The sequence below is a fragment of the Candidatus Persebacteraceae bacterium Df01 genome (genome assembly GCA_030386295.1).
Classification (GTDB): Bacteria; Pseudomonadota; Gammaproteobacteria; order Tethybacterales; family Persebacteraceae; genus Doriopsillibacter; species Doriopsillibacter californiensis.
Window position 1 is genome coordinate 369,284 of sequence record JANQAO010000003.1, and the last position, 57,671, is coordinate 426,954.

General features: G+C 47.7%; 57 protein-coding genes, 5 tRNA genes and 1 other RNA gene (1 of these 63 cut by a window edge). 45 read left to right on the forward strand and 18 right to left on the reverse strand.

Annotated elements, in window-relative coordinates; genetic code table 11:
- A partial coding sequence (locus tag NQX30_06530; GenBank protein MDM5148021.1) for a hypothetical protein occupies positions 1-350 on the reverse strand: 350 nt, incomplete at its 3' end.
- Positions 351-399: 49 nt separating this feature from the next.
- Between NQX30_06530 and NQX30_06535 the strand changes: the two genes are divergently transcribed.
- The 19 genes from NQX30_06535 (at position 400) to NQX30_06625 (ending at position 18,580) form a co-directional block, all read left to right on the forward strand.
- Positions 400-1,059, forward strand: coding sequence for a hypothetical protein (locus NQX30_06535; GenBank protein ID MDM5148022.1), 660 nt, complete (start codon positions 400-402; stop codon positions 1,057-1,059).
- A gap of 2 nt (positions 1,060-1,061) precedes the next feature.
- Positions 1,062-2,657 (forward strand): NAD+ synthase, encoded by a 1,596-nt coding sequence (locus NQX30_06540; GenBank protein ID MDM5148023.1) that lies wholly within the window; start codon positions 1,062-1,064, stop codon positions 2,655-2,657.
- The gene (tsaE, locus tag NQX30_06545; protein ID MDM5148024.1) at positions 2,650-3,102 is read left to right on the forward strand and encodes a tRNA (adenosine(37)-N6)-threonylcarbamoyltransferase complex ATPase subunit type 1 TsaE; all 453 of its coding nucleotides are present in this window, start codon (positions 2,650-2,652) and stop codon (positions 3,100-3,102) included. Before NQX30_06540 ends, tsaE begins: the two co-directional genes overlap by 8 nt.
- A complete protein-coding gene (locus tag NQX30_06550; GenBank protein MDM5148025.1) occupies positions 3,078-4,211 on the forward strand; it encodes an N-acetylmuramoyl-L-alanine amidase in 1,134 nt (377 codons plus the stop codon). The genes tsaE and NQX30_06550 overlap by 25 nt, the downstream gene beginning before the upstream one ends.
- Positions 4,208-5,989, forward strand: coding sequence for a DNA mismatch repair endonuclease MutL (gene mutL / locus NQX30_06555; GenBank protein MDM5148026.1), 1,782 nt, complete (start codon positions 4,208-4,210; stop codon positions 5,987-5,989). Before NQX30_06550 ends, mutL begins: the two co-directional genes overlap by 4 nt.
- Positions 5,986-6,927, forward strand: coding sequence for a tRNA (adenosine(37)-N6)-dimethylallyltransferase MiaA (miaA, locus tag NQX30_06560; GenBank protein MDM5148027.1), 942 nt, complete (start codon positions 5,986-5,988; stop codon positions 6,925-6,927). The genes mutL and miaA overlap by 4 nt, the downstream gene beginning before the upstream one ends.
- A gap of 151 nt (positions 6,928-7,078) precedes the next feature.
- A tRNA-Arg gene (locus tag NQX30_06565) sits at positions 7,079-7,155 on the forward strand.
- 24 nt (positions 7,156-7,179) lie between these two features.
- A complete protein-coding gene (frr, locus tag NQX30_06570; protein MDM5148028.1) occupies positions 7,180-7,731 on the forward strand; it encodes a ribosome recycling factor in 552 nt (183 codons plus the stop codon).
- Between the two features lies 1 nt (position 7,732).
- A complete protein-coding gene (gene uppS / locus NQX30_06575; protein MDM5148029.1) occupies positions 7,733-8,446 on the forward strand; it encodes a polyprenyl diphosphate synthase in 714 nt (237 codons plus the stop codon).
- Positions 8,446-9,225, forward strand: a complete 780-nt coding sequence (locus tag NQX30_06580) for a phosphatidate cytidylyltransferase (protein MDM5148030.1) — start codon at positions 8,446-8,448, stop codon at positions 9,223-9,225. Before uppS ends, NQX30_06580 begins: the two co-directional genes overlap by 1 nt.
- The gene (dxr, locus tag NQX30_06585; GenBank protein MDM5148031.1) at positions 9,222-10,376 is read left to right on the forward strand and encodes a 1-deoxy-D-xylulose-5-phosphate reductoisomerase; all 1,155 of its coding nucleotides are present in this window, start codon (positions 9,222-9,224) and stop codon (positions 10,374-10,376) included. The genes NQX30_06580 and dxr overlap by 4 nt, the downstream gene beginning before the upstream one ends.
- Positions 10,373-11,707: an RIP metalloprotease RseP gene (rseP, locus tag NQX30_06590; protein MDM5148032.1), complete on the forward strand. Its 1,335-nt coding sequence runs from the start codon at positions 10,373-10,375 to the stop codon at positions 11,705-11,707. The genes dxr and rseP overlap by 4 nt, the downstream gene beginning before the upstream one ends.
- The gene (bamA, locus tag NQX30_06595; GenBank protein MDM5148033.1) at positions 11,704-13,995 is read left to right on the forward strand and encodes an outer membrane protein assembly factor BamA; all 2,292 of its coding nucleotides are present in this window, start codon (positions 11,704-11,706) and stop codon (positions 13,993-13,995) included. The genes rseP and bamA overlap by 4 nt, the downstream gene beginning before the upstream one ends.
- A 33-nt stretch (positions 13,996-14,028) precedes the next feature.
- Positions 14,029-14,598 carry an OmpH family outer membrane protein gene (locus NQX30_06600; protein MDM5148034.1) on the forward strand — a complete coding sequence of 190 codons (570 nt, stop codon included), beginning with the start codon at positions 14,029-14,031 and terminating at the stop codon, positions 14,596-14,598.
- A 10-nt stretch (positions 14,599-14,608) separates the two neighbouring features.
- A complete protein-coding gene (lpxD, locus tag NQX30_06605) occupies positions 14,609-15,589 on the forward strand; it encodes a UDP-3-O-(3-hydroxymyristoyl)glucosamine N-acyltransferase (GenBank protein ID MDM5148035.1) in 981 nt (326 codons plus the stop codon).
- A gap of 30 nt (positions 15,590-15,619) precedes the next feature.
- A complete protein-coding gene (fabZ, locus tag NQX30_06610; GenBank protein MDM5148036.1) occupies positions 15,620-16,078 on the forward strand; it encodes a 3-hydroxyacyl-ACP dehydratase FabZ in 459 nt (152 codons plus the stop codon).
- Between the two features lie 5 nt (positions 16,079-16,083).
- Positions 16,084-16,881 carry an acyl-ACP--UDP-N-acetylglucosamine O-acyltransferase gene (gene lpxA, locus NQX30_06615; protein MDM5148037.1) on the forward strand — a complete coding sequence of 266 codons (798 nt, stop codon included), beginning with the start codon at positions 16,084-16,086 and terminating at the stop codon, positions 16,879-16,881.
- Complete coding sequence (lpxB, locus tag NQX30_06620) at positions 16,878-18,002, forward strand: lipid-A-disaccharide synthase (protein ID MDM5148038.1); 1,125 nt, start codon at positions 16,878-16,880, stop codon at positions 18,000-18,002. The genes lpxA and lpxB overlap by 4 nt, the downstream gene beginning before the upstream one ends.
- Complete coding sequence (locus tag NQX30_06625; protein ID MDM5148039.1) at positions 17,999-18,580, forward strand: ribonuclease HII; 582 nt, start codon at positions 17,999-18,001, stop codon at positions 18,578-18,580. Before lpxB ends, NQX30_06625 begins: the two co-directional genes overlap by 4 nt.
- Before the next feature lie 85 nt (positions 18,581-18,665).
- Here NQX30_06625 and ptsP read toward each other — a convergent pair whose 3' ends face one another.
- Genes ptsP through ilvD form a run of 3 tightly spaced genes read right to left on the reverse strand, consistent with a single transcriptional unit; the run spans position 18,666 to position 22,824 of the window.
- Positions 18,666-20,717, reverse strand: coding sequence for a phosphoenolpyruvate--protein phosphotransferase (gene ptsP, locus NQX30_06630; GenBank protein MDM5148040.1), 2,052 nt, complete (start codon positions 20,715-20,717; stop codon positions 18,666-18,668).
- A complete protein-coding gene (locus NQX30_06635) occupies positions 20,714-21,118 on the reverse strand; it encodes a hypothetical protein (protein MDM5148041.1) in 405 nt (134 codons plus the stop codon). Before NQX30_06635 ends, ptsP begins: the two co-directional genes overlap by 4 nt.
- Positions 21,119-21,159: 41 nt before the next feature.
- Positions 21,160-22,824, reverse strand: coding sequence for a dihydroxy-acid dehydratase (gene ilvD / locus NQX30_06640; protein ID MDM5148042.1), 1,665 nt, complete (start codon positions 22,822-22,824; stop codon positions 21,160-21,162).
- 186 nt (positions 22,825-23,010) lie between these two features.
- Between ilvD and NQX30_06645 the strand changes: the two genes are divergently transcribed.
- Genes NQX30_06645 through ald form a run of 4 tightly spaced genes read left to right on the forward strand, consistent with a single transcriptional unit; the run spans position 23,011 to position 26,985 of the window.
- Positions 23,011-23,583, forward strand: coding sequence for an HD domain-containing protein (locus NQX30_06645; GenBank protein MDM5148043.1), 573 nt, complete (start codon positions 23,011-23,013; stop codon positions 23,581-23,583).
- Positions 23,580-24,455: an N-carbamoylputrescine amidase gene (gene aguB, locus NQX30_06650; protein MDM5148044.1), complete on the forward strand. Its 876-nt coding sequence runs from the start codon at positions 23,580-23,582 to the stop codon at positions 24,453-24,455. The genes NQX30_06645 and aguB overlap by 4 nt, the downstream gene beginning before the upstream one ends.
- Positions 24,452-25,819 carry an aspartate aminotransferase family protein gene (locus NQX30_06655; protein MDM5148045.1) on the forward strand — a complete coding sequence of 456 codons (1,368 nt, stop codon included), beginning with the start codon at positions 24,452-24,454 and terminating at the stop codon, positions 25,817-25,819. Before aguB ends, NQX30_06655 begins: the two co-directional genes overlap by 4 nt.
- Before the next feature lie 47 nt (positions 25,820-25,866).
- Complete coding sequence (gene ald, locus NQX30_06660) at positions 25,867-26,985, forward strand: alanine dehydrogenase (GenBank protein MDM5148046.1); 1,119 nt, start codon at positions 25,867-25,869, stop codon at positions 26,983-26,985.
- A gap of 253 nt (positions 26,986-27,238) precedes the next feature.
- On the opposite strand, the gene NQX30_06665 is transcribed toward ald, so the two are convergent.
- The 4 genes from NQX30_06665 to dprA all read right to left on the reverse strand — a co-directional run bounded on the left by NQX30_06665 (position 27,239) and on the right by dprA (position 31,496).
- Positions 27,239-27,847, reverse strand: coding sequence for a cytochrome c (locus NQX30_06665; GenBank protein ID MDM5148047.1), 609 nt, complete (start codon positions 27,845-27,847; stop codon positions 27,239-27,241).
- 189 nt (positions 27,848-28,036) lie between these two features.
- Positions 28,037-29,389 (reverse strand): MFS transporter, encoded by a 1,353-nt coding sequence (locus NQX30_06670; GenBank protein MDM5148048.1) that lies wholly within the window; start codon positions 29,387-29,389, stop codon positions 28,037-28,039.
- A gap of 139 nt (positions 29,390-29,528) precedes the next feature.
- Positions 29,529-30,395, reverse strand: coding sequence for an acetylglutamate kinase (gene argB, locus NQX30_06675; GenBank protein ID MDM5148049.1), 867 nt, complete (start codon positions 30,393-30,395; stop codon positions 29,529-29,531).
- Between the two features lie 27 nt (positions 30,396-30,422).
- Complete coding sequence (gene dprA / locus NQX30_06680; protein MDM5148050.1) at positions 30,423-31,496, reverse strand: DNA-processing protein DprA; 1,074 nt, start codon at positions 31,494-31,496, stop codon at positions 30,423-30,425.
- A 48-nt stretch (positions 31,497-31,544) separates the two neighbouring features.
- Between dprA and def the strand changes: the two genes are divergently transcribed.
- The 3 genes from def (at position 31,545) to NQX30_06695 (ending at position 33,059) form a co-directional block, all read left to right on the forward strand.
- Positions 31,545-32,069 (forward strand): peptide deformylase, encoded by a 525-nt coding sequence (def, locus tag NQX30_06685; GenBank protein ID MDM5148051.1) that lies wholly within the window; start codon positions 31,545-31,547, stop codon positions 32,067-32,069.
- Entirely contained in the window at positions 32,066-32,974 is a 909-nt protein-coding gene (gene fmt, locus NQX30_06690; protein MDM5148052.1) for a methionyl-tRNA formyltransferase, read from the forward strand. The genes def and fmt overlap by 4 nt, the downstream gene beginning before the upstream one ends.
- 8 nt (positions 32,975-32,982) lie before the next feature.
- Positions 32,983-33,059: transfer RNA gene (locus NQX30_06695), tRNA-Arg, on the forward strand.
- A gap of 143 nt (positions 33,060-33,202) precedes the next feature.
- Here the strand turns inward: NQX30_06695 and NQX30_06700 are convergent.
- Together NQX30_06700 and NQX30_06705 are read right to left on the reverse strand one after the other, a co-directional pair.
- A tRNA-Glu gene (locus tag NQX30_06700) sits at positions 33,203-33,275 on the reverse strand.
- 12 nt (positions 33,276-33,287) lie between these two features.
- Positions 33,288-33,360: transfer RNA gene (locus NQX30_06705), tRNA-Ala, on the reverse strand.
- Positions 33,361-33,935: 575 nt separating this feature from the next.
- Here NQX30_06705 and NQX30_06710 point away from each other — a divergent pair.
- The 12 genes from NQX30_06710 to NQX30_06765 all read left to right on the forward strand — a co-directional run bounded on the left by NQX30_06710 (position 33,936) and on the right by NQX30_06765 (position 43,179).
- Positions 33,936-35,408 (forward strand): glutamine synthetase family protein, encoded by a 1,473-nt coding sequence (locus NQX30_06710; protein MDM5148053.1) that lies wholly within the window; start codon positions 33,936-33,938, stop codon positions 35,406-35,408.
- Between the two features lie 33 nt (positions 35,409-35,441).
- The gene (locus NQX30_06715) at positions 35,442-36,380 is read left to right on the forward strand and encodes a glutamine amidotransferase (GenBank protein ID MDM5148054.1); all 939 of its coding nucleotides are present in this window, start codon (positions 35,442-35,444) and stop codon (positions 36,378-36,380) included.
- Positions 36,365-37,183 carry a GXGXG motif-containing protein gene (locus NQX30_06720; protein MDM5148055.1) on the forward strand — a complete coding sequence of 273 codons (819 nt, stop codon included), beginning with the start codon at positions 36,365-36,367 and terminating at the stop codon, positions 37,181-37,183. The genes NQX30_06715 and NQX30_06720 overlap by 16 nt, the downstream gene beginning before the upstream one ends.
- Before the next feature lie 22 nt (positions 37,184-37,205).
- Positions 37,206-38,567, forward strand: coding sequence for an FMN-binding glutamate synthase family protein (locus NQX30_06725; GenBank protein ID MDM5148056.1), 1,362 nt, complete (start codon positions 37,206-37,208; stop codon positions 38,565-38,567).
- Positions 38,568-38,591: 24 nt separating this feature from the next.
- A complete protein-coding gene (locus NQX30_06730; protein MDM5148057.1) occupies positions 38,592-38,933 on the forward strand; it encodes a hypothetical protein in 342 nt (113 codons plus the stop codon).
- 114 nt (positions 38,934-39,047) lie between these two features.
- Positions 39,048-39,145, forward strand: an RNA gene (gene ffs, locus NQX30_06735) — signal recognition particle sRNA small type.
- Between the two features lie 13 nt (positions 39,146-39,158).
- Entirely contained in the window at positions 39,159-40,763 is a 1,605-nt protein-coding gene (gene dnaX / locus NQX30_06740; GenBank protein MDM5148058.1) for a DNA polymerase III subunit gamma/tau, read from the forward strand.
- On the forward strand, positions 40,753-41,073 hold the full coding sequence (locus NQX30_06745; GenBank protein MDM5148059.1) for a YbaB/EbfC family nucleoid-associated protein: 321 nt from the start codon (positions 40,753-40,755) through the stop codon (positions 41,071-41,073). Before dnaX ends, NQX30_06745 begins: the two co-directional genes overlap by 11 nt.
- Before the next feature lie 23 nt (positions 41,074-41,096).
- Positions 41,097-41,417: a cytochrome c gene (locus NQX30_06750; protein ID MDM5148060.1), complete on the forward strand. Its 321-nt coding sequence runs from the start codon at positions 41,097-41,099 to the stop codon at positions 41,415-41,417.
- The gene (locus tag NQX30_06755) at positions 41,414-41,728 is read left to right on the forward strand and encodes a cytochrome c (GenBank protein MDM5148061.1); all 315 of its coding nucleotides are present in this window, start codon (positions 41,414-41,416) and stop codon (positions 41,726-41,728) included. Before NQX30_06750 ends, NQX30_06755 begins: the two co-directional genes overlap by 4 nt.
- A gap of 15 nt (positions 41,729-41,743) precedes the next feature.
- Positions 41,744-43,087, forward strand: a complete 1,344-nt coding sequence (locus NQX30_06760; GenBank protein ID MDM5148062.1) for a S41 family peptidase — start codon at positions 41,744-41,746, stop codon at positions 43,085-43,087.
- Positions 43,088-43,106: 19 nt separating this feature from the next.
- A tRNA-Ala gene (locus tag NQX30_06765) sits at positions 43,107-43,179 on the forward strand.
- A gap of 45 nt (positions 43,180-43,224) precedes the next feature.
- On the opposite strand, the gene NQX30_06770 is transcribed toward NQX30_06765, so the two are convergent.
- Genes NQX30_06770 through NQX30_06800 form a run of 7 tightly spaced genes read right to left on the reverse strand, consistent with a single transcriptional unit; the run spans position 43,225 to position 49,384 of the window.
- Positions 43,225-44,910, reverse strand: a complete 1,686-nt coding sequence (locus tag NQX30_06770; GenBank protein ID MDM5148063.1) for an rRNA pseudouridine synthase — start codon at positions 44,908-44,910, stop codon at positions 43,225-43,227.
- A 56-nt stretch (positions 44,911-44,966) separates the two neighbouring features.
- Complete coding sequence (scpB, locus tag NQX30_06775) at positions 44,967-45,650, reverse strand: SMC-Scp complex subunit ScpB (protein MDM5148064.1); 684 nt, start codon at positions 45,648-45,650, stop codon at positions 44,967-44,969.
- Positions 45,631-46,446 carry a segregation/condensation protein A gene (locus NQX30_06780; protein ID MDM5148065.1) on the reverse strand — a complete coding sequence of 272 codons (816 nt, stop codon included), beginning with the start codon at positions 46,444-46,446 and terminating at the stop codon, positions 45,631-45,633. The genes scpB and NQX30_06780 overlap by 20 nt, the downstream gene beginning before the upstream one ends.
- Positions 46,443-47,642 carry a tryptophan--tRNA ligase gene (locus NQX30_06785; protein MDM5148066.1) on the reverse strand — a complete coding sequence of 400 codons (1,200 nt, stop codon included), beginning with the start codon at positions 47,640-47,642 and terminating at the stop codon, positions 46,443-46,445. Before NQX30_06785 ends, NQX30_06780 begins: the two co-directional genes overlap by 4 nt.
- A 1-nt stretch (position 47,643) precedes the next feature.
- Positions 47,644-48,276 carry an L-threonylcarbamoyladenylate synthase gene (locus NQX30_06790; protein MDM5148067.1) on the reverse strand — a complete coding sequence of 211 codons (633 nt, stop codon included), beginning with the start codon at positions 48,274-48,276 and terminating at the stop codon, positions 47,644-47,646.
- Positions 48,273-48,461 (reverse strand): zinc-finger domain-containing protein, encoded by a 189-nt coding sequence (locus NQX30_06795; protein MDM5148068.1) that lies wholly within the window; start codon positions 48,459-48,461, stop codon positions 48,273-48,275. Before NQX30_06795 ends, NQX30_06790 begins: the two co-directional genes overlap by 4 nt.
- A complete protein-coding gene (locus NQX30_06800) occupies positions 48,458-49,384 on the reverse strand; it encodes a branched-chain amino acid transaminase (GenBank protein ID MDM5148069.1) in 927 nt (308 codons plus the stop codon). The genes NQX30_06795 and NQX30_06800 overlap by 4 nt, the downstream gene beginning before the upstream one ends.
- A 153-nt stretch (positions 49,385-49,537) precedes the next feature.
- Here NQX30_06800 and NQX30_06805 point away from each other — a divergent pair, with 153 nt between their 5' ends.
- From NQX30_06805 to glmM, 4 genes are all read left to right on the forward strand, one after another.
- Positions 49,538-50,623, forward strand: coding sequence for an MBL fold metallo-hydrolase (locus NQX30_06805; GenBank protein MDM5148070.1), 1,086 nt, complete (start codon positions 49,538-49,540; stop codon positions 50,621-50,623).
- A 235-nt stretch (positions 50,624-50,858) separates the two neighbouring features.
- Positions 50,859-51,371 carry a DUF4396 domain-containing protein gene (locus NQX30_06810; protein ID MDM5148071.1) on the forward strand — a complete coding sequence of 171 codons (513 nt, stop codon included), beginning with the start codon at positions 50,859-50,861 and terminating at the stop codon, positions 51,369-51,371.
- 52 nt (positions 51,372-51,423) lie between these two features.
- The gene (gene folP / locus NQX30_06815; GenBank protein MDM5148072.1) at positions 51,424-52,242 is read left to right on the forward strand and encodes a dihydropteroate synthase; all 819 of its coding nucleotides are present in this window, start codon (positions 51,424-51,426) and stop codon (positions 52,240-52,242) included.
- Between the two features lie 45 nt (positions 52,243-52,287).
- Positions 52,288-53,622 carry a phosphoglucosamine mutase gene (gene glmM / locus NQX30_06820; protein ID MDM5148073.1) on the forward strand — a complete coding sequence of 445 codons (1,335 nt, stop codon included), beginning with the start codon at positions 52,288-52,290 and terminating at the stop codon, positions 53,620-53,622.
- A gap of 787 nt (positions 53,623-54,409) precedes the next feature.
- Here glmM and NQX30_06825 read toward each other — a convergent pair.
- The gene (locus NQX30_06825; protein MDM5148074.1) at positions 54,410-55,387 is read right to left on the reverse strand and encodes a quinone oxidoreductase; all 978 of its coding nucleotides are present in this window, start codon (positions 55,385-55,387) and stop codon (positions 54,410-54,412) included.
- Between the two features lie 68 nt (positions 55,388-55,455).
- On the opposite strand from NQX30_06825, the gene NQX30_06830 reads away from it, so the two are divergent.
- The 3 genes in view from NQX30_06830 to hemL are tightly spaced (at most 37 nt apart) and all read left to right on the forward strand, a layout consistent with a single transcriptional unit that may run on beyond the window.
- Positions 55,456-56,283 carry an SDR family NAD(P)-dependent oxidoreductase gene (locus tag NQX30_06830; GenBank protein MDM5148075.1) on the forward strand — a complete coding sequence of 276 codons (828 nt, stop codon included), beginning with the start codon at positions 55,456-55,458 and terminating at the stop codon, positions 56,281-56,283.
- A 37-nt stretch (positions 56,284-56,320) separates the two neighbouring features.
- Positions 56,321-56,935 (forward strand): thiamine phosphate synthase, encoded by a 615-nt coding sequence (thiE, locus tag NQX30_06835; protein MDM5148076.1) that lies wholly within the window; start codon positions 56,321-56,323, stop codon positions 56,933-56,935.
- Positions 56,936-56,944: 9 nt separating this feature from the next.
- Positions 56,945-57,671 carry the 5' portion of a glutamate-1-semialdehyde 2,1-aminomutase gene (gene hemL, locus NQX30_06840; GenBank protein ID MDM5148077.1) on the forward strand. Its footprint extends 569 nt past the window's final position, so 727 of the gene's 1,296 nt are visible here — the first part of the coding sequence; its start codon is at positions 56,945-56,947; its stop codon lies beyond the right edge, outside the window.

Below are 57,671 nucleotides of genomic sequence, written 5' to 3' on the forward strand. Positions count from 1 at the left end.
CAACTGCCAACATCTCCACCGGCGACGGAATCCACAAACACACCTACCCCCCAAATTACCGCCCCTTCGAAAAATACCGTTGATAAAAATGTCGTACGGCCCACACCGACACCACTTACTGCCAAATTACCTGCACCTAAGGCAGCACCCATTGCCCAACTGCCAACATCTCCACCGGCGACGGAATCCACAAACACACCTACTCCCCAAATTACCGCCCCTTCGAAAAATACCGTTGATAAAAATGTCGCGCGGCCCACACCGACACCACTTACTGCCAAATTACCTGCACCTAAGGCAGCACCCATTGCCCAACTGCCAACACCTTCTGCTATTACCGCACCGACCACACCCGAAACTCCGACAACCGTTTATCCATTAAAAGCTCCCTCGACAACAGTGTCAACCACCACCTCTTTATCCGCAAAAAATTGGAAAAAATTATTAAACTCCTCTGTTAACGACGTTACCGGTGTCGTTAAAAATGGCGCTTCTTCCGCATGGATTAACGCGCAAAACGTAGTAGAAAAAATCAGAGGCGGCCCCCCTGAAGGTATGCCTTTTTTGCCAGTGCCACCGCCGTCCACAGCGCCAGAAAACTGTGCCGGCCCCGAAGCCGAAATGTGGGAAAAAATCCGCCAAGGAGATTTGCGCATGGCGCAAGCCGGTAACGCAATCGGGCTACGCAAACGTAATCGTTTCATTGACGACGCTCTGAATTGCTACACCAAAGCTCAGGGACACAAGACCAATGAAACCCTATATCTGAACTGGGGACTGGCATTTTTGGCCAAAGCACTACATGTGCCAGAAAAAAAACGTGACCCATTCTTCAATGCCGCAGTGGACAAGTTTTTAGCAGGCAACGTTATCAGCCCACACTATTTTGATTTTTCATTAGCATCACTCTATGCCATTATCGGGCTCACGTCAGAGTGTCGTAAGTGGCTGGAAATAGCGCGTGAATCAAACCGCCTAGACGTAGAATCATTGCGACACGCACCAGATTTTGACAATATGCGGCAACAACCGTGGTTTAACAATTTTTTGAAGGATTAATCATGCAAACACCAACGGTGCTCATGGTGCAGCAAGACTTCGCGGTTGGGGATTTGACTGGCAACCAGAAAACATTGTTGGCATCCGCCCACCGTGCTCACCAAGCAGGAGCAGCCGTGCTACTGTCACCGGAATTATCACTAACCGGCTACTGCCCCGAAGACATGCTGCACGATTCTTCCTTTCTAGCGGACACCAAGCGCGCATTACAAGAACTTATTGCCGTTGCTCCACCCATTTCAATAATAGTGGGATTGCCTTGGCAGGAAAACGGAAAACTTTTTAATGCTGCGGCGTTAATTCAAAACGGCAGATTGACCGGCGTATACAAAAAACGTAATTTACCTAATTATTCGGTATTTGATGAGCGACGTTATTTTGACTCCGACAGTGCCAGTAAACCACTAGTATTTAGCGTTGACGAATGCACTTTTGCCATTCAAATATGTGCCGACATATGGGCATCATCAATGGCGGAACAAGCGGCGCAAGTACGTGCTGCTGGAGTCAATAATACGCTAGTACTCAATGGCTCGCCATTTTATCTAGGCAAGCTGGCAGTACGAGTGCAAGAGGCAAAAAACTTTGCAGCAGCAGCTAATTGTGGTGTGTTTTATTGCAATTGTGTTGGCGGGCAAGACGAACTAATTTTTGATGGCGCTTCTTTTGCCATTAATGCGGGGGGCAAGATGCTGGCACAGTTTCCTATAATGAAGGCGCATGAAGGTAGCACTGGCGATTTTTTTCCGGTACAGAGCGACGAAGAAATGCTGTATGAAGCAATTGTTATGGGAGTGCGCGACTATGCCGCCAAAACTGGATTTAACGGTGTACTATTGGGTTTGTCAGGGGGAATTGATTCTGCGTTGGTAGCAGCTGTCGCAGCAGATGCGCTAGGCGAAAATAATGTACTGTCAGTCATGATGCCCTCACCGTTTACTTCGTCAGCAAGCAAAGAAGATGCAACCACTATTGCTCTCAATATTGGTTCGGAATTATTAAATATTCCCCTTGAGCCATTAATGGAATCAATTGATGCCGCCTTGCGCCCGCATTTGTACGCTCGTGACAACGATGTGACAATGGAAAATGTACAGGCGCGGTTACGCGGTCAATTGTTGATGGCGCTGTCCAACAATCGCAACCTCTTGCTGTTAACCACCGGTAACAAAAGCGAACTAGCTTGTGGGTACGCTACATTGTACGGTGATATGTGCGGCGGTTTTGCTCCACTTAAAGATTTAAACAAAACGTGGGTATGGCGCCTAGCTCGCTGGCGCAATCAACAAAAAGAAACTATCCCACAACGAGTGATTAATCGGGCACCCAGTGCTGAACTTCGCGACAATCAAACCGACCAAGACTCGCTACCACCCTACGAAAAAATTGATGCGGCTATAGCTGCCCGGATGGAAAAGAATGCAACATCCGCAGACATTGCACGGGATTTTGGTGATGATTTTTCTGCACAATTTTTTCGCCTACTACAAAATAGTGAATATAAACGGCGTCAGGCAGCACCAGGGCCAAAACTCACACCGTGTGCCTTTGGTCGCGACTGGCGCATGCCGATTGCCAATCGCTATCGGCATGATTGAATACATAACGGCTTCGCCGGCACAAACCGCCGCTACTGCCAAAAAATTGGCGCCTTTGTTGCCGCCGCCACCATTTGCCATTCATTTGCACGGCGAACTGGGCACAGGAAAAACATTGTGGGCACGCGCCTTAATTCAAGAATTAGGCGGAATACGGGCACCCAGTCCCAGTTTTGCGCTGGTTTTTTCGTACCAGCTGTCAGCACTACCCGTACATCATCTAGATTTATTTCGCTTACCGCAAGGCACTATTTTGCCCGACGATTTGTGGGAAATATTACACGATGACGCGCTGTGCTTGGTGGAATGGCCAGAACGAGCGGAGGACTTGCCGCCACCGGATGTACGATTGACTTTACAAACAAATAAAGATGAAACTCGGCGCCTGTTTTTTTGTGGCGACAGCGAAAAAGGAGAAACATGTTTACGCGCCTTCTCCTCTTAATAACCGCGCTATCGCTGGCATTACCGACGGTAGCAAACAATTTACAGGCACGCTTTTGGCCAAATGCAGAAAAGGCGCGATTAGTTATTGAAACGCAGGCGGCAGTGGAATACAAAATTCTCAGTCTCAACAACCCGCCACGGCTAGTGCTAGATGTAAGCGACAAACGCCATGATGCCAATGAATTAAATCAGGTTAGCCTGCGCGACGCCGCTTATTTGAAAAAAATTCACACGGCCCGCTATACGACTGACACACTGCGCTTTGTATTCACGCTGGCAGAATCAGTGCAATATGAAGTGCGTGCCGTAGAACCAATAGGTGGTTATCAGCACCGATTGATTTTTGATATTATTCCAAAAAACCATCCCGACCCGCTGCTGGCGTTAATTCAATCACTGGAGGCTACGGAAACTAAAACTCCGCCCTTTCGCTTAGTGATTGATCCTGGACATGGCGGTGAAGACCCCGGCGCCGTAAGCCCCAATCAGCATTACGAAAAAGACACCGTATTAGCCATTGCCCGCCAACTACGAGATGAAATTAACCGTCGCCCCGGTATGCAAGCTTTTCTCTCACGCGACAAAGATCGCTTTTTACCACTAGCACAGCGAGTGCTGGTCGCCCATCGCTTGCAGGCCGACGCTTTCTTGTCATTACACGCCGACTCCGTCAAATCACCTAAAGCGCGCGGCTCCTCCGTCTTTGTGCTATCGCAGAAAGGAGCCAGTTCAACACTGGCCAAGCGACTAGCACAAAATGCAAATTTATCCGACCTCATCGGCGGCACCACAAATGATCCACAAATCAATGCCGCCCTGCTGGCGTTTTCCAAAGACGGCAAGAAACGTGCTTCGCTACGGCTAGCAAAAGCAGTATTAAAAGAAATTGGTCAGATTAATACACTGCACAAAAAAAATGTTGAGTCGGCAGGCTTTGCGGTTCTCAAATCACCCGCTATTCCCTCAATTTTGGTGGAAACGGCTTTTATTAGCAATCCGCAAGAGGAAAAAAAATTGCTTAGCAAATCATTTCAAAAACAAATGGCTACCGCTATTGCCAATGGTGTAGAAAAATACAAAACCCTATATCATGTGCCAGATTTATGAAACAGCGAATTAAACAACTCTCTCCAGAAGTTGCCAACCAAGTAGCAGCGGGCGAAGTAATCGAACGGCCAGCAGCAGCACTTAAAGAATTAATAGAAAACTCTCTGGATGCCGATGCCACATCGATAGAAATTATCATTGTCGGCGGCGGTGCCGATATGCTGGAAGTGCAAGACGACGGCATCGGAATTGTTGTGGATGACCTACCGCGCACGCTATTTCGCCACGCCACCAGCAAAATTGAAACAGTAGAGGATTTTTTATCCATTAATACTTACGGTTTTCGTGGAGAAGCGCTGGCGAGTCTTGCCGCTGTATCAGATTTTTCCATCGCGAGCCGTGCCGCCGATGACGATCATGGGTATATTTTTTCGCCAGCTATAGTATCTCCCCGACCGCAACCAATGGCTGTTGGCACAATCGTCACCGCTCGAGGATTATTCGCCAATTTGCCGGCGCGACGTCGTTTTTTGCGCACTGCCAGCACCGAAGGTGCGCACTGCGCCAATACTGCCATCATTGCTGCGCTAGCAGCATATACAACTGCATTTAAAGTGACGAGCAATGGTCGTGAACGCCTGAATTTACCAGTGGCAACTGACGGCGGAGAAAGATTAGAAAAATTATTTCCACGGTTACAAGGGTATACGCTACCAGTACACGATGCTGCTAGCGCGTTAACGCTGAATGGACATGTTTTTTCACCAACACTTGGTGCAACTGGAAAAAGTATTGGTCAATTTTTATATGTTAACGGGCGTTTTGTACGCGACCGACTTCTACGGCGTGCCGTTTCCGATGCCTTGCGCAGCATGTCGCACGATGGTGAACCGGGATACGCACTGTTTCTAACCTTGCCGACCGAAGCGGTGGATGTCAATACGCATCCCGCTAAATTAGAAGTTCGCTTTATTGAGCCACGTGCAGTTTTTGAATTCGTTCGCCGTGCTGTTGATAAAGCTCTCGCTATACCACTGGGAGTACCACTAAGTGCTCCAAATAATAATTCGCGGGCCACGACGATAACGCAGTCCGCTACACCATTTTCTACCGCTTCCACTCTCTCCACAACGCGCTTGCCAACTACACCACAACCGCAAGCAGGCAGCAATAAAGAAGCTGTAGAAGCTTGGCGACGTATGTTTAACGAAGCGAAAATAGCAGCGCCGGCACTACCCACCACGGCACTGTTTGGAGAAGAACCGCTGGGACGAGCACTAGGACAATTGCACAACATTTATATCATCGCCGAAAATAACAACGGCTTAGTCGTGGTGGACATGCACGCCGCGCACGAACGCATTTTGTATGAAGACTTAAAAACCGCTTATGACAATGGCAAACTTATAATGCAGCCATTATTGGCGCCAGTATGTGTGCCACTCTCACCAGTGCAAGCGGCAACACTAGCCGAATTTGCTGGAGAATTGGTAGGCATCACGGCAACACCGACTGACAACGACGACGGTAACGTCTCGGCGGTGGCGTCCATTATCGCTGGGCGCGCCGACCCTGCAACGCTATTGGTAGAAATGCTTGATGCTGTCTCCCAAGATACTGCCGCAGGAGAAACTCGTTCGGCACGCGACAGCATTTTGTCTTCGGCGGCCTGCCACGCTGCGGTACGCGCCAACCACCATCTAAATATAGACGAAATGAATGCACTACTACGACGCATGGAAATAACAGAACGTTCCGGCTCCTGTAATCACGGCCGTCCTTGCTGGCAACAAATTGAACGCGGTTATTTTGACCGCATTTTTCGCCGCGGGCAATGACGTTGTCGGCACTGGCAATCGCCGGTCCTACTGCTTGCGGGAAAAGCGACATAGCGCTGCAAGTGGCTACAGCAACAAACGGAGAAATCGTCAACGTTGATTCAGGATCTGTCTATTGCGATATGGATATTGGTACTGCCAAACCAACACCAGTAATGCGCGCTGCTGTGCGACACCATTTGCTAGATGTCTGTCCACCAAATGAATCGTTTGATGCCGGAAAATTTTGTCGTTTAGCTACCAAAGCAATTCGTGACATTCAAGCACGCGGGAAATTGCCGATTTTGACTGGCGGTACGATGATGTATTTTCGTGCATTAACTGCAGGACTGCATCAATTGCCACCCTCCCCTCCAGCAGTACGCCAAGCAATACAAAAAGATTGGCACACGATGGGAGCTGCAGCTATATACCAGCGTCTGAAGGCACTAGATGCGACAACAGCGGCACGGTTGGCACTAACGGATAAGCAGCGCATCACACGAGCGCTGGAGATTGTTACCGCCACCGGCAAGCCACTATCAGCGTGGTTAGCCGATGATAAACCAGTGCCGCAGTTAGATGCGCGATTTGTTTTACTCATTCCATCCGACCGCAAACAATTGCGCCAGCGTATTGCTACGAGGCTAGAGAAAATGTTCACTGGGGGGTTAGTAGAAGAAACGCAGCAATTAATTGAACGCTGGAAGTTATTACCAACAGCACCGCCACTGCGTTTAGCAGGATATTGCCAAGCAGCAGCTTTTTTACGTGGGGAAATAAATAACAACACCATGCGCGACAAGGCATATTACGCCACCTGCCAATTAGCAAAACGTCAATTAACTTGGCTACGGCACTGGCCAAATACGCCGACAACAGTAGACCCTTTTTCTGGCTGCGCATCGGCGCGCTTGATGCAACTGACAACAACAATTACGAAAACACCAAAAACCTAACAAAGCCATAGTGACGCCCCAGCAATGTTGAAAGTAATACGAATAAAAATATTCACGGCGGTACATGCAGCGCCTCTTATTTGCTTTTTTATAACCCCAAAAGGCGTTACGGCTTTGTAAGCAGATGAGTTCAGAGTAAAATCGTTTTTAAGCGCCCGTAGCTCAGTTGGATAGAGCGCCAGGCTACGAACCTGGAGGTCATGAGTTCGAATCTTGTCGGGCGCGCCATTTATTTTACTTTGGAGTAGTGCAATGAGCGTGGAAGACGATATTAAGAAACGCATGCAAAAAACATTGGACGCCTTGCGCACCGATTTGGCAAAAATGCGCAGTGGTCGAGCACATTTGGGATTGTTGGATGCCGTTGTCGTTTCCTGCTACGGTGCGGAAATGCCGCTTGCACAAACAGCAACCGTGACCGTGGCCGATGCGCGTACACTGATGGTATCGCCATGGGACCAAAGCAACGCTGCTGCTATTGAAAAAGCCATTCGTGATTCAGACTTGGGAGTTAATCCCGCATCTGGCGGTTCTGGTATTCGCGTTACGTTACCACTGTTGTCGGAAGAACGCCGCCACGACATGGTCAAAATTATCAGCCGCGAAGGTGAAACTGCCCGCATTGCCGTGCGTAATATCCGCCGTGACGCACTGGCGGATATTAAATCTCAAGTTAAAGAAAGCGCATTAAGCGAAGATGAGGGCAGACGGTTAGAGCAATTAATGCAAAAAATAACTGACGCCAGCATTAGCGAGGCTGATGCCATGATTGAAGAAAAGAAACAAGAATTAATGACCGTCTAAAGTGGGTACACCACTTGACAGTTCTGCTGCCGCATTACGACATATCGCGGTCATTATGGACGGCAATGGACGTTGGGCAAAACAACGCCACCTGCCACGTTACGAAGGACATCGTCGCGGCTTGCAAGTTGCTCGAGCTATGGTGCGAGCTTGTGCCGAACGTCACATTCCTTACCTCACCTTGTTTGCATTTAGCAGTGAAAACTGGCGGCGACCAGCCGTGGAAATTAACGCACTGCTAACCTTATTTGGTGAGGCTGCTACATTATTAAGTGAAGAAATGGTAAACAATGGCGTGCGCGTAGTATTTATTGGTGAGCGGACACGGTTTCCCGTCAAATTACAACGCACCATGACGAATATGGAAACCGTAACCGCCGGAGGCAAAACGTTAAATTTGACGATTGCGGTCAGTTATAGCGGTCGCTGGGATATTGTCCAAGCAGCGGCGGCTATCGCCAGTAACGGTGGTGATTTCACCGAAGATAATTTCAACCTTCACCTTGCCACCACCGATGCACCACCCGTGGATTTGCTAATTCGCACCGGCAATGAACAGCGAATTAGCAATTTCATGTTGTGGCAAGCTGCTTATGCCGAACTATATTTTTCGGAAAAACTGTGGCCCGACTTTGAAAAAACTGATTTTTATTCGGCGATAGATGATTTTTCCGGACGCGAACGACGCTTCGGCGATGTGGGTAAAGCATGTTAATGTCGCGGCTACTCGTTGCCATACCGCTTTTAGTGGCGGCATTGGCTTTGATTATCTGGGGAACGCTACCAATGTGGAAGACGACAATGACAATCGTGGTCTTACTCGCAGCATGGGAATGGGCGCGACTAGCCGGTTTTTCCGGCACTGCCAGCATCGTTTATGTGTTTTTTTTCGCCATTCTTCTCGCCGCTGGCGATACTTTGTTAGCAGGTAATTTACCGGCATCATCTACCGTGTTTGAAAGCGTTTGCTTTTTCTGGATAGTTGGTGCACCTCTTTATATTTTGTTAAATCGGCGATGGCACCCAACAATTTTTGGCGGCCTGGGTATGGTAATTTTGTTTGCTACTTGGCATGCCGCAAACACGCTATTTGCGCAAAATTTGTATACACTGCTAGGGGCATTGGCTGTAGTTTGGACAGCCGATACGGCGGCATATGCTGCCGGAAAAATAGCAGGAAAAACGCCAATGGCACCGACAGTAAGTCCGGGCAAAACGTGGGAAGGATTTTTTGGCGGCATGCTCGCCGTACTATTACTGAGTTATGTAGCACATAAAACGTTTGAACTGCCGTCGCTATTATTATTGGTATCGGCTTTTGCCTTGCTGGCACTATCAGTGCTGGGGGATTTATTTGAATCCGCCGCCAAACGCCATGGTGGCGTCAAAGATAGCGGTACATTACTGGGGGGGCACGGTGGTGTACTAGACAGACTGGACGCCATGTTGCCAACATTACCGTTTGCCGCACTTTTGTCGCCGTGGCTGATATGACTCGCCGCCTGTGCGTGCTGGGAGCAACAGGCAGTGTCGGTAGTGCAACACTGGAGATAGCACGCACTCATCCGTCACGATTTGAGCTTGCCGTTTTAGCGGCTGGAAATGATGACACCACTATGACGCAATTGTGCGCAGAGTTTCGTCCACCGCTAGCAATAATGAATGATGAAGCGGCGGCACAGCGATTAGACCGTAAATTACGCGCTGAACACATTCCCACTCGCGTGACCGGTGGAACAGAAGCAGTCCGAACTGCACCGCTAGAAGAATCTTGTTGTACTGTGGTTGCCGCTATTAGTGGTGCTTGTGGTTTGCCACCGGTACTAACGGCCGCACAAAACGGTTTACGATTGCTGTTAGCCAATAAAGAAGCACTGGTTATAGCTGGCGAATTGGTTATGAACACGGCACGCGCTAATGGTGCCGAAGTGTTACCTATTGACAGTGAGCATGCGGCACTTTTTGAATTACTTGCCGGCAATGACGAATTTGAAAAATTATGGCTTACCGCCTCAGGTGGCGCCTTGTCAAAACTTCCCCTAAACCAATTTGATACGGTTTCTCCGGCACAAGTGTTAGCACATCCAACTTGGTCTATGGGACCAAAAATAACCGTTGATTCAGCAACAATGATGAACAAAGCGTTGGAAGTCATAGAAGCCTCCGTATTGTTTAGTGCTGCATCGGAAAATATCGGTGTTGTGTTGCATCCGCAGAGTATCGTTCACGCCTTAGTAGAAAAAAACGACGGCTCACTTATTGCCCAGTTATCCTCGCCCGACATGCGACAGCCCATTGCCCGTATGCTATCGTGGCCCGATGACAATACCGGCTTTAGGCAATCACCGCCCAAGTGGGAGACATTGTCGTCTTTAACTTTTGCAAAACCGGAAGCGACACGATACCCTTGTTTGCAGTTAGCGCGAGATGCGCTGGCTATTGGCGGTGCCGCACCCGCAGTATTGTCAGCCGCAAATGAGGTAGCAGTAACGCGTTTTTTACGCGGTGACATTAAATTTACCCGCATTGCCCACATTAATACCGAAGCGCTTGAGCAATATGCGCATCACGCGGCAACTACATTAGAAGATTTATGGGCAGCGGATAGCAGTGCGCGTTTATGGGCAGCGGAGGCAACGGCATGACAACGCTGTTAGCTTTTGCTGCAATGATTATGCTGGTGGTAGCTGTACACGAATGGGGACACTATCTGGCAGCACGCTATTTTGGTGTGCGCGTGTTGCGTTTTTCAGTTGGATTTGGTTCACCTCTACTCAAAAAAACAGACACGAATGGTACAGAATGGGTACTCGCACCAATTCCACTTGGTGGTTATGTGCGCTTGCTAGACAAACACACCGCCGAAAGCATGCCGGATGCCAATACGCAACAGACAATGGAAGCGCAAAGTAATTGGGCGCGTTTTGTGATTTATGCTGCCGGACCGATGGCTAACATCGTGCTTGCTTTTATTGTTTTAACCGGCGTGTTGATGGCAGGAGAAAGCGGTCTGTTGGCTCGCATTGGCAAAGTAGAAATCAATTCTCCAGCCATGCAAGCGGGGTTAGCTGGGGGGGACGACATTATGCGTATCAACGGTCAAAAAACCATGCTATGGCGACAGGCACTGCCAGCCATGGCAAATGCGGTGGTTTCAGGTCAAGCTATGAAAATAGAAACCGACAGTGGCGTTTACACTATTCCTGCTGGCACATTGCTACCGGCGGCGGTAGAAGAGGAATTTCTAAAAGCAGTGGGGACATACCCCGACGTTAGCTATTTAACGCCAGTTATTACCGCAGTAGCGCCAGATTCAGCTGCTGCTGCTGCCGGCATTGTTCCCGGTGACACCATTGTTGCAGTAAATGACACGGTTGTTGAAGACTGGCAGGATTTGGTAGATGTAGTGAAAGGACGAGCAGGAATGCCAACTCCCATCATCCTGTGGCGCGACAGCGTTGCCATTACGGTAATGGCAACGCTAGCGACAGCACAAATTGGCAGACAAGTAATTGGTCGCTTAGGCGTTTCGCCGTCTGTGTCATTGGAAAAAATGAACGCGCTATTAGTAACAGTGCAACTGGGACCGTTCGCTGCATTAGCGCAAGCTGCGAAAAGAACCAGTCGCGATGCCATTGGCACATTTGCGTTTTTGGGGCGAATTTTAAGCGGCGATTTATCGTTGCAAAAGAATGTTAGTGGCCCCGTAGGAATTGCCGTAGGTGCAGGTGCAGCAGCCAATGCCGGTTTCATCGCTTGGTGGGGCTTTGTCGCGCTCATTTCCATTAGCTTGGCGGTATTCAACTTGCTGCCGTTGCCGCTACTGGATGGCGGACAGATGGTAATTTGTATAGTACAATCTATCATTCGGCGGCCACTCCCTGACAAAATAATCGGCATTATTGATCGGCTAGGAATCGCATTATTATTATGTATGATGGGAGGGATTATTTTTCTTGATCTCGCAAAATTATGAAAATATCTAAGTTTTTGACACTGATAGTTAATTTTTTAGCGTGTTCCATATTACTATGGTCAGCGCCAGCAACTGCTCAATCTTTTGAGCCTTTTATCGTGAAAGATATTCGTGTTGATGGCTTGCGACGATTTGATCCTGGGGTAGTGTTTAGCCGGTTAGATGTAGAAATTGGCGACACACTAACCGAAGAGCAGGCGGACGATATTATTAATAAATTGTTTGGAAGTGGTTTCTTTCGCTCCGTAGATGTACTACGCAACGATGATGTATTGGTCGTTGCAGTGGAGGAAAACCCCACTATCGCCGAGGTAGCTTTTTCGGGAACAGATGACTTACCTAAAGGAACTTTGGAAAACATGCTCAAGCAAGCCGGCATTGTAAAAGCGCGCGTTTATGACCCAGCACTGACAGATGCCGCAACGACAGCACTTAAGTCCATTTATAAAGAGCGCAGTTTTTATCAAGTGAAAGTAGAAACGGTAGCATCACCGCTACCACGTAACCGTATTGCGCTACTGTTTAATGTGGATGAAGGACCGCAGGCGATTATTCGTTCAATTAAGTTCTCCGGTAGTGAACAATTTTCTTCTTGGACGATAAAGCGGCAGATGAATTTGGAAACACGTGGCCTGCTTAATTATTTCAGCGATAATTATCTGTTTTCAGAAAGCCGTTTAAAATCTGATTTGCAGCGCATTCGTACACTTTATTTGGGAGCTGGGTATTTGCGTTTTGAAGTAGAGTCAGAAGAAGTGGAAGTGTCGGCCGACAAACGCTACATTGATATTCGTATTCGACTAAACGAAGGCGGACGCTATGCAGTAAACGAAGCCGTTTTTGCCGGCGAACTACCTCCCGAGGTAAGTGAAGATAATCTGCGTGAACTAGTGGAACAAGTGCCCGGCGAATTATTCAGCAGCCAAGCAACTGGAGAAACAGTGGAACGCATACGCAACTTGCTAGGTGATTTGGGTTATGCCAACGCCAACGTATCTTATACAAACCAATTAAACGATGATGACTTAACTGTACTGGTAACCTACAAAATTAATCCCGGTCCGGTAATATACGTGCGCAATATCAATATTGTCGGCAACGAGCGGACACGTGACGAAGTGATTCGGCGTGAATTACAACAATATGAGCGCGAGCGTTATTCGCTTACTAAAATCAACCGTTCACAACGACGGGTGCGGCGATTGGGGTATTTCACTAGCGTTAATGTTAGCGAAAAAAATGTGGCTGGCCATACTGACGAAGTAGATTTGACGATAGAAGTCAAAGAAGCCAGTGTTGGCCATTTCAAAATTGGCGGCGGCTTTTCCACTGATAACGAGCTGTCTTTTGACGCCGGCTTAGACACTCCTAATATCTTTGGTAGCGGCAATGACTTTCGCACCGATCTTTCTTGGGGTGACACTGATAAAGATTTATCTTTAGAATTGGATGAGTTCTATCATACCGATGAGGGAATATCTCGCCACATAGGCATAAGTTTTGGTGACAGCTCGTCCAGTGACAACTCTTCCTCTTACAGTATCGACGGTTTTGCTGCCGAGTATGGCTACGGCATTCCCTATTCGGATGACGGCAAATATTTTCTCTATTTATCCTATGAAAAAATTAAAGTCAATCGTGCCAGCGCTTACACTAATTTCACCGATAAGCACGGCAATAATTTAGATTTACTGGTAATCAAATACGGATTAACACACGATACCCGTTCCTCTTATTACTCGCCCACGGACGGTCATCGGATTCAGGTAAACAGTGATTTAGCTATACCACCGCTAGATTTAAAATATTACACGATGGAATATGCACACGACTACTATTATGATATGGCGCGATGGCCGGCACGTCCTATTTTACATTTGGAATTGGGCGCAGGATTTGGCGATAGTTATGGCGGTGACATATACCCCTTTTATGAGCGCTTTTTTGTCGGTGGAACAGGCACCTTACGCGGATTTGACAGCAATTCCGTTGGTTATGCCAAAGACAGCTCTGGCAACTCACTGGGCGGTAAAAGCCGCTTATACGGCACAGTAGAATTTGCCATAGATACCAAGCTCTTTGACACGCAAAAAATTGACTTAGCACCATATCTGGACTTTGGCTCGGTAGGTGAAACAACTAGCAAACTAGGCGATTTTCGCGTGTCCGCCGGTATGGAAATTCGCTGGACATCTCCCATTGGACCGTTAAAATTTTCGTGGGGTAAGGCTCTAAAAAGCAAATCCGATGACAAGCTACAAGATTTACAATTTTCAATCAGTTACTAAGTTTTATCATTAATTTAAATAGGTAATATTATTATGAAAATAAAAACAGCGATATTGATAACAGCACTAACCATTGCCATAAGTGGGGGAGCGCAGGCACAGGAAAGCCAAGTTGCCTTTGTCAATTTTGAACGTATTTATCAAGAATCTAAAGTAGTCAAAGCAGTGCGCGACGAAATTAATGTTACTTTTCGCTCCCGCGAAAAAAAACTGGAAGAACAGGGAGACAAATTGCGCGCTTTGCAGGAAGAATTGCAAAAAGAATCACTCACATTTAGCGAGGCTCAAAAAGAATCACGCATCAGCGAGATAGAGCAAAAAGGGCGGCAATTCGAACGTGACCGGCGGGCCTTGCTAGAAGACCGCGGTGCCATGTTGCAGGAACAACGGCGAACGCTAGACGTGGAAATCGCAAAAATCATAGAGGCCATTGCACGAGAGAAAAAATACAGCATGGTACTTAATCCGTACTTGACCTTGCCGATTTCTGACAACCGCACGCTAACACACAATATTTTGCTGTACGCAGACGCCAGCGCAGATATTACCGGTGATGTCATTGAACGTTTTGACAAGCAGGCACGGTTGAATATTTCACAGTAACCGTACCCACATGCCCTCTCTCACCGATATTGCCAAACAATTGGGCGGCTCTGTTATCGGTGATGGTACAGTAGCGATTGATGGCGTGGCTTCGTTGACCAGCGCACAACGACAACACTTGGCCTTTTATGAATCCCCTGCTCACAAAGATAAACTAGCACGCTCTAAAGCTGGGGCATTACTTGTTGACCAAACCTGCGCCGAAATTGATACCCGTCCACGCTGGGTCGTAAAATCTGCGCCACGACTGCATTTTGCACGACTCGCACAATGGTTACACGCTCCTCAAAAACCAGTGCCGGGTATTCACGCCACAGCCAGAATTTCAGGCAATGCCACAGTACATGAAACCGCAACGATTGATGAAAATGCTGTTATCGGTGCCCAAACTCAAATTGGTCGCAACTGTATCATCGGTGCTGGTGCCGTCGTAGGAAAAAACGCGGTAGTCGGAGATGAATCAATATTGCATCCACGCGCCGTTTTGCACGCAAATACGGTTGTGGGGCGGCGCTGTTTGATTCACAGTGGCGCCGTGTTGGGAACAGACGGCTTTGGTTTTGTGCGTGATGAGCACGGACGGCAGTACAAAATTCCACAGTTAGGTAGCTTACGACTGGGCGATGATGTTGAAGTTGGTGCCAACAGCGCCATTGACCGCGGAACACTGGATGACACCGTTATCGGCAATAGGGTCAAAATAGACAATTTAGTACAAATCGGCCACAATGTGCAAATTGGTGATGATACCGTTATTTGCGGTTGCGTTGGTATTGCAGGAAGCGCTACTATCGGTAACGGCTGCATGATTGGCGGCGGTGCTGGCATTATAGGACATATCACTATTGGTGATGGTGCCATGATTGCTGCCCGAGCAACAGTAACGCACTCGGTACCAGCCGGACAGGCTGTCTCTTCTATCTGGCCGGCGATGCCTATTACGCAATGGCGGCGGCTAGTAGCAACCATGCGGCGGCGCTTTCTCAACTAATTTATATAATCAGAAAATGGAACGACAACAATGAGCGCAGAAATCAACAATACTGACGGCAACTTGATATTGCAGGCTTTACCTCATCGCCATCCTTTTCTATTTGTGGACAAGGTGCTCTCTTATGAATCAGGAAAATCCATTGTCGCGCAAAAAAATGTGAGTATTTCTGAACCCTGCTTTGCTGGACATTTTCCAGAAATGCCGGTTTTGCCCGGAGTTATTATTATTGAAGCACTCGCACAAGCGAGCGCGGTGCTGTCTTATTTATCTCGTGACGATACCGAGACGGATAGCTCTAATTATTTTTATCTTGCCGGAGTGGACAAGTGCCGTTTTCGCCGCATGGTAGTACCAGGTGATACGCTGATACTACACTGTGCTTTACAGCGACATGCTAGAAACTTATTTCGTTTTAACACCCGCGCCGAGGTCAATGGCACAGTAGCTTGTGAGGCGCAGTTGTTAGCTGCACGCCAGAACGATTAATTGTTATGACGACTATAGAAACAGGCGCTTTTGTTGCTCCCACCGCTGAGCTAGCAGACGATGTTGTCATTGGTCGTAACGCCATCGTTGAAGCCGGTTGCAACATTGAATCCGGTAGTCGCGTGGGCGCACATTCAATTATTTGGCGCGGTACACATATCGGCAAAAACAATCGCATTTTTCCGTTTTGCTCCATTGGCGCCGAGCCACAGGACAAAAAGTTTAAGGGTGAAGAAACAACATTACTCGTCGGCGACGACAACACCATTCGCGAATATTGTTCATTTAATCGCGGCACAGCACTCGGCGGTGGACAAACGCGGATTGGCAACGGCAATTGGGTAATGGCTTATGTGCATGTCGCACACGATTGTTGTATTGGCAACAATACCATCATCTCTAATTGCGCGCAATTTTCCGGTCACGTAGAAATTGACGATAGTGCGATTATCGGTGGCGGTTCGTTGTTTCACCAATTTCGCCATGTTGGTGCTGGCGCCATGGTGGGTGGCGGAGAAGCCATCCGACAGGATATTCCACCATACGCTTTATTCGCCCGCGGCACTATAGCTGTCAATACTGAAGGGATGCGACGCAACGGCTTTTCCTCACACACCATTGTCCGCATGAAAGCAGCCTTTCGCTGCTTATACCGTGCTGATTTACCGCTCGCTCAAGCGCAACAACACATTACCCTCATGGCTGATGAAGAAAATGACGATACGGCGGTAGCATTGCGGAAATTAGCTGATTTTTTGCAGCTAGACAAACTAGAACTTATGCGCCCCACCGTGCGCGCATGACCGATATTGTCATGGCCGCCGGCGAGGCATCCGGTGACTGGCTGGCAGCACAGTTAGCCAATGACTTGCGGCGATTGCGCCCCGACATTCACATTGCCGGCGTAGGCGGTCCCCTCATGCGGGCAGCAGGCGTAGAACTCCTTGCTGATTGCGCACCACTTTCAGTGATGGGCTATTGGGACGCCATTAAACGATTGCCTGCTATTTTATCTGTACGCCGGCGCTTGCTGGCGGCAATACAAAACCGCCGTCCTGCGTTATTTATCGGCATAGACGCCCCTGATTTCAATTTAGGTGTATCACAGCGGGCGCACAGCTGGGGAATAAAAACAGCACAATACGTCAGCCCTAGCGTTTGGATGTGGAGAGCTAATCGCATTCAAAACATTCGTCTCGCTGTTGATTCTGTTTTGTGCTTATTTCCTTTTGAGCTGGCTTACTATGAAAAAAGCGGCGTTACTGCCCATTTTGTTGGTCATCCAGCAGCGAAAACACCAGTGCCGGATAGAGCACGCGCACGCGCCGCATTAAGTATTTCCGATAATGAGCGAGTGATTGCGTTGATGCCCGGTAGCCGTTCTACTGAGTTGCGGCAACATTTGCCATTGTTTGCTGAAACGATTCGGCGCTTATCAGAAATATCAGAAACGGCACGAAAAAATGGACGATTGATTGCTTTAGCCACCGATGAATTGTCCGCAAAAAATATACGCATCGGCTTGCCCAGCGTTGAAGTCCGTGTGGGCGCGACTCAAGAGATATTAGCAGCTGCCGATGTGGCTATGGTCAAATCTGGCACATCCACTTTGCAAGCAGCACTACTTGGCGTGCCGATGGTCATTGTTTATAAATTGTCAACTGTAGCTCACGCGGTAGGTGCGTGGAGACAATTCCGATTACCATTTTTTGGGCTGCCAAATATTTTGTGTGGACGTTTTGTGGTACCAGAATTACTACAAAATGAATTTCAGCCCGTTACAGTAGCGACCGAGCTAAAACGCTTACTTGAATATGAACAGTACCAAACCTCACAAACAGCAGCATTTACAGATATTCGTCAGCGACTGGCCAATGTTGAGGAAATGGCAGCAGCAAAAGCTACACTGGCTATGTTGCCATGAGCAAAATATTAATATGTGGAGTGGACGAAGCTGGACGTGGTCCGTTAGCAGGGCCAGTGGTAGCCGCTGCGGTAGTATTAGGTGGCAATATTATTGAAGGCCTGCGCGATTCTAAAAAACTCAGCAATGCACAACGACGACGTTTGGCACCGCGTATTCGCGACCATTGTTTATCTTATGCACTTGGCGTTTCTACTGTAGAAGAAATTGACCACTACAATATTCGGCGAGCGACGATGTTTGCTATGCAACGGGCGGTAAGTGGTATTATCGTTTGTCCCGATGAAGTATTAGTAGACGGAGATTTTGTTCCTGATTTTCCATATCCGTCTAAACCCTTGATTGGCGGCGACAACTTGGTTGAAGAAATTATGGCGGCTTCTATTCTCGCCAAAACAATGCGCGACGACATCATGCTCAAATATGACGCCGACTATCCAATTTATGGTTTTGCACAACACAAAGGATATTGCACAACCACACACCTGCAGGCATTAGCAGAAAATGGTCCCTGCCCTATTCATCGCCACAGCTTTGCTCCAGTAAAAAAAGCAATGGTAGTGCGCAAAGAACCATAACAATTGTGTTTTTAGAAAGCAATATATAAAATTCAAGTTGGCTAATTGTTAAATGTTTTTTTTACTTTTTAATCGTTCCTTAAATTCATGTTGACGCACCGTTGATTTTATTATTGTGTGCCCACGCTGCTTCAGGTGTAGCCGCACTCAAAAATCGGCGCCGATGAACGGTCAATTCTTTGTTGTTGAGCCTGGGTATCAAATCTCGCACGGCAGCCATTTGCGGCACGTTCATGGACAAATTTGTCAATCCCAGCGACAATAACAAGCGCGTCATTGCCGGATCGCCAGCCATTTCTCCGCACAGCGTGACAGGCTTACGAGCGCGGCGAGCATTATCCACAATGTTCGCCAAGAAATGAATCACCGCCGGATGCATATGTTCATAATAACGTGCTAACCGTTCGTCACTACGATCCACGGCAAGCGTATATTGTGTGAGGTCGTTAGTCCCAATAGAAAAAAAGTCTAAATAGCGAGCAAATGCGCGCATCACATAAATAGAAGCCGGCACTTCTATCATGCCACCGATAGGTAGCTCTGTCGCTTGCTTACGCCGTGCCATACGCAACTGTTCACGGGCATTTTTGATAAGCACCATCGTTTGCTCCAACTCCGCCGGATGCGAAAGCATTGGTAGCAAAATTTTCATATTACCGGCAACCGCCGCACGCAACAAGGCTCGCAGCTGCGTGAGAAATATTTTTGGCTCAGCCAAACAATAACGAATAGCCCGTAATCCCAAAGGATTGGTATCCACTTGATCACCGGCAGTCGATTTGTCCAACCCGATGTCAATGGTGCGAATCACCACCGGCAGTGGTGCTAAGCGTTTGAGTACATAACGGTAAACTTCAAATTGCTCATCCTCATTTGGTGGCTCATCACGATTAAGAAATAAAAATTCGGTACGAAATAATCCGACCCCATCGGCAACTGCGTCCAGCACTCCAGCTGTTTCTTCCGGCAATTCTATATTTGCTTGCAACAAAATACTGTCACCGTCTTTAGTTTTAACGCCCGCACCACGCCGCCGGTGAATGCGCTTATGCGGTGCCGCCTCCGCCGTGCGATTTCTTTCAGCACGATAATGCGCCAATGCCCCTTTGTCTGCATTAACAATAACAGCATTATTGTCCATATCCAGAACCAGCGTGTTACCGTTTTCCACTGCCGCCAGTACACCATTGGCGCCAACAATGGCGGGCATATTCATACTGCGCGCCAGAATAGCCGTGTGCGAAGTGCTGCCACCGGTTTCACAAACAAAACCAACAGCCCCTTCGTGCTTTATCGCAATGACGTGTGCCGGATCCAATTCGGAAGTAACTAAAATATTTCCTGAAACGGAAGCAGCGGTTTTGCGCCTGCCAGGTTTGAGTGCTACTAGCAAGCGATTCATAACGTGCTGAATGTCTTTGCCACGCTCCTGCAAATACGAATCTTGAACAGTCAAAAAATGGGCGCTAACCGCGTTGGTACGACGCTTGATTGCCCATTCCGCATTGCATCGCTCACACGCAATAATGTTTCGCGTTTCTCGACTTAATGCAGGATCATCCAGCAGCAGGCGATACAAGTCCATAAAGGGAAACATCTCCGTAGCACCTTGCATATTTGCCACTTTTTCACACATATCAGACAAATCTTTACGCACTTTTTCCAGCGCCTCGTTAAAGCGTTTTTGCTCGCGGGCAACTTGATTGGCACGCAACGTATAACGCGGAATATCAGATTCGCCAGGCAAGCGCACGTAAGCAGTACCGATTAGCACTCCGGTAGCAACTCCAATACCATCAAATTTTTGCATACCTGACACCACTGCCGGTGCTCCGACAGTAGACGGATTTTTCGCTACAGCAGGACTATCCACACCGTCCTGAAAACCGGCGGCAATAAGTTCCAAAATAGCCGCCACCGCTTTTTTTTCATCTTTGCCTCGAGCGCTAATAATCAATTCGGTATCTTTAGGCGCCACCAACATAAGTAAAGAAGCAATGCTACTAGCATTGGCCGTACGCTTGCCTTTGCTTATTTTAATTTCGCTGCTGAACTGTGATGCCAATTTAGCCAATTGTGATGACGGCCTTGCGTGCAAGCCACGCGCATTAACTATGGTGGCGCACGCCGTTATCACGAGCTTTGCACCACTGATTCACGCCCCATCTCAGCAACTTTGGTAGCAACATTTTTTAACGGCTGACAACGCCGCGTGTACGCTTCCATCAGCATAGCCAAATTTAACCCGCTCACACAAGCGATCTTTTTGTCATCGGTGCTAATTTCACAAGCGATATTGGCGTGTGTAGAGCCAAACAAATCACATAAAATTAATACACCATCGACAGTTTGCCGCAACGCAGTAATGGTTCGTCGCAAACGGGAAGTCATCTCCCCGCAATTTTCATTGCCCAGCAAAGGGATGTCAATAACTTGCTGCAACGGTTCGCCTAAAAAGTGCTGCGCCGCTTCTAACAAACATTCCCCTTGTCGAGATTGCGTAAGCAAAATAATGCCCAACGTTTTTTTTTGCGGCATGACCACAGCGATGATTGTATTTTTCTTTCTTCGCTCTTCGTTTACCAGGTAACCGCACCGTTACTTGCACTACCAACCAGCTGGGCGTATTTTTTTTGAACTCCACTGAGTGTTTTTGTTCGCGGTCTCCAACTGGCACGTCGCCGCGTCAATTCGTCGTCCTCAATATGCAAAGTAAGATTACGATTGTCACCATCAATCGTAATCGTATCGCCTTCCTCAACTAGCGCAATATTTCCGCCTACGGCCGCTTCCGGCGCTACGTGACCAACGACCAACCCATAAGTTCCACCCGAAAAACGTCCGTCAGTAATCAACCCCACACTGTCGCCAAGCCCTTTACCGATAATCGCCGATGTTGGCGCCAGCATCTCGCGCATCCCTGGGCCACCTTTGGGACCTTCGTAACGAATTACCACCACATCGCCGGCTTTAATGCTGTCATTTAATACCGCGTCAAGCGCCTCTTCTTCCGAATCAAACACTCGCGCCGGACCAGTGTGCTGGCGGTTTTTAACTCCAGAAATTTTTGCTACACAACCCTCCTCAGATAAATTACCATACAACACGGCAAGGTGTCCTTCTTGATAAACGGGATTATCCAATGAACGAATCACATCACCCACCAGCGGTGTATCTGGAATATCAATCAACGTTTCGGCAACCGTTTTGCCCGTAACGCCGATGCAATCACCATGTAACAAACCACCGTTTAACAAAATCTTCATTACTTGCGGAATGCCGCCAGCACGATGTAAATCTACCGTCACATACCGTCCTGACGGTTTCAAATCGCAAATTACCGGCGTCCGCGCTCGCACTTTTTCAAAATCACCCAAAGTCAACGGCACATCCGCCTCGCGAGCAATCGCCATTAGATGCAACACCGCGTTAGTAGAGCCTCCCACCGCCATAATAACGGCAATCGCATTTTCAAAGGCCTCCTTAGTCATAATGTCGCGCGGTAACAATCCGCGTTTAATAACGTCCACCAACATCCGCCCCGATGCAGCAGCGCTTTCAGCTTTTTCGGCATCCGGTGCCGCCATGGTGGAAGAATACGGCAAACTCATTCCCATTGCTTCAAAAGCACTGGACATGGTGTTGGCAGTGAACATGCCGCCACAAGAGCCGACACTAGGACAGGCTTTCTTTTCAATCGCCAGCGCATCCGCCGGATCCAGTTTACCAGCCGCCACCTGACCAACTGCTTCAAATACGCTAACAATCGTCAAATCATTCCCCTTGTGGTTACCGGGTTTGATGGTGCCACCGTATACATATATGGCTGGTACATTGATACGAGCAATTGCCATCATGCCGCCAGGCATATTTTTGTCACAGCCGCCAATCACCAAAACGCCGTCTAATTGCTGACCGTTGACTACCGTATCAATGGAATCAGCGATAACTTCACGCGAAATTAGAGAGTACTTCATGCCCGGTGTACCCATAGAAATACCATCCGAAATAGTAATGGTACCAAAAGTTTGCGGCATTCCACCGGCAGCTTTCACTGCATTTTCAGCGCTGTCAGCAAGAACGTTTAAACCAGCATTACAAGGTGTAATAGTGGAATGTGCATTAGCGATGCCCACAATCGGCTTGTCAAAATCATTGTCACCAAAACCCACAGCACGTAACATAGAACGGTTTGGTGAACGCGCCAGCCCCTCGGTAATAATAGAACTTCTTCTTTTGCTCATAAAAATCTCCTAACAAACGGATGCGGAATGTGCGATCATTATAACTTGACTAGCGCCTCCTTGTAGGCTACTATCGCACAGATAAAAAGTGCATTTACAGTCAATTTTCAGATAAAAAACTGTTGTGGCAGTATGTGTTGAGGCACGCGTATAATCCCGTCCGTTCAACTAAGAGAGGATTCTTCTATGAAAAAAACAGCATCTTTTACACAGATGAAATACGGGACCAAAGAGGACTATGAATTGTTGGAATCTCTGGAGCGCGACTATGTACGCACCCTACCCGATCGGTTACTGGCTGCGTTGCGTGGTTTGGAACACACATTATCTGGATATCGTGTGTCACGCTTAGAACACTCTCTGCAATCAGCTACCCACGCTTATGACGCCGGTGAAAGTGAAGAAATGGTCGTAGCCGCATTGCTACACGATATCGGCGACGAACTGGCACCTTACTCACATAGCGAAATGGCAGCAGCAATATTACGCCCCTATGTATCCGAAAAAATTCATTGGATTATTAAGTATCACGGTCTTTTTCAAATGTATTATTACGCCCACCATGTGGGTGGTGATCGTCACGCCCGCGATCGCTTTCAAGAACATCCATTTTTTGATGAGGCAGTACGTTTTTGTGAAAAATATGACCAAAATTGTTTTGACCCGCAGTTTCAATCAAAACCGCTGGAGTTTTTTGAGCAAATAGTGCGGCGAATATTTTCCGCGCCGCCACGTGATTTAAGTGCCACTACTGCATGACGACAATTACCGTTGCAGCAATACAGGCGGAACTGGGTGATACTCCCGCCGGCAATTTAGCGCGAATGGAAAGCCTAGCACGGCAGGCAGCGGGAGCGCACATTATTTTGCTTCCTGAACTTATTGAATATCCTTATTTTTGCAAAACTCAACGCGCTGAATTAATGCACTATGCCACCACCGTCACAGAAAATCGCGCCGTTACCGCGATGCAACTATTAGCTGCCGAATTGCGCGCTGTCATTCCGGTCAGTTTTTATGAAAAGGCTGGACAAGCACTATTTAATTCTTTGGCAATCATTGACGCCGACGGTACACTTTTAGGTGTGTACCGAAAATCTCACATTCCTGACGGCCCGGGGTATCAAGAAAAATTTTATTTTGCGCCCGGTGATACTGGCTTTCGCGTCTGGCATACCCAGCACGGCGTTGTCGGTGCCGGCGTGTGTTGGGACCAGTGGTTTCCCGAAGCGGCACGGGCAATGGCGTTACAAGGTGCGGAGATATTGCTGTACCCAACCGCCATTGGTAGCGAACCGCAATTACCGGATTTACATTCCGCCGCACACTGGCGCACTGTCATGTGCGGTCATGCTGCCGCCAATATGATGCCGTTAGCAGCGGCCAATCGCATCGGCTGCGAGCGTCAAAATGACACTTTCGGTCACTCGGTAGAAGTGGCATTTTATGGACATTCATTTATCGCCGATGAATGCGGCTCCGTTTGCGCCGATGCTGGTAAAACAGAGGCGGTTATCACTGCTGAAGTAGACTTAGCAGCTATTGCTGATAAACGGCAGCAATGGGGAATATTTAGAGACCGTCGTCCTGACTTGTACGGCGCACTACTCACTCGAGATGGAAGCTCATGAACAACACCAAATTAACAAGTACCGCAGCCTATCAGCAGGCAGATGCAGCACATTATCTGCATCCATTCACAGACAACGGCGCGCTAGGAAATAACGCACGTATTATCTGCCGCGCCGACGGCGTATATCTATGGGATACCGACGGTAACCAGCTACTTGATGGTATGTCTGGCTTATGGTGCGTTAACGTCGGCTACGGACGCGCCAGTATTACACAAGCAGTAGCAAAACAAATGGATAAGCTGCCATATTACAACAGCTTTTTTCAATGCGCCACGCCACCGGCAATAGAGCTAGCGCAAACACTAACCGAAGTAGCGCCTCCTGGCTTCAATCGCGTCTTTTTTGCTGGCTCCGGCTCTGAAGCCAATGATACGGTGGTACGTATGTGCCGCTATTATTGGCAATTACGCGGTCAACCACAGCGCACCGTTTTTATCTCGCGTCACAACGCCTATCACGGCAGCACCGTTGCCGGCGTTTCTCTCGGCGGCATGAAGGGCATGCACGCACAAGGTGGACCATTGATTCCCGACATTGTTCATGTGCGGCAACCGTACTGGTACGAAGAAGGACGCGACATGACGCCGGCTGTTTTTGGTCACCAAGCAGCAACTGCCGTTGCCGAAAAAATTGAAGAAATCGGTGCCCATCGTGTGGCGGCATTTATCGGAGAGCCGGTGCAAGGTGCTGGCGGCGTTATCATTCCGCCTGATAGTTACTGGCCGGAAGTACAAAAAATATGTGCGCACTACGACATACCAATTGTCGCCGATGAGGTGATTTGCGGCTTTGGTCGACTGGGAGAGTGGTTTGGATCTCAGCGACTCAATATTGACGCCAAAATAATGCCTATTGCTAAGGGATTAACTTCTGGTTACCTTCCCATGGGTGGAGTGCTGGTGCACGACGATATTGCCGACGTATTGATTAAAAGCGGCGAATTCGCTCATGGCTTTACCTACAGCGGGCATCCGACATGTGCCGCAGCAGCATTGGAAAATATACGCATCTTACGTGAAGAAAATATAATCTCTCGTGTGCGCGATGAGGTTGCACCGTATTTTCAAAAACGCTGGGCTACGTTAGAATCGCACCCGCTAGTGGGAGAAACCCGCGGCATAGGAATGGTAGCGGCACTGGAATTGGTTGCTGACAAGGCTTCTGGACAACGCTTTAATTTTGTCCCCGGCGCCGGTGTGCGTTGTCGTGAACATAGTGCCGCTGCGGGACTTATTATGCGTGCCGTGTCCGACACTATGATTGTGGCACCGCCATTGATTATTTCACCAGCACAAATAGACGAACTCGTTGCTAAAGCACGTCAAGCATTGGATGCGCTAGCAAATGAAATAATAGGATAGTTACTTTTTTTGTTAATCAATTCAATCAATCTAAATAAGGAGAAAATATGATTATTGGCGTCCCTAAAGAAATTAAAAATCGCGAATTTCGTGTAGGCATGACCCCCGAAGCGATTCATCAAGCAACACACCGTGGTCACAAAACGGTGGTGCAACACTTAGCTGGAGAAGGTATCGGTGTTGCGGACAACGACTATCGTGCTGCCGGCGCTAAAATCGTTAAAACGGCGCAAGAGGTATTTAAAGCCGCCGACATGATTGTTAAAGTCAAAGAACCACTAGCGAAAGAGCGACGGATGTTGCGCAAAGGTCAAACCTTGTTTACTTATCTACATTTGGCCGCCGACAAAACACTAACGCAGGAGTTGATGAAAAGCAGTGCTGTGTGCATTGCTTACGAAACCGTTACCGACGCCGCAGGACGATTGCCACTTCTGGCACCAATGTCCAAAGTTGCTGGACGATTAGCAACGCAAGCGGCAGCACACTATCTACAACGTTTTGCTGGCGGCATGGGCAAACTCATTGGTGGTGTTCCCGGCGTATTGCCGGCTAGCGTACTGGTATTAGGAGGTGGCATGGTCGGACGTAATGCCGCACGTATTGCCTTAGGCATGGGTGCAATGGTAACTATCGTAGACAAAAGCGCTGATGTGATGGATGACATTACGCGCGAGTTTAACGGCGCAGTAACAACTTTACACTCTACCCCAGCAGCGCTTGCTGCTGCCGTAGCGCAAGCAGATGTCGTCATTGGTGGTATCTTAGTGGCAGGCGCAGCAGCTCCTAAAATTATCAGCGACAAGATGGTGAAATCCATGCGCGCCGGTAGCGTCATCGTCGACGTGGCCATTGACCAAGGCGGCTGTATTGCCACCGCTAAGCCAACCACACACGATAATCCGGTATACAAAAAACACGGCGTAATACACTATTGCGTAACCAACATGCCAGGTGCAGTACCGCACACTTCCACTTACGCGCTAAACAATGTGACTGTGCCATTGGCGTTGGAAATTGCTGACAAGGGATGGAAGCGTGCAACACAGGAAAATTTGCACTTACAAAATGGCCTCAGTGTAGTGCAGGGCGCTCTAACCTGCCCACACTCCGCAGCGTCGCTCAAAATAAAATACACCGCGGCGAAAGATATCCTAAATATTTAACGGCGCTTAAAAATCAATCCGGAAAAGTCTCCAAGTTAGTCAATAAAGTAACTTAACCTTTAGTAACTGGCATAACGCGCCAGTTAACTTAAAGGCTTGGAAAACAAAAAATTGGAGACAATTCCATATTCCCCGCTCTTGTGCGGGAAAGTGGTCGAGAAACGACGTATTAAAGCTTGCCTAATTTATTGGCAAACACGTTTATTAACTTAGGATAAATATCCGCCTGTCGACTAATAACTGATTATCAGACTTAAGGTGCTAACCCTGAAATGTAAGCGGCCAACGAGGTAATTTGCTCATCACTAAGTTTAGTGGCAATCGCCTGCATAATGCTGTTTTCACGCTCACCTGAAGCGTAAGCACGCAACGACGACGCGGTATATTCGGCATGCTGCCCTGATAGTCGCGGATACACCGGCTCAATACCTTCACCAGCAGGGCCGTGACAAGAAGCGCAAGAGGGGATACCGTCAGCAATAACACCACCACGATACAATTTTTCAGCACTTTGGGCTAGTTCCATATCTGCCGCACCAGCAATAACAGGTTGCTGCTCGCTCAAATAAGCAGCAACGTTAGCAATTTCAGCATCACTAAGTCCTTGTGCCATTGCGGACATGATTGCATTTTTGCTCATGCCATCACGAAAGTATTGCACTTGTTTGTAAAGATACTCGCCATGCTGCCCAGCTAAAATGGGATTGGCTGGAATGATACTAACACCCGCTACCCCGTGACAGGCTAAACATTTGCTTTGGTACAGCGTTTGACCTGCCGCTGTATCGGCGCTAACTAAGTCATTAGCGATAGCGCCAGCGGCAACGAAAAAAGAAAAAATAAGAGTGATAAATTGATGCATAGTGAATTATTCTAACATCTTTCACTACTACAATTCAGATTACTGTACAAGTCAAAGTGCATAACGTCTTTTTTCTCATCTATTTTAAATACGCGAGCCACTTTAAAGAGCGAGCATCAACATCGGCAAAAATACGTCAAGCTTTTATATGTAATTTATATATGTATATGATTTAATTATATTTAACTACTACAGCAATTTTGTTGTAGCTCCCTGCATTAGCGGTTGCAGTATGCGTCGTTGCGAAACTAAAATAAACAAACTTGGCAGCACCATCAACATGGTGATGATAAAAAACAACGTCCAGTTGCCGCCCAACCCGTCGACCAAAAAACCGCTTGCTGCCGCCATGGTGGTACGCGATAAATTTCCTAACGACGCCAGCGCCGCGTAATGTGTGGCGGTGTGGGCTCGATCGCACAACTGAGACAAAAAAGCAACAAAAGCCACCGTGGAAATCGCCGTAGTAAATTGGTCGGTCACCACTGCCGTGATAAACAGCCAGCGTTCGGGAAAAAACGCCAGTACCGCAAACAGTAAGTTGGTTGATGCCATCGCGATGCCACCAAGCAAAATGCCACGAAACAGACCGTAGCGGGCGTTAATAAAACCACCTAATATGGAAAAAGCACTCACTGTTATCGCTCCCAACCCTCCAGAAACAAGTCCAATTTCAGATTTAGTAAAGCCGATTTCTTTGTAAAAAAGTAATGACATGCGTCCCAAAAAAGCTTCGCCAATTTTGAAAAAGAAAATAAATGTAAGCAAAAGCAAACCCAGTTGAAGTGAATATTTCACCACAAAACTCTTTATCGGTTGTACATAAGCGTTTACCGCCAATGTGGGCATACCTTCCCAGTTGAACGTGGGAGCTGCAGATATTGGCGCCTCGCGCACAAACCACACCAACAACAACATACTCAGCACAACAACCACAATCAACCCAGCGTAACCGGCTTGCCATGCATTCACGATGCCCGATTCTTGTAACCATTGCACAAAAGGCAGCGCCAACACTTTACCGCCACCAAAACCCAACCACCACCCCGATGTCGTCATCGCCGCACCGGCGCCCAATTTTTGAGGTTCCTCATGACGAACCTGTTCAATGCGCAAGGCGTCAATCGCCACATCCTGTGTGGCACTGGCCAACGCGATAATAAAAATAAGCAAGGACAGCAACCACAACCCACCTTCCTCAGCGGCGTCCACATAAAACGCAATGCCCAACATAGCGATGGCAATAACGCTCTGCATTAGCACAATCCACGCCCGCCTCCGTCCAAGCATCTGGGAAAGAAATGGAATGCGAACACTGTCCACTACCGGCGCCCACAAAACGTTAAAAGCGTACACCGAAAACACCAAACCAAATAACCCAATGCCAGAACGCGAAATACCTTCTTCTTTGAGCCACAGCACCACCATAGAGCTAATGAGCAGCCACGGAAAACCGCTGATAAATCCCAACAATAAAATTTTTGCCATGCGTGCATCGCGATAGACCACTAATGTTTCGCGCCAATTATTAGAATTTGTCATATTCTGCGTCCATATCAATTAATTTAATTTTATAGGACATTCGTTTTTATTATTGTTTTTTTCTTTACAATTATTTTTATTCGCTCAAAAATAAAAATAACCTTTACGAGTCCGCCTTTATCTGCAAATCAAATAACACTCACGGCAAAATTCTGGTCCCCGCACCGACATCGGTAAAGCATTCCAACAGTAGCGAATGCCGCGCCGTTCCGTTGATAATACGGCATGAACGCACCCCTCCCTTAACCGCTTCTAGCGCGCAATCCACCTTGGGCTTCATGCCGCCGGCAATCACGCCATCGCGTAACATCTTGCGTGCCGCCGCCGCGTTGAGTTCAGTGACTAATTTGTTTTTTTTATCCAACACACCCGCCGTATTTGTTAATAAAAACAGCGAATCAGCCGCCAGCGCAACAGCAATGCGCGAGGCAACCAAATCCGCATTAATATTAAGTGTTCTGCCCTTGTCATCGGCGCCAATAGGCGCAATGACGGGAATAAAATCCGCACCGTCCAATGTCACCAGCAAATCAGCATCAACAGATTCGACTTTGCCAACCAACCCAATATCCACTTCACCGGCAGCACCAGCTTTCATTTGGCGAGCGCGAATGAGACCACCGTCTTTACCGGTCATGCCCACTGCTCGCGCTCCGTGAGAATTTATTAACTGTACAATTTGTTGATTGACCAGTCCGCCTAACACCATTTCAACGATATCCATAGTATCACTATCGGTATAACGCATACCCTCCACAAAGCGGCTCTTAAGCCCCACTCGCTCCAATGTACGGTTGATTTGCGGCCCACCGCCATGTACCACCACTGGATTAATACCAACCAATTTTAATAGTGTCACATCAGCAGCAAAAGCCTTTTGCAAATCCTCATCAATCATGGCGTTACCACCGTATTTAATAACGATAGTTTTGCCGTGATAACGACGAATGTAAGGTAGTGCCTCGGCGATAACGTGAACTTTACTGGCGTTTTCGGAAGGAGTCATTACAGCGGAATTATGACAGATGTACCTTCAAACTCGCTGGTAAGTACCGCCCGCGGCGGGAAGAATTTTACCTTCCATTTCCAATATCAACAGCTCGGGCAACAATACCTGCGCTACCATACCGCTACGTTCGGCAATATCATCCACCGACGTTGGCTCAAAATCAATAAAAGAAAGCAGTTCACCCGGTTTTGGTGGCGGTGGCAACGGCGTTTTCGGCGCGCGCAATTTTAATTCTTCCAGCACATCGCTAACATTTTCGGCTAATTTAGCTCCCTGTTTAATCAACCGATGACAACCGCGATGCAGCGGCGAATTGATAGAACCGGGTACGGCGAAAACCTCACGTCCCTGCTCCGCAGCCAATTCAGCGGTGATAAGTGAGCCACTTTTTACCGTTGCTTCTACTACCAAACAGGCACGCGCTAACCCGCTGATAATACGGTTGCGGCGCGGAAAATTGCCCGCCATCGGCGGCGTGCCTAAAGGAAAATCACTCACCATCAAGCCACCCTCTTGCACGATTTTCATAGCGATTGTGCGGTTTTGCTTAGGATAAATAATATCTATACCCGTACCAAGCACCGCCACCGTACCCGCCGGACCTTGCAGTGCGCCACGGTGGGCGGCGCTATCCACACCTTGCGCCATACCACTGACCACACCCACGCCGGCTTCCGACAAGGCTCGGGCAAAAATTTCGGTGTTTTTTACTCCGGCCGACGACGCACTGCGACTGCCCACTACCGCTACCAACGGTCGGTTTGTCAGCACGTGACTGTCACCCATCGCATACAGCAGTGGCGGTGCATCAGTAATCTCCAAAAGCAACGGAGGATAATCCTTATCCGCCAACGTTAAAATTCGGCAATTCTCCCGTTCTGCCCAACGACAAGCTGCCTTTACGTCTTTTTCGTTATTATCGTTTTTGATGTTTCGTGCCACTCTTGCTGGTACGCAAGCACTCAACTCGGCAATACCGGCACGCCGTGTCTGACCGGGACTGCCAAAAACGCGTAATAATTTGCGCATAGTGGTCGGTCCGACCCCGTCAGTCATAGACAGCGCTAACCAATCTTTCAATGCAAAATCATCAGGCATGGCGTTAAAATACACATTTTACTCCGCTCATTATCATCTATTATCCTTATGCTTCCCATTGTCAAATATCCACATCCCATTTTGCGCACTCCGGCACAAGAAATTAGCACCATTAGTGATGAGTTACGGACGTTGGCCGATGAGATGTACGCCACCATGCTGGCAGTACGCGGCATTGGTCTCGCCGCACCGCAAATCGGACGCAGCCTGCGATTAATTGTCGTTGATGTGAGCAAAGAACGCAACCAACGCATCACGCTTTTTAATCCGCGTATCACCACCCAAGAAGGCACAGGTGAAGGAGAAGAAGGTTGCCTTTCTATTCCCGGCGTCAGCGCCACTATCAAACGCACTGCTTCCGTATGCGCAAGTGGTCTCAACAGCCAAGGTGAAATCCATGAGATAAAAGCCGAAGGCTTACTCGCTGTCTGCCTGCAACATGAAATAGACCATTTAAATGGCGTGCTGTTTGTAGATCATTTAAGTCGTTTTAAGCGCGAACGATTGTTGGGGAAATACCACAAACTGCAAGAAACAAACTTAAAAAATAACGGCACACTGCCTACCCAATGAAGCTGATTTTTTTTGGCGCCGGTAGCTTTGCTATCCCTGCTTTGCAAGCGCTCGTGAACATACACGACATCTGTCTTGTTATTTGCCCACCACCCAAACCTGTCGGTAGAAACATGCAACAAAAATCTTGCCCACTCGCACAAGTGGCACAAACACTGGCATTACCCCTTATAGAAAATACGGAGGTGGCTACTATCCGTAGTGATATTCGTCAGCAACAAGCCGACGCGCTCGTCGTCTGTGACTACGGTCATCTGTTGCCAACGGACATGCTAACTCTGACACCACGCGGCGCACTCAACATTCATTCATCATTACTGCCACGGTGGCGCGGCGCAGCTCCCATCCTGCGGGCGCTACTCGCCGGCGATAACGAAACCGGCGTAACCATCATGCAAATGGATGCCGGTTTGGATAGCGGTAAAATATTACTGCAGCAAAAAACGCCCATCATGCCAACCACAACTGGCAGCGAATTACATGACACGCTAGCAATGATAGGCGCGCAACTAATTATTCAGGTATTGAGCGAAAATCCAACCGCAGTAGCGCAAGACGACTCACAAGCAACTTATGCAAAAAAAATTACTAATGTTGATCGCCAGTTAAATTTTAATCAACCCGCCATAGCAGCTTGGCGACAAGTCCGCGCCTTTGCGCCGCAACCGTGCGCTTATACAGTGCTAGCCGACAAACACATCAAAGTGCGCACCGCCACTGTGCGCAATGTTCAAGGTACACCAGGAGAAATTTTGTCAATCAGTTCCGACGGTATTGTAATTGCCTGCGCAAATAATGCGCTAGCACTATTAGAAGTTCAGCGGGCTGGCAAGCGGTTTATTACGGCGGCAGATTTTTTGCGCGGCTTCAAGTTGCCTATACAGAAAACGGCGAGCATAATTTAGAGTTTCGCGCCCCGGTAGCTCAAAAGGATAGAGCAGGCCCCTCCTAAGGGCAAGGTTGGACGTTCGAGTCGTCTCTGGGGCGCCACTGGTTTTTAGCTTGCACTTCACGCCTTGCAATCGGACAATTGCAAGCATTGTGAATTTTCAATTTTGGCGAAACATCCTTTTTTATATTTTTAGAATGACAATTCTCACCAAAAAATCACGCTAACTGATGCCTAAAAAAGGCATCCCCAAGGGGATTTGAACCCCTGTTGCCGCCGTGAAAGGGCGGTGTCCTAGGCCTCTAGACGATAGGGACATCATACTTTTGTGGAGATAAGCGGGTTCGAACCGCTGACCTCTTGCATGCCATGCAAGCGCTCTACCAGCTGAGCTATATCCCCGAACGGAAGCCGTATTGTAGGATATTTCAAAGCCTCTTACAAAACTGCATACTACCATCCGTAACGTAATATATCAGAAAGAAGATTGTGCCACTTTGAATTATAAAAAAATTGACTATGTTTATTTGCAATTAGTAGCACAAAAGAATCCACTCATCACAACATGCCAAACACTTTTTTGTCTACTGAAATCATCAATTATAAAAAAAACGTTCGTTCGGTGTCATCCCTCTCTTCGCAACTAAAAATAACACCGGTGACATCGCTAAAAAAATAAAAAATTCCGCAGTATTACCATTGCCGAACCATACTCAACTAAAAATCGCTTGGCAAAATTAACAGTAACCTTGCGATAAGACAATAGACATTTCTTACTCAGCAAACGTTTTCTCAGTCACTGTAGTCAAGTTTCATAAAATATTTTATAGTGCTTTTCTCCCTCATCGGATTAAAGTTGAATTGTCACGCCAATCAAAATCACTTATATTCTTAACTTGCACTAAAGGCAAATGTGAGGTATATTTCGCCGAAACATTCCATTACGTTATTTTCTAAAAGAGAGAGAGGGAAATGCAATGACGGCATTAGACGAGCATATTTCGCAGCCTGGGCGAAATGATTTAGTTAAGCAGGTACGTGAAAAAATTGATGCCCTTGGCATTGATTACGTTTATTATCAATTTATCTCGGTGACTGGCAGAATTGTGGGCAAAGGTATCCCCTCTGACCACTGGGAGCGTACGGCGCGAAATGGCTTTCAGTTGGTGTATGGAGCAACGGCTAATTTGTACACTGACCGCCACAATAACTACATCGGCTATGGCGCAGAATCATCGGAACTGGTCGGCATTCCTGACCCAGAAACTTTTGTACAATTGCCGTGGGATAAGCGCGTGGCTCGAGTATTTTGCACCTGCTTTCGCAATCGAGAAGAAAGTGAAGACCCAGGCGGTTTGCTGGCATCGGATTGTCGCGGCAATTTTCGCCGTATGCATCAGGATTTTGAGCAGGAGCACGGCATGCATTTGCGCTCCGGCATGGAACCCGAAATGATGTGGCTCAAGCGCGGTGAAAATGGTCTGCCCGACGGGGGCTACACCAAGCCCAATTGCTATCACATTGACCAATTTGAAGCGTTGCGGCCGATATTTCTGCGGGTAATAGAATATGCTCGCGCAATGGGACTAGACATGGTGCAAGGCGATCACGAAGATGCGCCAGGACAGTTAGAACTTAATTTTGAGTTCGATGATGCCTTACGCACCTGTGACCGATTGACTACTTATCGACAAATTTGCGCTCAAGTAGCACGTGAAAATGACATCATCGCCTGTTTCATGCCGAAACCTTTTATGGGAGTCTCAGCTTCCGGCTGCCACCAAAATTTATCACTGTGGCGCGGTGGTAAAGATGAAATTAACATATTAGGGCATAAGACCTTGCCGGGCATGGAAGGTGCCTACGCGCATCGCAAGGGCGGCGAAAATCTGTTTATGCCCGACCCTGCCGTAGATGCAAAAAAACCGGGGCCGGTAGGGTTGCAATGTATCGGTGGTGTGGTGGAGCATTTACCCGCATTAACAGCAATTGGTTGCTCAACGGTAAATTCCTATCGTCGCTTGTGGGATACAGGTTTTTGGGCACCTGTGTATTCGGATTGGGGTTATCAAAATCGTACCTGCGGTTTGCGCGTTTCGGCGCCAGGACGATTTGAGTATCGTGCAGTAGATTCGGCAGTAAATCCATATTTGATGTCCTCGGCGGTGCTGGCTTCTTTTAGCGACGGTATCAAAAATAACATGGACCCAGGTGAGCCAGAATCGCGTAACATTTATGAAGCTATAGAACAAGGTAAAAAAGTTAAAAAATTACCTCTTACTCTTGGTGAAGCTTTGGATCGCTTATCCGAGGATGACGTGATTAAAGACAACGCATTACCGGAAGAGATGTATCGCGTGTTCATGCATTACAAGCGCAACGAGTGGGAAACATTTTTGGCGACAGTTACCCATTGGGATTTGGAAACCTACTGGGATTGTTTGCCCTAATCTACAACACTAAACTAAATAAGGAAATATATTATGTGCGGAATTGCAGGATTAATCCATCGCGGGGAAAGTGCCGATATAGGCGACGAAATGACCCGGATGTTGCTAGCACTCAAGCATCGCGGACCGGACTCTACCGGTTATGCCCTTTATGGCGACGGCACTGACGACGATTATGTGATGCGAGTTAAACTAGCTGAACAAGCCGACTTACAGAGCGGTTTTGGCATTCACGAGCGTATTCGTGTCCGCCGCGAGGAAGTAATAAACCGCTTGCAGGAGCGCGAGGTTGAAATCGTACAAAACGAAGACGCCACCGAATATGCGATGCGGGTGCATTTCAAAACTAACGGCGACACACGACATCTAGCCAATTATCTGGAAGACATAGATGGCGTAGAAATTTTATCGCTAGGACACTGCTTGGAATTAATTAAAGATTTGGGCGATGCAGATGATGTGAGCAAGCAGTACGGATTGCGCAAATTCCGTGGCACCCATGCTATCGGTCACACCCGTATGGCAACGGAGTCCGATGTGGACATTCGCTCTGCTCATCCGTATTGGGCTTATCCTTATGCTGATATTTCCGTCGTTCACAATGGTCAATTAACAAATTACTGGACAATGCGACGGGCACTGGAACGGTGTGGGCATCGCTTTATGTCTAACTGCGACAGCGAACTGTTAGCAGTATATATCGCTAATCGCACAGATGCCGGAGACGATTTGGAATCCGCCCTACAGCGTTCAGTAGAAGAATTAGACGGCGTATTCACTTACATAGTCGCGACATCTAACGCTCTCGGTATGGCCAAAGATGTCATGGCAGCTAAGCCGATGGTATTGTATGAAAGCGATACTTTTATCGCTTTGGCGTCGGAAGAGGTAGCAATTCGCTCCATTTTTCCACACGAAATAAATTCTTATGACCCCTACGAAGGAGAAGTAAAGATATGGCAGAGGAATTAACCGGCGGCGCTCTTATCGGGCGCAACCAACAAATCTTTTTCAATGCTGAAGCCGGTGATAATCGTTTTGTATATCCCGACTCGGCGGAAGTGGATTTTTCCAATAAGGCAGCTTTTGACGCTTCTGATATGGATACCACGAAAATCAATAAAAAATTACGGGCATTAATAAGTGATGGTCATGGGCATATCACGATTAAAAACCCGGGTGCTAAACACTCACTGGCGGTGGGGATTTTGAATCGCTTGCAGCTGGAAATTGATGGTAGTTTGGGATACTTTGGATGCGGTCTCAATGACGGTCCTACCGTACGCATATCAGGACGCGTAGGTTGGTCATGCGCCGAAAATATGATGTCAGGCGTCGTAGAAATTGCTAAAAATGCAGGTTCCACATTTGGTGCAGCATTGCGTGGCGGAGATTTAGTGTGCCACGGCGATGTTGGCGGTCGTACCGGTATCTGCATGAAAGGCGGCACAATTATTGTTGGCGGTCGTACCGGCGCATTTTCTGGTTTTATGATGCAACGAGGTCGTATGATTGTTTTAGGCGATGCCGGTGGAAATCTAGGCGATACCATGTATGACGGTATCATTTACGTTGGAGGAAAGATAGACAACCTTGGAGTAGATGCCGTAGAGGGCGAAATGACTGATGCCGACTGTGCATGGCTGCGCCGTAAACTATCACTGTATGGCATGGACGCACCCAACGGTATTGAAAACATGACTAAAATCGTTTCCGGCAAACAGTTGTGGAATTATGACAATCTAGAGCCGACAGAAAAGAAAATCGTGCTTTAAAAAGGTAAGAAAAGAGAGAACCATGACAAAAAACAAAAATCCTGCCGCGCCGGCCGAAAGCGCGACGCATATTTTAGGGAAAAGCGCGGTCTTTACACCGGATGTTATTAACGACATTCACGTCAAGGCCGAGCTGGGGCGCTATCGGATGCGCGGTTTCTCTATGTTTAAGCAAATTCCTAACTGGGATGATTTGACTTTTTTACCTGGTACTTTAACGCGCTTTGTGATTGAAGGTTATCGCGAGAAATGTCTGACCCGCACTATCCTTGGTCCTAAAGCTAAACGCCCATTAGAACTGGATATTCCTGTCTATATCACCGGCATGAGCTTTGGTGCTCTATCGTATGAAGCAAAAATTGCTCTAGCGCGTGGTGCAACAATGGCCGGAAGCGCCACTTGCTCAGGTGAAGGTGGGATGATTCCCGATGAACGTCGTTATTCCACCAAGTGGTTTTATCAATGTATTCAATCACGTTACGGCTTCAACCCTCATCATTTACAAATGGCTGACGCTTGTGAATTTTTTATCGGACAGGGTTGCAAAGTAGGATTGGGCGGGCACTTGATGGGACAAAAAGTCACTGACCAAGTGGCAGAAATGCGTTCACTGCCAGCAGGGATTGATCAACGCTCACCAGCACGACATCCGGATTGGCTGGGACCTGACGATTTAGCACTCAAGATTAATGAAGTTCGTGAGGCAACGGATTGGGAAATTCCCATTCAGCTAAAACTCGGATCAGCTCGGGTGTACGACGATGTCCGCATGGCGGCAAAAACCGGTCCGGATATGATTTATATAGACGGAATGGAAGGTGGCACAGGTGCTGGACCACATCTAGCTACAGAAGAAACTGGGGTACCGGGTATCGCGGCCATTCGCCAAGCAAGAAAAGCGCTGGATGACGTCGGAAAAACGGGTGAAATCAGTTTAGTATATGCTGGTGGCATTCGCAACGGTGGCGACATAGCCAAAGCATTGGCGCTGGGAGCAGACGCTGTCGCTATCGGTCATGCCGCACTCATTGCGCTCAACTGCAACAAAAACACCGCAGAATCGGATTATGAATCGGAAATCGGCGTAAAAGCTGGTAATTGTTATCACTGCCACACTGGTCGTTGCCCTGTCGGCATAGCCACACAAGACCCAGAATTACGCAAACGCCTAGATCCAGATGAAGCAGCAATACGCGTGTACAACTTTTTACACACATTAGCGATTGAATGCCAAATGATGGCACGTGCCTGTGGAAAAACTAATGTACACAGCTTGGAGCCAGAAGATTTAGCAGCATTAACAATGGAGGCGTCAGCGATGGCAATGGTTCCACTAGCAGGAACACAACACACGGTAGGTCGCCCAGATATGAATCGCTATTAAAAATTATTCAAAGAGAGATTAACAATGACAAATGCAAATTCTGGAAAAGAGCCTATTGTTGGTTACCGCTACGATGTTAACCTATTGCCTGACATGGATATGCTCACCCCTTTTTTAAAGGAATATTTAAAAATCATGAACTGGAAAGATCTGAATTGGCTGGAGGACGTGCATATGGGTTATGAAGAAGGGCGCCCTGCGGTATTTGATCGTAATATCAATGGCTGGGTGACAGTCCCTGAAGGTATGGACTTGCCCGACAACCAGCAAGAGCGCGACATGATCGCACGCGAATTGCTCGTAAAGTTTCAAATGTCAGAACGTCATCCGTTAGTAGCTCTCAAAAAAGCCTACGGCAAAGTATAACGACAGATTTCTTGTCCAAAATAAAAATATAACTTATTGAATTCTATTTGAATCAGGTTATGATTGATCATAACCCTATATGTTGAGCGCAAGCAAAAGCGTATAATTAAAGGTGGCGGGTCTCCCCGCATGGCACGATGAAAACCGGGTCAGATTCGGAAGAAAGCAGCCCTAATTATCCTCTGCCAGTGCCGGGGAAATGACTCGCCGCTTAGTTTTCAACATATGTCTCAACCATTTCTTTCACTGGCGCGCAAATGGCGGCCACAGCGTTTTTCCGACTTGGTTGGACATGAACATACTGTACGCGTTTTGCAAAACGCAATGCGCCAAAATCGCCTGCATCACGCTTTTTTATTTACTGGTACGCGTGGTGTCGGCAAAACCACACTAGCTCGCATTGTTGCCATGATGGTTAATTGTGACAATAGCGCCGACAGCGAACCTTGCCTACAATGCGACGTCTGTAAACAAATCGCTGGTGGTCGGCTACTAGACGTTATTGAATTAGACGCAGCCTCTCATACCCAAGTAGACAAGATTCGCGAATTACTGGAAGGTGCTTCATACCCACCGTCACAGGGACGCTGCAAAGTCTTTATTATTGACGAAGTACATATGCTCAGTAAATCAGCTTTTGCTGCTATGCTCAAAACACTAGAAGAGCCGCCTTCCTACGTAAAATTTATTCTCGCCACTACCGACCCCCAAAAACTACCTGCCACTATTTTGTCGCGTTGCCTGCGCTTTAGCTTACGACCATTAAGCAAAGAACAAATTGCCGCACACTTGGCGGTAATTATGAAAGCAGAAAAACAACAATACAACGATGACGCTTTGATGGAAATTGCCCGGTTGGCGTGTGGCAGTATGCGAGATGCATTGAGCTTGTTAGAACAAGCTATCGTCCATAGCGATGGCAAACTAGAAGCCGCCGAAGTGCGCCGTATTAGCGGGCAGCCCGATATCGGCATATTAGGTGATATTTTACGTGCTGTGGCAACGGTCGACGCTAGTAGCATTGCCAATATTGGTAAAGCATTGGCAATGAATGGTGCCAGTTTTGATGCAACTCTCACCCGGCTGGCTGCTCTCATTTACCAAACAGCACTTTCCCGCGTAGCACCAAACGCTGTCGGCGATGATGACGAGGAAACCACACTCATTAAAGAAATTGCAAAACGTTTTGATGACGAATTGCTGCAAACATTGTATGAAATCGCCGTGCGCGGACGGCGACAATTGCCGCTAGCGCCGGATGAACAGACGGGCTTTGAAATGACATTATTGCGAATGATGCTGTTTTCGCCAGCACAGAATTCTGCAGCTTCTGCTGCTACCATCCCTACAGCATTACCTACTACTCACGAGGCAGTCACACCAGCCGCCTCCAACAGTCGTTACAGTGCCTCATCACCAAATAAAACTGCGCTGACAAAACCACCTACAGCCAGTAAGAAAACTCCCAAGAATTGGGAAGAAACACTTCAACAATTACATATCCCAGCGCTGACATTGGCCGAAGTCTGCACCATGCAAACTTTAACCGCTAATGGCGTCAAATTAAGTCTGGATATCTCACAAAGCAACATTCGGCGATTTTTACCTGAGTTAGAAACACAATTGCGCGATATATTCCACGATCGCTTTACTGTAACCCTTGCGGATGGCACCGATAATACTGCAACCACCGCATTGCATGAACGGCGGACGACAGCAGCAAAAGAAAAAACTTTTGTGAGCAACGTGTTAGCCACCGTTCCTTCTGCTCAACTAATTCCCGACAGCATTCGCTTATTTGAACAGCAAGAGGCCACTCATGATAGATGATACTTTTAACGTAAAAAAACTCGGTTCGCTACTAAAAAACGCGCGGCGAGTCCAAGAAAATCTAGAAAAAACACAAAGCGAAATAGGTGCCTTGCAAATCACTGGCGAGTCCGGCGGTGGCATGGTACGTATCGTTGTCAACGGCGAGCGGCTAGTACGCAAAGTGCACATTGACTCCACCCTACTCACTGACGGCGATATGCTACAAGACCTTATAGCCGCCGCTATGAATAATGCCATGCAAAAAGCGGAGGCGGAAATTAATGAGAAAATTCAATCATCGCTGAACAACGAACTGAATGCCGAGTAATTTGGGAATGCTATAATTTACTAATGAAAATACGTTTTTTCCTATCGTTATTGCCCATTTTTTTTGTGACTACCGCACCAGCCGATCAGCCTGGAGACGACGCTTTGGCTAAATCAAATCAGTGTGTGGGTTGCCACGAAATTCCTGGCTACCGGTCAGTGTTTCCCGAAATATATCCAGTACCAAAAATCGTTGGACAAAGCAGCGAATACATTCAGGCTGCTCTACAAGCATACAAAAACGGCGAGCGTTCACATCCATCTATGAATGGCATTGCGGCACAACTGTCAAATGACGATATTAAGTTACTTGCCGACTACTACGCCAACGATAACAAGCCATGAACTCACTTTCCATAAAACAATTGCTTGCCAGCGCCTGCATCATTTTTTTTGCTCTGCCTGCCGTTGCCGAAGACATTGAAACTAAGGTCGCTGTATGTGCTTCTTGTCACGGCGCAGGAGGCAACGCTCCCATAGCCAACTACCCCAAATTAGCTGGTCAAGACCGAAAATATTTACTTTACACCTTGCGTTCCTATAAAAGCGGCGCCCGCAAAAACAGTATCATGTCGATACAAGTAGCGACACTTACGAATGAGGATTTACAAGACTTAGCAACGTATTTTTCTGACCAGCCCGGCGATTTACGCTAACCTAGCACTGATACCATGCGCCACTTTGTAATCTTATCTGTCGCCGTCTTATTATTTATCGGCGGCTATGCAACTGGACAATCCGGTTTTTCCGCTTTTGCACAAACAACCCCGATGCCGCTGGAAAAAATGCGCGAGTTTACCGAAGTTTTTCAACACATAAAAAAATTGTATGTGGAAGAAGTATCGGATGACGAACTCATGGAAAATGCAATTCGCGGTATGACTAGCGGGCTTGATCCACACTCCACTTATCTGAAGGCCTCCGATTTAAAAGCATTTGAAGAAAGTGTAAGCGGTGAAGAATATGGCGGTGTCGGCATTTACATTGGCGAAAAAGATGGCTGGGTAGAAATTATTTCACCTATTGACAAGTCTCCTGCTGAACGCGCTGGCTTACTGGCAGGAGACTTAATTATTACCATTGACGGCACTTCCACAAAAAACATGCCGATTGAAAAGGCTGTAAGCATGATGCGCGGCAAAGTCGGCGATATTCTTACTCTAGAAGTGTTAACACCTCCCGGTGACGAGAACAATGTACCGAGAAAGGTAGAGCTTAGCCGCGAAAAGATTGTTGCTCCCTCGGTGGTAGCATCGCTGTCTGAGCCAGATTACGGTTATTTGCGCATTAACCGCTTTCAGCGGAACACGGCAGAAGAAGCCGTCAATAATTTGAACCGATTGCGTGAAGAAAATAAGCGCTCACTCAAAGGACTGGTTCTAGATCTGCGCAACAACCCTGGCGGTTTGCTAGATGTCAGCGTGGGTATAGCCTCTATCTTTTTACCAAAAGGAGTCACCGTAGTTAGTGACCGAGGAAGGCAGCAAGGTGATAAAACATTTGTCGCGCAAGCAAAGTATTATCATAACCTACAATTCATCGATGAAGTAAAAAAAATGCGCATTGTAGTACTTGTAAATAACGGTTCGGCATCGGCTTCAGAAATCGTCGCCGGCGCGTTACAAGATCATCACCGTGCTGTCATTATGGGAACACCCACCTATGGAAAAGCGTCGGTACAATCCTTGCTGCGCCTGCGATCAACGCAAGGAAAAACTGGTATCAAGCTCACGGTAGCTCGCTATTTCACTCCAAACAACCGATCCATTCAAGCACGAGGTATTGAGCCTGACATTGAAGTTTCCGCTGGTGATAGTATCAAAACAAAAGAAACTTTTTCTGTACGTGAAGCCAATTTACTCGGCCATTTGGAAAATGATCAAGGTAGTGAAAACACTACTGCAACACCCGCCGGCGAGGAAGAAATTGCCGCCCCATTTATTCCCGATGACGATTATCAGTATGACCAGGCACTGCTTATCCTCAAAGCATTGGCTATTGCTGATGGCGCATAACTCGCATTAAAAAATCTTGGGGGTCGTAGCTCAGCTGGTAGAGCGCAGCGTTCGCATCGCTGAGGTCAGGGGTTCGACTCCCCTCGGCTCCACCGCCAAAATGGCAAAAATCTGCTAACTTATTTTTACTACTGCAGTCAATCGTGGGAATTGTTGCGATTTGTCCCCAACATTGATTCGCGGTCTATTACCAGCTCTCGCCAATGACCAGCAGCTAAATCACGTGGTAGCGAAAACTCCCCCATACGCAAGCGAATTAACCGACTGACCTGCCGCTCAACATGTAAAAATAAGCGACGCACAGCACGATTTCTCCCCTCCGTAAGAATAACGCGGTACCATTGATTACGCCCTTCAGCGCTACGGTGAAAAGAAAAATGTGCTGGCTTAAGTGGTTTGCCATCTACCAACACGCCGGAATTGATAGCTTTGATTTGCTCTGGTGTGAGTTCGCCGTCCACACGCGCTAAATATTCGCGCTCCACAGCGTAACGCGGATGCGCCATCTGCTGTACCAACTCGCCATCAGTAGAAAACAGCAACAGCCCCTCCGAATTAACGTCCAACCGTCCAATATTGACCCAACGACCACCAGTAACCAGCGGCAAATCGCTAAACACTGAATTATCCGCACCACGCTCTACCATTTTTCCGATAGGTTTGTGATAGCACAACAACCTTGCAGTCGCCGCGCGTCGCCGTACCACTTGTCCGTTTACTGTTAAGCTTGCACGCGGTGTTACTCGCATACCAATACGCGCAACTTTACCATTTACTCGCACTCGCCCTTGTTCAATCAACAGCTCAACGCTCCGGCGTGAGCCAATACCCAAAGCTGCCAAAACTTTATGCAGTTTTTCATCATTAGTACCACGGAAATCACGCGGTGCGGACCTCACCGGACGGCGAAAATCTTTTTCACCTCCTCCGTAGGACGTCTTGTTACTTGACGAACGAAAGCGTTGAGATGACGGTTTATCAAAAGAAGCACCTTCATTGCTACCACGTTTGTATGGTGCCTTTCCTTCACTAGAGGCGTGAAAATCACGCGGTGCCGACCTCACCGGACGGCGAAAATCTTTTTCACCTCCTCCGTAGGACGTCTTGTTACTTGACGAACGAAAGCGTGGCGGTGACGGGTTATCAAATGAAGCACCTTCATTGCTACCACGTTTGTATGGTGCTTTTCCTTCACTAAAAGCGTGAAAATCACGCGGTGCTGGCTTCACAGGACGGCGAGAGTCTTTATTACCTCCTCCATAGGATATCTTGTTACTTGACGGACGAAATCGCTGAGATGACGGTTTATCAAAAGAAGCGCCTTCATTGCTACTACGTTTGTATGGTACCTTTCCTTCACTAGAGGCGTGAAAATCACGCGGTGCCGGCTTCACAGGACGGCGAGAATCTTTATTACCTCCTCCATAGGATATCTTGTTACTTGACGGACGAAATCGCTGAGATGACGGTTTATCAAAAGAAGCGCCTTCATTGCTACTACGTTTGTATGGTACCTTTCCTTCACTAGAGGCGTGAAAATCACGCGGTGCCGGCTTCACAGGACGGCGAGAATCTTTATCACCTCCTCCGTAGGATGTCTTTTTATTTGATGGACGAAAGCGTGGCGATGACGGTTTATCAAACGAAGCTCCTTCATTGCTACTACGTTTGTATGGTGCCTTTCCTTCACTAAAGGTATGAAAATCACGCGGTGCCGGCTCCACAGGACGGCGAGAGTTTTTACCTCCTCCATAAGATGTTTTGTTGTTGCGGGACGGTTTAGCAGAACGGGAATTTTTCCCTTCTTTGTTTAATGTTTTCATCGCTGTTAAATATAGTAAAAAATATGGTGGTCTAGGTCGTATTACCCGCCGTGCTTTTATGATGAGATGTTGTCGTTTGTAGAGGCGCCATTTTCCGCATCATTGCCGTTTTCAAATAGCGGCGCTATTTCGTTTTCAGTTGCATTGTTTTTTTTCAACGCATGAGCACTGCTTTCCGTCAAGATACCATCATCATTTTCAATGTCGGCAAGAGCAGCAGTATCCGCATCATCCGGGGACAGTGACGGCAACGCATCCAACGATGCCACAGCCAAATCATTTAAAAATGTCTTTGTAGTACAGTATAAAATCGGTCGCCCCGGTGTTTCCCGCCGCCCGACTTCCTCTATCCAGCCCAGTTCCTCCAAAGCGGCGATTTGTACCGATGACACTGCCACTCCCCGCACCCGCTCCACATCTCCGCGCGTGACCGGTTGCTGATAAGTGATCACAGCCAACACTTCCAACAAAGGACGTGATAACCGAGTATTTTTTTGCGGTTGCAAGCGACGTAAATAGTCAACATAACCGCTGCGGCTGACAAACTGATAGCCGCTCGCTACCTTCGCAAGCCGCATAGCCCGCTCTTCCCAATCATTTTCCAATTCGGCAAGCGCAGCGAGAATTACAGATTCTTCAGCATCGTCAGCCAATAACCGCTTCAAATTTGCCATGCCCAGCGGCTCGCCAGCGGTCAGCAACGAAAATTCTATGATACTTTTAATTTTTCCCGGCGTCATTTGAGTTTTCCCTCAATTGCACAAATAATTCATCCTCAGGTCCTGGTTGATGCAGCGATACAATATGTTCTGCTGCCAACTGCAATACCGCTAGGAACGAAATTCCTGGCAACCCACGCGACACCAGTGTCCGAAAACCCAACCATCGCTCACCCGCCAGTCGCCGCAACACGCTACTCATTAGTTCACGCACACTTGCTGTTTTTTTACGCATTTTGTAAGGTGCGAGTTGTCGTGCACGTGCCAACACTGCCCAAAAAGCGCTTGCCAGTTGCTCCGGATGCACCACGGGCTTTGTTTTTTTCCGTTCTGGCCATTCCACCGGCACTTGTGGCGAGACAAAATCGCGTTCCCGCCGTGGCATTTCTCCCAGCCGTTGCGCTGCCTCACGAATGCGTTCATATTCCAGCAAGCGGCGCACTAAATCAGCGCGCGGATCATCTTCTTCATCTTCTGCCACCGCTAATTTTGGCAACAGCATTTTGGATTTAATTTCAACTAAAAATGCCGCCATAGTCAGATAATCGGCAGCAATTTCAAGATTATCTTCAATTTTGAGCGCTTCCTCTACATAAGCGGCATACTGACGGCACAACACCGTCATCGGAATATCCATAATATCAAACCGATGCTTGCGCACTAGATACAACAGCAAATCCAATGGTCCCGCAAAGTGCTCCAGCAACACTCGCATCGCCGTCGGCGGAATATATAAAGAACTCGGCGTATCATTCAGTGGCTCTCCATACACCAGCGCCATTGGCGTTAGTGCACTATCGTTCAGAGTATCGCTCATGAGACCAAATGCATAAAACGCCGTACCTCTTGCATGGTTTGTTCAGCGGACTTGGCAGCGCGTAAGGCGCCATCGGCAAGAATATCTTCCACTATGCCTGTTTTATCAACCGCAGCACGACGCTCGCGCAATGGCTCCAAATCGTCATTAACCGCCGCACTCAAACGCTTTTTACAGTCCACACAGCCAATAGCGGCACTACGGCAACTTTCCGCCACCCCATTTTGCGTGTCCATATCGGAAAACACCCGATGCAATGACCATACTGGACAGCGTGTTGGTTCGCCTTTGTCACTACGCCGCACCCGCGCCGGGTCGGTTTGCATACGAGCTATTTTTTTCTCAACCGCTTCCGGCACATCGGTTAAATCAATGGTATTACCGTAAGATTTTGACATTTTACGGCCGTCTGTTCCCGGCAACCGCGGCGCCTGTGTAAGCATCGCTTGCGGCACTCGCAACACCTCTTGACCACCGTAGCGCACGTCATCCCGCAACAACTGTTTGGTATTTTCTTCTACCACCAATTCGTCAATCAAACTCACAGCATCGTCCAACGCCTGTTTGTTGCCGTTTTGCTGATAATCCTTTTGGTACGTTTCTATTGCCGTTTGCACATCAACAGAGAGACTTTTTTTTGTCACCATCAATTTACTTTGAAAGTCTTCGGTGTTACCATAAAAACGGTTAAAGCGGCGGGCAATGTCGCGAGTAAATTCCACGTGCGGCACCTGATCCTCGCCCACAGGAACGCAGTCTGCACCGTAAATCATAATGTCAGCACTTTGTAACAACGGATATCCCAAAAAACCATGAGTGTCCAAATCACGTTGCAAAGCTTCTTTTTGCTCTTTGTAGGTAGGCAGATGCATCAGCCACGGCAGTGGACAAATCATAGAAAGTAACACAAATAGCTCGGCATGCGCCGGCACATCAGATTGACGAAACATCGTGGTTTTTTGAGGATCTAAACCTGCCGATAGCCATGACAGAACCATCTCACGAGTATTTACAAATAAATCACCAGGATTTGCATAATCGGTAGTCAGCGCGTGCCAGTCAGCGATAAAGAAAAAACATTCATTTCCAGCCTCCTGCAAAGCACGCCAGTTGTGTAAGACGCCGCGCCAATGCCCCAAGTGCAAACCGCCAGTAGGGCGCATGCCAGATAGCACCCGCCGAGAAGGCGACGACATGTCAGGCAACTCCTTGTTCTTCTTCCGCAGCGTCTACTTCACCGCCACCTTCTCGCAACAATTGCGGCGGGTTTTCGCTAAAGTTAATCACTGTTGTCGGCACCATAACGCAACTACCAGAATCAATCACCGCATCTACTTGCCCACGTAATCGTTCGCGAAAATCCGCCACATCAAGCGGAGCTTCATCACCAACCAAACGCAGTGTCGTGCTGATAATAGGCTCACCCACTTCTGCAAGCAATGCTTGTGCCACCGGATGCGACGGAACGCGAAAAGCTACCGTCTTGCGACGCGGATGATGTAGGCGGCGTGACACTTTTTTGGTCGCCGCCAACACAAAAGTATAAGCGCCTGGCACATGTTTCTTCATGACGCGAAAAGCCGCAGTATCCATCACACCGTAGTCTCCAATCTGCCCCAAGTCTGTGCACGCCAGTGTCATTAAATGTTCCTCTCCCACACCACGCAACTGTCGCAACCGCGCAATGGCGTCCACATTACCCTGCAGGCAACCCAGCGCATAATATGAATCGGTCGGATATACCACAACCCCCTTGCGAAAAAATTCTGCCGCCTTCTGAATTAGCCGTGTCTGTGGTGTTTTTGGGTGTACATCAAAAAACTGTGTCATGAATCCTCTCTTTTTTCCAGCGAATAAATAGTACCGCAATAAGGACACGCGCAACGCGGTGCGCTTGACGACAATGGCAAAAACACGCGCGGATGTTTATCCCATCCTTTTTGACTGGCTGGTGGGCAACTTAGCGGCAATTCTTTTGGTGTAACCGTGTAGTTACTATTAACAAGCGCTTTCATGCCGCTGGTGTCAGCCAGTTAGCAGAGCGTGGATGCTTGCCTGCTACGCAGTCAAAAAACGCTGACTGTAATGCTTCTGTTATCGGACCGCGACCACCGCTACCGATAACCCGACCATCCAATTCTCGAATTGGTGTAATTTCCGCTGCCGTACCAGTGAAAAAAGCCTCATCGGCACAATACACTGCATCGCGAGTGATGCGTTTTTCCACCACTTCATAGCCCATATCCTGTGCCAACGTCATCACCGTGTCGCGCGTAATACCGCTAAGAACAGAAGTTAACTCGGGGGTGTACAATTGGTTACGCACAACAATAAACAAGTTTTCGCCAGGACCTTCGGAAACTAATCCATCCACGTCCAACAATAATGATTCATCATAGCCATCCTGTGCTGCTTCCTTGTGCGCCAACACTGAATTTACATAATTACCGCTAACCTTGGCACGGCACATCGTGGTATTGACGTGATAGCGAGCATAAGAAGATGTCTTCACTCGAATACCTTTTTCCATCCCTTCTTCACCCAAATAAGCTCCCCACGGCCAGGCCGCAACGATAACTTGAACCGGATTGGTGTCGACTGCAAGCCCCAACGAATAGGCACCATAAAAAGCCAGTGGTCTAATATAACAAGCATTATGGCCACCATCACGGACAACGGCACGCTGTGCCGCATTAATATCATCTTCGCTAAAAGGTATTTTCATTCCGATAATGTGCGCTGATTGAAAAAACCGCCGCGTGTGATCGGTCAAACGAAAAATTGCTGGTCCAGAATCGGTTTGATAACAGCGCACACCTTCAAAAACGCTTACGCCATAATTTAAAGAATGAGACAACACATGAATTTTAGCTTCCCTCCACGGTGTCATTTTGCCGTCAAACCAAATATTTCCTTCTCTTTCCGCTATTGCTGTCATGCACACAATTATATCAGTAATACAAAGCCGGTTTGGGGCACCTATCACGCATAAAAAACAGTGGCAAGACAGATTAAACTCGTAATAAATTACTAACAATAACGATAAAATAACCACTATGAATCTGTTGATTTATCCGATGCAATAACACCTGTGCGCAAAAAATATATTCTGAACGGGCGCCGCCGTGCACTGCGAGCACTTGCCCTTATTACCAGCGCGCCTTTTCTTGCATTATCTCGCCGTGTGCAGGCGTCTTTTCAAGCGGCACACCATTTAAGTAATGGTACCTTTCGTAATAACTATATTGGCCAAATCACCAAATCTTTTTCCGACTTGATGCGCTGGCGCCGTGAGTCCCCCGACCATCCGCTATTGTCCTTTTCACTAGCAGCAAATGACCCTGCTTTTTTGCGCAACAACCGAAAGGAAGCAACACTTACTTGGCTCGGTCATGCTACCTTATTGTTGCAAGTAGGTGGTGTTAATATTTTGACTGATCCGCATTTTTCCGATCGTGCCTCTCCCTTTTCTTTTGTTGGTCCTCGGCGAGGGACACCTCCCGGCATTCCTTTGGATGAATTACCTAATATTGACATTGTGCTTATTTCTCACAATCATTATGACCATTTAGATGAGGATTCAATTACAAGACTGTTGCGACGGCGTGCCGACACACATTTTTGTGCGCCGCTCGGGATTAGGCAATGGCTTGCACGCGTCGGGGCACAGCACATAACAGAGCTGGATTGGGGCGACAGTGTACGATTGAATAATATGCAATTAACTGCTGCTCCCTGCCAGCACTGGAGTTCACGCGCACCGTGGGATCGCAATCGCACTTTGTGGGCATCGTGGGTGGTAGAAAAACCAGGTTTTCGTTTTTTATTTATTGGCGATACTGGCTATTCACAAGATTTTTCTGATTTGGGTACACACTATGGTGGTTTCGACGTGGTAGCAATTCCGATTGGTGCTTATGAGCCACGTTGGTTTATGAAACAAGCACACATCAATCCCGATGAAGCAGTAAAAATTTTTCAGGATTTGCGCGCCAACACCGCCGTAGCGACACACTGGGGAACATTTCAACTCACGGATGAACCCATGGATGAGCCACCACAAAAACTGCATGCCGCGTTAAAAGCCGCCGGCATTGATAAAAATATTTTTGCTGTGTTTCAACATGGAGAAACACGTTCGCTAGCACGTTTTACCGAGACAAAAAAAACAAATTAAAATGCGTAACCGCCCTCTTATCTTGATAACATTGAGCGGCATTGTGTGCTAACTGTTATTTTATTAATGATGCTTCTATTATCGTCAAACAGGTGGTACCACTCATTACCGCAATTAATTCGTACAGTAAAGTACGGAAGTGTAAATCAAGGTAGACAAATGCCCAGTTTCGCTGATAAATCGAGTGAGAAAGAAATTCTTGCCTTACTGGCATATGTGCAAAATTTATGGTCGGATGAAACGTACACTATTAGAAGAAGAGAACAAAACATTGAACCCGAAAAGGCCTAAATTCGTTGCCGATAATGATAGCGGCACACTTTCTAAATTTTGGTGCAGCTCCCACACCTGGAAGCGTAGTGCTAACAACACCAAATGGTGCCTTATCGGCTGCGCCATTGGCGATTTTGGTACCGTGTTATTTTTTCAATTATGCGGCATCGATTGGCCACCTTCGTGGATTTTTTCGCTCGCAATTATTAATGGTCTACTCACCAGCATTTGTTTGGAAACCGTCATTTTGGTTCGTAGAGACTTTACCTTAAGCACAGCATTCAAAACCGCTATGGGTATGAGTTTTATCTCCATGTTGGCAATGGAAACGGCGATGAATGTTACAGATTTTCTTATCACCGGAGGCGCCCACCTAACCACCATTAGCGTACCGATAATGCTACTTGTCGGATTTGTCACTCCGTGGCCATACAATTACTGGCGACTCAAAAAATTTGGTAAGGCATGTCACTAATCACACACACTACGGCTAAATATTTTCTCAAACAAGCCAACACTTATCGCTCATGAAGTGGCATTGTGGAAAATTTATTTTTGACTGCACACAGCCTTTGATTATGGGCGTGGTAAATGTAACGCCAGATTCTTTTTCGGATGGTGGCGGCTTTTTATCTACCGATGCGGCGGTGGCACACGGTCGGCAATTGCTAGAAGAAGGTGCTGACATGCTAGATGTGGGCGGTGAATCCACTCGTCCAGGTGCTGCACCCGTTGATGAAGAAAACGAAAAACAGCGAGTGCTTCCAGTTATTGAACGCTTGGCAGCGCACGGGGCAGCCGTATCAGCTGACACGATGAAACCAACGGTCATGCGTGCCGCTTTGCGATCTGGCGCCTGCATATTAAATAGTGTAGTCGGGTTTACCGGTACGAATGCGCTAGATATTGCCGCACAATCAGACTGCGGCATTGCCGTCATGCACATGTGTGGCACGCCCTCCACTATGCAACAAGCGCCACAATATAATGATGTGACAACGGAAGTTAACGCTTTTTTGCAAGCACAAACAACAACGCTACGAACGGCAGGAGTTGCGGCAAATCGTATTTGCGTTGACCCGGGTATTGGTTTTGGCAAAACGATTGAACACAATTGGCAGTTACTGCACACGCTACCGCAAATTGGCGGCGGGTACCCAGTACTGCTGGGCGTATCGCGCAAGTCCTTTCTAGGTGCCCTCACCGGGCGCAAACGACCAACAGACCGCGATACCGCCAGCGCCGTTTTAGCAGCGCTACTGTACCAGCGCGGCGCACATATTGTACGAACGCACAATGTAACCGCCACACTGGACGCCCTATCTGTAACGACAATGCTGGATTAAATGCCGGTAAAATTCACCTTTCGCCACCTATAATTAGATATTGCAATGACACAACGATTATTCGGCACTGACGGCGTACGCGGGCGCATTGGCAAACCGCCAATGACTCCCGACGTGTTGGTGCGTTTGGGATTCGCCGCTGGTCAAGTATTAGCAGGCAACACCGTCGCACCTCAAGTTCTCATTAGCAAAGATACGAGGCTATCCGGTTACATGGTGGAATCAGCGCTAGAAGCCGGCTTTGCTGCCGCTGGTGTAGATGTATTGCTTTCCGGTCCGCTACCAACGTCGGCGGTATCGTATCTCACACAAACGCTGCGCTTGTCAGCGGGCGTCGTTATCAGTGCCTCTCACAATCCATACGATGACAATGGCGTTAAATTTTTCGCCGCTGATGGCTGCAAACTACCCGATGAAACAGAAGCGGGCATAGAACAAGCCGCCATGACAACACAGTCGCTGTCTTTCGTTGGTGAACCCGGGCGAGCTCGACGACTGGATGATGCAGCTGGACGCTATGTAGAATTTTGCAAACGATCATTTCCTTCGAACATGAGCCTGCGCGGCAAACGAGTACTGGTAGATTGCGCAAACGGCGCTGCTTATCATGTTGCCCCGCCAGTCTTTCACGAGCTCGGTGCTGAAGTCATTCCCTTTTGCGATAAGCCTGATGGATTTAATATTAATGTAAATTGTGGCGTCATGGAGCCGGCAGCCGCTGCGCAAAAAACTGCGGCATGTGGTGCCAATGTAGGTGTCATTTTGGACGGCGATGCTGACCGTGTATTTTTGGCTGATGAAACCGGTACCATTCACAACGGTGACGCTCTACTGTATCTTATCGCCCAAGCTGAGCACCAGCGCGGCAATACCTTGCAGGGCGTAGCAGGAACCATCATGTCTAATTTGGCCTTAGAACAAGCTTTAGCGACAATGGGAACAGACTTTTATCGTGCCGACGTTGGCGACCGTCGAGTGCTACAAGCATTGGTAAAAAACGACTGGCCGCTCGGCGGGGAAACATCAGGTCACATCGTGCTTCGGTGGCTACATTCCACTGGAGACGGAATTATTGCAGCACTGCAAGTGCTGGCTATCATGTGTGAAACTGGCAAACCGTTATCGGAACTTTTAGCGAATTTTCACCCGCTCCCACAATGCAGCCGTAACGTGAAAGTTGCGGACAAAAGGAAAGCCCTTGAAAACAACGTCGTCCAGCAGGCATTATCTGAAGTAGAAACGCGATTACGCGGACACGGGCGGATTGTCGTACGTCCATCGGGAACCGAAGAATTCGTCCGCATCATGGTAGAGGCAGAAAATAAAACATTTGCACAAGCGGCAGCAGATGAAATTTATGCCGCACTAACTGCAGTTTAACTATTTATTATTATTTTCCCATCAATTATGGCTAACCGTTTTTTTTTAACTTTGAGAAATCAGCGAGGGCAGCAAATAACGCACGACTATCAAACCGAAATCATTAGTTTTTAGCTTTACGCAAATAAGAAACTGTCTAAATTACCAAATTGACGTTCTCGTAATCTAACTCTATTAACAAATTTATTTTCAGATTCCGGTAGCAGTAATTCTCTTATCAAATGATTTTTACTACCGTAAAAACCCACATGAGTTTCGCCACTAGCTATCTCTGTCGCTATAAAGACCACCACCACTACTGCTGGACCAGATAAAACTGTAGTTCAAGATAATCTTACACTATCAGAAGACGTATCTTAATACCAACGCAAATGAGCGTTAACACTCCAATTAGAATAAGCACTAGCACCACGAGGTAAAGTTAAATTGCCAACAAGACCGACATATTCACTCTCTCCCGGGACTGACACCAGCAGACAAAAACGCCAAAAGCGTTCGTGCTTTTAAAACAAAACCTCTAATACCAAATATTGCAATATTGCCCATATCAAACATCTTCTAATCTGATAAAACTATACCTATCAGTATTTTAAATGATGAATGACTTCCCTCTCAGTCACCAAAAAAAACTCTCTTCTCTGTAACGAAATGTTGTCGTTTAGCGTAGCAACGAACCAAATAACAAACCGTCACCATTGCTCAGCATTCCAAAATCTGATTTTAGGAAGTTAAATATGCAAATTTCTAAGTCATTAACCATCAACGTTTTTTTCGGCAAATCACAAATCTAATCCGGCAATAAAATCGTTGAGCCAATAGTTTGGCGAGATTCCAACGCACGGTGCGCTTTAGCCGCTTGCGACAATGGTAGCGTGCTACCAATGTTGATTTTCACCCCGGTGCGCAAAGCAAAAAATAAAGCGTCAGCGCTAGCACGTAATTCTTCCGGCATTCCGCAGTAGTTCATCAATGTTGGTCGTGTAAAAAACAGCGATCCTTTTTGCGCCAACAGTGCCGGAGCAACCGGCGCGACCGGTCCCGAAGCGTTGCCAAATGACACAAACATGCCGCGCTGTGATAACGCGTTGAGCGTACCCTCAAACGTCGTCGCGCCGACCGAATCGTAAGCAACAGACACACCGGCGCCATCAGTCAATTTACGCACCGCAGCCGCCACATCCTCTCGCCCATAAAAAATCACATGGTCACAACCGTGTGCTCGGGCAAGTTCGGCTTTTTCTTCACTGCCTACCGTGCCAATCACCACTGCGCCAAGTTGCTTCAACCATTGACAGGCAATCAATCCCACACCACCAGCGATTGCGTGAAATAATACCACATCACCGACATGTGTTGGTCGGACACGACGAATCAAATATTCCGCTGTCATGCCTTTGAGCAACACCGCTGCCGCCTGTTCAAAAGACACATCGTCAGGTAATCGCACCGCCTTATTGCTTTTGAGCAACCGACAACCGGCATATGCGCCCAAGGCACCAGTGCAATAACCAACTCGATCGCCCACCGCTAATCCCTGAACTTCGTCGCCTACAGCCTCCACTACTCCAGCGCCCTCCAGTCCTAATGTCGCTGGCAACTGTACCGGATACAGACCAGTGCGGTGATACACGTCAATAAAATTAACCCCCACCGCATGCACCCGTACTCGTATTTCATCCTGCACTGGTGCGGGGATATTGACTTCCTCCGCCAGTAACACTTCGGGACCTCCGTGCGAGTGAATGTTAATCGCTTGTGTTTTCATTATTACTCTTCTTTTTCGACGATTATACTGATAATTTATACACATCAAATCCAGCATATAATTCTTTCATGCGACGTAATATTTTGATTACCGGTTGTTCTAGCGGCATTGGTCGGCACTGCGCGCTGACTTTGGCAAAACGCCAAGACTGGCGGGTATTTGCTTCCGCTCGCAAAACCGAAGATGTCGAAAAATTGCAAAAAGACGGATTGTCGGACGCTTTGCAATTGGACTTGGACAGTCCAACAAGTATTCATTCAGCGATGGAGACAGTACTTGCTCAAACCGGCGGCTGTTTGGATGCGCTATTTAATAATGGCGCTTACGGTCAACCCGGCGCGGTAGAAGATCTCAGCCGCGACGCTTTACGAGCACAGTTTGAAAGCAACGTTTTCGGCACGCAAGAACTAACTAATACTGCCATTGCCATCATGCGAAAAGACGGCGGCGGACGTATTATCCAAAATTCATCGGTATTAGGCTTTGTTTGTTTGAAATATCGCGGTGCCTACAATGCTTCCAAATATGCACTGGAAGCACTCAGTGATACCATGAGGCTGGAATTAGCCGGCACCAATATTCATATTGCATTGATTGAACCGGGACCTATTGTCAGTGCTTTTCGCCAAAATGCCGCCACTCATTTTCACCGGCAAATTGATACCGACACCAGCGCCCACCACGATGCCTACGTACGCATGCAAGAAGCGTGGTCGAAAGGTGCAAGCATGCCCTTCGCGCTGGAGCCTAAAGCGGTGTACAAAAATCTTCTACATGCGCTAAACGCCCGCCGTCCCAAGTTGCGCTATCGGGTGACTATTCCCACCATCGCTTTTTGGTACCTTAAGAGATTATTGCCCTGCGCTTGGCTAGACAACATTCTTACCCGAGTTTAATATCCAAAAACCACCAGTCATTCGTGGACTATATGCCATTACGCCATCCGGCATTGAAAGCGATTCGGAACTAATGGAACAGTGTGAGGCAGCACTAACCGGTGGCGCCTCCGCGCTACAGTACCGAGATAAAAATACTACCGAGGAAAAACGCCAGCAGCGAGCGCTTCGACTAGCAAACATTTGTCGTCGCTATAGTGTTCCATTTATTGTTAATGACAGTCCGACATTGGCACAATACGCTGGTGCGGACGGCGTACACTTGGGACGCAGCGATTTAAATATAGAGAAAGCACAAATAATTATGGGAAAACAAAAAATCATAGGAATGACTTGTCATAATAATTTAGAGTTTGTTCGAGCTGCCAAATTGGCAAGTGCAACTTATTGCGCTTTGGGTGCAGTATTCTTATCTCCAACCAAACCTCAATCTACCTCTTGCCCTCCGAGCACGATTCTCCACATAAAAAAAATGTGCCCGGGGATTTCAATAATCGCTATCGGTGGCATCAACGCCAACAATATCGGACAGATAGCCGCTGCCGGTGCAGATGCAGCTGCTGTAATTTCGTCTTTATTTAATGCCGTAGATATTGAAGAAGCAGCACAGCGACTATGTACTGCTTTTGGTAAAGATAAAAACGACAGTTAAAATTAGCTCATGCAACAATCCAACCAGCTTTTTGAGCAGAGCCTTGAAGCCATTCCTGGTGGAGTTAATTCACCGGTGCGCGCATTTCAAGGAGTCGGAGGAACTCCTGTATTTATTGCCCGCGGTAAAGGTTCACGATTGTATGATGTTGACGACCGTGAATATGTTGATTATGTGTGCTCATGGGGGGCGATGATTGTTGGTCATGCGCACAAAGATGTCGTGGCGGCAGCGGCGGCAGCGGCGACAAGCGGCATTAGTTTTGGCGCACCAACAGAAATAGAATATCGCTTTGCTGACACCATTCGCCGCGCAATGCCTTCAATAGAAATGGTGCGCGCTGTCAATTCCGGCACTGAAGCGACGATGAGTGCCATTCGTCTAGCGCGCGGTTATACCGGTCGTGATTTATTAATTAAATTTGCCGGCTGCTATCATGGTCACGCTGATTCGCTGCTGGTTGCCGCCGGTTCAGGTGTACTCACACAAGGACTACCTGCCTCGGAAGGCGTCCCCGCCGCCGCGGTCGCCGACACATTGGTACTTCCCTACAACGATGCTCAAGCCGTCACCGACGCTTTTCTCCAGTATGGCGAGCGCATCGCCACCGTAATAGTAGAACCTATCGCCGGCAACATGAATTTGGTGCGCGGCAATGATGATTTTTTACGCACATTGCGCCAGCAAACCGAAAAATATGGCAGTGTGCTTATTTTTGACGAGGTGATGAGCGGTT

Bases quoted from the DNA above. Each gene is read 5' to 3' on its own strand.
- NQX30_06785 (MDM5148066.1), bottom strand. From the start codon at position 47,642: ATGTCGTCGCCTTCTCGGCGGGTGCTATCTGGCATGCGCCCTACTGGC.
- aguB (MDM5148044.1), top strand. From the start codon at position 23,580: ATGACGACAATTACCGTTGCAGCAATACAGGCGGAACTGGGTGATACT.
- NQX30_06580 (MDM5148030.1), top strand. From the start codon at position 8,446: ATGTCGCGGCTACTCGTTGCCATACCGCTTTTAGTGGCGGCATTGGCT.
- fabZ (MDM5148036.1), top strand. From the start codon at position 15,620: ATGAGCGCAGAAATCAACAATACTGACGGCAACTTGATATTGCAGGCT.
- NQX30_06645 (MDM5148043.1), top strand. From the start codon at position 23,011: ATGAAAAAAACAGCATCTTTTACACAGATGAAATACGGGACCAAAGAG.
- dnaX (MDM5148058.1), top strand. From the start codon at position 39,159: ATGTCTCAACCATTTCTTTCACTGGCGCGCAAATGGCGGCCACAGCGT.
- miaA (MDM5148027.1), top strand. From the start codon at position 5,986: ATGACGTTGTCGGCACTGGCAATCGCCGGTCCTACTGCTTGCGGGAAA.
- NQX30_06760 (MDM5148062.1), top strand. From the start codon at position 41,744: ATGCGCCACTTTGTAATCTTATCTGTCGCCGTCTTATTATTTATCGGC.
- mutL (MDM5148026.1), top strand. From the start codon at position 4,208: ATGAAACAGCGAATTAAACAACTCTCTCCAGAAGTTGCCAACCAAGTA.
- argB (MDM5148049.1), bottom strand. From the start codon at position 30,395: ATGACTCCTTCCGAAAACGCCAGTAAAGTTCACGTTATCGCCGAGGCA.
- ilvD (MDM5148042.1), bottom strand. From the start codon at position 22,824: ATGAGCAAAAGAAGAAGTTCTATTATTACCGAGGGGCTGGCGCGTTCA.
- NQX30_06780 (MDM5148065.1), bottom strand. From the start codon at position 46,446: ATGAGCGATACTCTGAACGATAGTGCACTAACGCCAATGGCGCTGGTG.
- NQX30_06665 (MDM5148047.1), bottom strand. From the start codon at position 27,847: ATGCATCAATTTATCACTCTTATTTTTTCTTTTTTCGTTGCCGCTGGC.
- NQX30_06755 (MDM5148061.1), top strand. From the start codon at position 41,414: ATGAACTCACTTTCCATAAAACAATTGCTTGCCAGCGCCTGCATCATT.
- NQX30_06550 (MDM5148025.1), top strand. From the start codon at position 3,078: ATGTTTACGCGCCTTCTCCTCTTAATAACCGCGCTATCGCTGGCATTA.
- NQX30_06825 (MDM5148074.1), bottom strand. From the start codon at position 55,387: ATGAAAACACAAGCGATTAACATTCACTCGCACGGAGGTCCCGAAGTG.
- NQX30_06770 (MDM5148063.1), bottom strand. From the start codon at position 44,910: ATGAAAACATTAAACAAAGAAGGGAAAAATTCCCGTTCTGCTAAACCG.
- NQX30_06725 (MDM5148056.1), top strand. From the start codon at position 37,206: ATGACAAAAAACAAAAATCCTGCCGCGCCGGCCGAAAGCGCGACGCAT.
- NQX30_06745 (MDM5148059.1), top strand. From the start codon at position 40,753: ATGATAGATGATACTTTTAACGTAAAAAAACTCGGTTCGCTACTAAAA.
- NQX30_06810 (MDM5148071.1), top strand. From the start codon at position 50,859: ATGAAACGTACACTATTAGAAGAAGAGAACAAAACATTGAACCCGAAA.
- NQX30_06730 (MDM5148057.1), top strand. From the start codon at position 38,592: ATGACAAATGCAAATTCTGGAAAAGAGCCTATTGTTGGTTACCGCTAC.
- dxr (MDM5148031.1), top strand. From the start codon at position 9,222: ATGACTCGCCGCCTGTGCGTGCTGGGAGCAACAGGCAGTGTCGGTAGT.
- NQX30_06540 (MDM5148023.1), top strand. From the start codon at position 1,062: ATGCAAACACCAACGGTGCTCATGGTGCAGCAAGACTTCGCGGTTGGG.
- fmt (MDM5148052.1), top strand. From the start codon at position 32,066: ATGAAGCTGATTTTTTTTGGCGCCGGTAGCTTTGCTATCCCTGCTTTG.
- lpxD (MDM5148035.1), top strand. From the start codon at position 14,609: ATGCCCTCTCTCACCGATATTGCCAAACAATTGGGCGGCTCTGTTATC.
- NQX30_06750 (MDM5148060.1), top strand. From the start codon at position 41,097: ATGAAAATACGTTTTTTCCTATCGTTATTGCCCATTTTTTTTGTGACT.
- dprA (MDM5148050.1), bottom strand. From the start codon at position 31,496: ATGCCTGATGATTTTGCATTGAAAGATTGGTTAGCGCTGTCTATGACT.
- NQX30_06600 (MDM5148034.1), top strand. From the start codon at position 14,029: ATGAAAATAAAAACAGCGATATTGATAACAGCACTAACCATTGCCATA.
- NQX30_06795 (MDM5148068.1), bottom strand. From the start codon at position 48,461: ATGAAAGCGCTTGTTAATAGTAACTACACGGTTACACCAAAAGAATTG.
- rseP (MDM5148032.1), top strand. From the start codon at position 10,373: ATGACAACGCTGTTAGCTTTTGCTGCAATGATTATGCTGGTGGTAGCT.
- NQX30_06800 (MDM5148069.1), bottom strand. From the start codon at position 49,384: ATGACAGCAATAGCGGAAAGAGAAGGAAATATTTGGTTTGACGGCAAA.
- NQX30_06720 (MDM5148055.1), top strand. From the start codon at position 36,365: ATGGCAGAGGAATTAACCGGCGGCGCTCTTATCGGGCGCAACCAACAA.
- NQX30_06625 (MDM5148039.1), top strand. From the start codon at position 17,999: ATGAGCAAAATATTAATATGTGGAGTGGACGAAGCTGGACGTGGTCCG.
- ald (MDM5148046.1), top strand. From the start codon at position 25,867: ATGATTATTGGCGTCCCTAAAGAAATTAAAAATCGCGAATTTCGTGTA.
- NQX30_06710 (MDM5148053.1), top strand. From the start codon at position 33,936: ATGACGGCATTAGACGAGCATATTTCGCAGCCTGGGCGAAATGATTTA.
- NQX30_06655 (MDM5148045.1), top strand. From the start codon at position 24,452: ATGAACAACACCAAATTAACAAGTACCGCAGCCTATCAGCAGGCAGAT.
- NQX30_06830 (MDM5148075.1), top strand. From the start codon at position 55,456: ATGCGACGTAATATTTTGATTACCGGTTGTTCTAGCGGCATTGGTCGG.
- bamA (MDM5148033.1), top strand. From the start codon at position 11,704: ATGAAAATATCTAAGTTTTTGACACTGATAGTTAATTTTTTAGCGTGT.
- glmM (MDM5148073.1), top strand. From the start codon at position 52,288: ATGACACAACGATTATTCGGCACTGACGGCGTACGCGGGCGCATTGGC.
- scpB (MDM5148064.1), bottom strand. From the start codon at position 45,650: ATGACGCCGGGAAAAATTAAAAGTATCATAGAATTTTCGTTGCTGACC.
- NQX30_06670 (MDM5148048.1), bottom strand. From the start codon at position 29,389: ATGACAAATTCTAATAATTGGCGCGAAACATTAGTGGTCTATCGCGAT.
- lpxB (MDM5148038.1), top strand. From the start codon at position 16,878: ATGACCGATATTGTCATGGCCGCCGGCGAGGCATCCGGTGACTGGCTG.
- NQX30_06790 (MDM5148067.1), bottom strand. From the start codon at position 48,276: ATGACACAGTTTTTTGATGTACACCCAAAAACACCACAGACACGGCTA.
- folP (MDM5148072.1), top strand. From the start codon at position 51,424: ATGAAGTGGCATTGTGGAAAATTTATTTTTGACTGCACACAGCCTTTG.
- lpxA (MDM5148037.1), top strand. From the start codon at position 16,084: ATGACGACTATAGAAACAGGCGCTTTTGTTGCTCCCACCGCTGAGCTA.
- def (MDM5148051.1), top strand. From the start codon at position 31,545: ATGCTTCCCATTGTCAAATATCCACATCCCATTTTGCGCACTCCGGCA.
- NQX30_06635 (MDM5148041.1), bottom strand. From the start codon at position 21,118: ATGCCGCAAAAAAAAACGTTGGGCATTATTTTGCTTACGCAATCTCGA.
- NQX30_06715 (MDM5148054.1), top strand. From the start codon at position 35,442: ATGTGCGGAATTGCAGGATTAATCCATCGCGGGGAAAGTGCCGATATA.
- tsaE (MDM5148024.1), top strand. From the start codon at position 2,650: ATGATTGAATACATAACGGCTTCGCCGGCACAAACCGCCGCTACTGCC.
- frr (MDM5148028.1), top strand. From the start codon at position 7,180: ATGAGCGTGGAAGACGATATTAAGAAACGCATGCAAAAAACATTGGAC.